Annotated in this window: 52 protein-coding genes and 3 tRNA genes (2 of these 55 cut by a window edge); 25 read left to right on the forward strand and 30 right to left on the reverse strand. The window is 74.3% G+C overall.

Annotation, left to right across the window (positions count from 1 at the left end):
• Window positions 1-612, forward strand: partial view of a DUF3515 family protein gene (locus ACGF7U_RS10440; protein WP_393105050.1) — the 3' portion only. The gene continues 33 nt to the left of window position 1, outside the view; only the last 612 of its 645 coding nucleotides appear in the window; its start codon lies beyond the left edge, outside the window; its stop codon occupies window positions 610-612.
• 295 nt (window positions 613-907) lie between these two features.
• On the opposite strand, the gene ACGF7U_RS10445 is transcribed toward ACGF7U_RS10440, so the two are convergent.
• On the reverse strand, window positions 908-2,014 hold the full coding sequence (locus ACGF7U_RS10445; protein WP_393105052.1) for a D-alanine--D-alanine ligase family protein: 1,107 nt from the start codon (window positions 2,012-2,014) through the stop codon (window positions 908-910).
• A 218-nt stretch (window positions 2,015-2,232) separates the two neighbouring features.
• Between ACGF7U_RS10445 and ACGF7U_RS10450 the strand changes: the two genes are divergently transcribed.
• From ACGF7U_RS10450 to ACGF7U_RS10460, 3 genes are all read left to right on the forward strand, one after another.
• Window positions 2,233-2,823, forward strand: a complete 591-nt coding sequence (locus ACGF7U_RS10450; RefSeq protein ID WP_393105054.1) for a PadR family transcriptional regulator — start codon at window positions 2,233-2,235, stop codon at window positions 2,821-2,823.
• A gap of 1 nt (window position 2,824) precedes the next feature.
• On the forward strand, window positions 2,825-3,802 hold the full coding sequence (locus ACGF7U_RS10455; RefSeq protein ID WP_393105056.1) for a hypothetical protein: 978 nt from the start codon (window positions 2,825-2,827) through the stop codon (window positions 3,800-3,802).
• Window positions 3,803-3,876: 74 nt separating this feature from the next.
• On the forward strand, window positions 3,877-5,157 hold the full coding sequence (locus tag ACGF7U_RS10460) for an ATP-binding protein (RefSeq protein WP_393105058.1): 1,281 nt from the start codon (window positions 3,877-3,879) through the stop codon (window positions 5,155-5,157).
• Between the two features lie 199 nt (window positions 5,158-5,356).
• Here the strand turns inward: ACGF7U_RS10460 and ACGF7U_RS10465 are convergent, their stop codons facing one another.
• Complete coding sequence (locus ACGF7U_RS10465) at window positions 5,357-5,575, reverse strand: hypothetical protein (protein WP_350704800.1); 219 nt, start codon at window positions 5,573-5,575, stop codon at window positions 5,357-5,359.
• 278 nt (window positions 5,576-5,853) lie between these two features.
• Between ACGF7U_RS10465 and ACGF7U_RS10470 the strand changes: the two genes are divergently transcribed.
• Both ACGF7U_RS10470 and ACGF7U_RS10475 read left to right on the forward strand, forming a co-directional pair.
• On the forward strand, window positions 5,854-6,699 hold the full coding sequence (locus tag ACGF7U_RS10470; protein WP_393105060.1) for a helix-turn-helix domain-containing protein: 846 nt from the start codon (window positions 5,854-5,856) through the stop codon (window positions 6,697-6,699).
• Between the two features lie 3 nt (window positions 6,700-6,702).
• Window positions 6,703-6,903, forward strand: coding sequence for a DUF397 domain-containing protein (locus ACGF7U_RS10475; protein WP_393105062.1), 201 nt, complete (start codon window positions 6,703-6,705; stop codon window positions 6,901-6,903).
• 143 nt (window positions 6,904-7,046) lie between these two features.
• On the opposite strand, the gene ACGF7U_RS10480 is transcribed toward ACGF7U_RS10475, so the two are convergent.
• From ACGF7U_RS10480 to ACGF7U_RS10495, 4 genes are all read right to left on the reverse strand, one after another.
• Window positions 7,047-7,835: a putative protein N(5)-glutamine methyltransferase gene (locus ACGF7U_RS10480; RefSeq protein ID WP_393105064.1), complete on the reverse strand. Its 789-nt coding sequence runs from the start codon at window positions 7,833-7,835 to the stop codon at window positions 7,047-7,049.
• A 315-nt stretch (window positions 7,836-8,150) separates the two neighbouring features.
• A complete protein-coding gene (locus tag ACGF7U_RS10485; protein ID WP_393105066.1) occupies window positions 8,151-9,311 on the reverse strand; it encodes a cystathionine gamma-lyase in 1,161 nt (386 codons plus the stop codon).
• 5 nt (window positions 9,312-9,316) lie between these two features.
• Window positions 9,317-10,315 (reverse strand): NAD(P)H-dependent glycerol-3-phosphate dehydrogenase, encoded by a 999-nt coding sequence (locus ACGF7U_RS10490; RefSeq protein ID WP_393105068.1) that lies wholly within the window; start codon window positions 10,313-10,315, stop codon window positions 9,317-9,319.
• Window positions 10,312-11,046 carry a lysophospholipid acyltransferase family protein gene (locus ACGF7U_RS10495; RefSeq protein ID WP_393105070.1) on the reverse strand — a complete coding sequence of 245 codons (735 nt, stop codon included), beginning with the start codon at window positions 11,044-11,046 and terminating at the stop codon, window positions 10,312-10,314. The genes ACGF7U_RS10490 and ACGF7U_RS10495 overlap by 4 nt, the downstream gene beginning before the upstream one ends.
• Before the next feature lie 126 nt (window positions 11,047-11,172).
• Here ACGF7U_RS10495 and cofC point away from each other — a divergent pair, with 126 nt between their 5' ends.
• From cofC to ACGF7U_RS10515, 4 genes are all read left to right on the forward strand, one after another.
• Entirely contained in the window at window positions 11,173-11,808 is a 636-nt protein-coding gene (gene cofC / locus ACGF7U_RS10500) for a 2-phospho-L-lactate guanylyltransferase (protein WP_393105072.1), read from the forward strand.
• Window positions 11,809-12,008: 200 nt separating this feature from the next.
• Window positions 12,009-12,206 (forward strand): cold-shock protein, encoded by a 198-nt coding sequence (locus ACGF7U_RS10505; RefSeq protein WP_393105074.1) that lies wholly within the window; start codon window positions 12,009-12,011, stop codon window positions 12,204-12,206.
• 53 nt (window positions 12,207-12,259) lie between these two features.
• Complete coding sequence (locus tag ACGF7U_RS10510; RefSeq protein ID WP_393105076.1) at window positions 12,260-14,623, forward strand: RNA degradosome polyphosphate kinase; 2,364 nt, start codon at window positions 12,260-12,262, stop codon at window positions 14,621-14,623.
• A gap of 24 nt (window positions 14,624-14,647) precedes the next feature.
• Window positions 14,648-15,610, forward strand: a complete 963-nt coding sequence (locus ACGF7U_RS10515) for an NUDIX domain-containing protein (protein ID WP_393105078.1) — start codon at window positions 14,648-14,650, stop codon at window positions 15,608-15,610.
• A 163-nt stretch (window positions 15,611-15,773) separates the two neighbouring features.
• On the opposite strand, the gene ACGF7U_RS10520 is transcribed toward ACGF7U_RS10515, so the two are convergent.
• The 4 genes from ACGF7U_RS10520 to leuC all read right to left on the reverse strand — a co-directional run bounded on the left by ACGF7U_RS10520 (window position 15,774) and on the right by leuC (window position 20,773).
• Window positions 15,774-17,753 (reverse strand): endonuclease/exonuclease/phosphatase family protein, encoded by a 1,980-nt coding sequence (locus ACGF7U_RS10520; protein ID WP_393105079.1) that lies wholly within the window; start codon window positions 17,751-17,753, stop codon window positions 15,774-15,776.
• 139 nt (window positions 17,754-17,892) lie between these two features.
• The gene (locus ACGF7U_RS10525; RefSeq protein ID WP_393105081.1) at window positions 17,893-18,549 is read right to left on the reverse strand and encodes an HU family DNA-binding protein; all 657 of its coding nucleotides are present in this window, start codon (window positions 18,547-18,549) and stop codon (window positions 17,893-17,895) included.
• Window positions 18,550-18,721: 172 nt separating this feature from the next.
• Window positions 18,722-19,309, reverse strand: a complete 588-nt coding sequence (leuD, locus tag ACGF7U_RS10530) for a 3-isopropylmalate dehydratase small subunit (protein WP_393105083.1) — start codon at window positions 19,307-19,309, stop codon at window positions 18,722-18,724.
• Window positions 19,310-19,324: 15 nt separating this feature from the next.
• Window positions 19,325-20,773, reverse strand: a complete 1,449-nt coding sequence (gene leuC, locus ACGF7U_RS10535; RefSeq protein ID WP_393105085.1) for a 3-isopropylmalate dehydratase large subunit — start codon at window positions 20,771-20,773, stop codon at window positions 19,325-19,327.
• Between the two features lie 49 nt (window positions 20,774-20,822).
• Here leuC and ACGF7U_RS10540 point away from each other — a divergent pair, with 49 nt between their 5' ends.
• Window positions 20,823-21,509 (forward strand): IclR family transcriptional regulator, encoded by a 687-nt coding sequence (locus tag ACGF7U_RS10540; RefSeq protein WP_013284529.1) that lies wholly within the window; start codon window positions 20,823-20,825, stop codon window positions 21,507-21,509.
• Window positions 21,510-21,863: 354 nt separating this feature from the next.
• Here ACGF7U_RS10540 and ACGF7U_RS10545 read toward each other — a convergent pair.
• The 4 genes from ACGF7U_RS10545 to ACGF7U_RS10560 all read right to left on the reverse strand — a co-directional run bounded on the left by ACGF7U_RS10545 (window position 21,864) and on the right by ACGF7U_RS10560 (window position 23,437).
• A tRNA-Glu gene (locus tag ACGF7U_RS10545) sits at window positions 21,864-21,936 on the reverse strand.
• A gap of 309 nt (window positions 21,937-22,245) precedes the next feature.
• Window positions 22,246-22,318 (reverse strand) — tRNA-Glu (locus tag ACGF7U_RS10550).
• A 136-nt stretch (window positions 22,319-22,454) separates the two neighbouring features.
• Window positions 22,455-22,526, reverse strand: a tRNA-Gln gene (locus ACGF7U_RS10555).
• Window positions 22,527-22,633: 107 nt separating this feature from the next.
• Entirely contained in the window at window positions 22,634-23,437 is an 804-nt protein-coding gene (locus ACGF7U_RS10560) for a fumarylacetoacetate hydrolase family protein (RefSeq protein WP_393105087.1), read from the reverse strand.
• A gap of 214 nt (window positions 23,438-23,651) precedes the next feature.
• Here ACGF7U_RS10560 and ACGF7U_RS10565 point away from each other — a divergent pair, with 214 nt between their 5' ends.
• The 4 genes from ACGF7U_RS10565 to ACGF7U_RS10580 all read left to right on the forward strand — a co-directional run bounded on the left by ACGF7U_RS10565 (window position 23,652) and on the right by ACGF7U_RS10580 (window position 27,278).
• Window positions 23,652-24,935, forward strand: coding sequence for a hypothetical protein (locus ACGF7U_RS10565; protein WP_393105089.1), 1,284 nt, complete (start codon window positions 23,652-23,654; stop codon window positions 24,933-24,935).
• Window positions 24,936-25,086: 151 nt separating this feature from the next.
• Window positions 25,087-25,935: a 3-methyladenine DNA glycosylase gene (locus tag ACGF7U_RS10570; RefSeq protein WP_393105308.1), complete on the forward strand. Its 849-nt coding sequence runs from the start codon at window positions 25,087-25,089 to the stop codon at window positions 25,933-25,935.
• Window positions 25,936-26,171: 236 nt separating this feature from the next.
• The gene (locus ACGF7U_RS10575; protein WP_393105091.1) at window positions 26,172-26,534 is read left to right on the forward strand and encodes an antibiotic biosynthesis monooxygenase family protein; all 363 of its coding nucleotides are present in this window, start codon (window positions 26,172-26,174) and stop codon (window positions 26,532-26,534) included.
• 90 nt (window positions 26,535-26,624) lie between these two features.
• Window positions 26,625-27,278 (forward strand): DsbA family oxidoreductase, encoded by a 654-nt coding sequence (locus ACGF7U_RS10580; RefSeq protein ID WP_393105093.1) that lies wholly within the window; start codon window positions 26,625-26,627, stop codon window positions 27,276-27,278.
• A gap of 67 nt (window positions 27,279-27,345) precedes the next feature.
• Here ACGF7U_RS10580 and arfB read toward each other — a convergent pair whose 3' ends face one another.
• The 7 genes from arfB to ACGF7U_RS10615 all read right to left on the reverse strand — a co-directional run bounded on the left by arfB (window position 27,346) and on the right by ACGF7U_RS10615 (window position 32,820).
• Window positions 27,346-27,771: an alternative ribosome rescue aminoacyl-tRNA hydrolase ArfB gene (gene arfB / locus ACGF7U_RS10585; RefSeq protein WP_393105095.1), complete on the reverse strand. Its 426-nt coding sequence runs from the start codon at window positions 27,769-27,771 to the stop codon at window positions 27,346-27,348.
• A gap of 9 nt (window positions 27,772-27,780) precedes the next feature.
• Window positions 27,781-28,083, reverse strand: coding sequence for a hypothetical protein (locus ACGF7U_RS10590; RefSeq protein ID WP_393105097.1), 303 nt, complete (start codon window positions 28,081-28,083; stop codon window positions 27,781-27,783).
• A gap of 110 nt (window positions 28,084-28,193) precedes the next feature.
• The gene (locus ACGF7U_RS10595; RefSeq protein ID WP_393105099.1) at window positions 28,194-29,057 is read right to left on the reverse strand and encodes a S1C family serine protease; all 864 of its coding nucleotides are present in this window, start codon (window positions 29,055-29,057) and stop codon (window positions 28,194-28,196) included.
• Window positions 29,058-29,094: 37 nt separating this feature from the next.
• A complete protein-coding gene (locus tag ACGF7U_RS10600; protein ID WP_393105101.1) occupies window positions 29,095-30,054 on the reverse strand; it encodes a VWA domain-containing protein in 960 nt (319 codons plus the stop codon).
• The gene (locus ACGF7U_RS10605) at window positions 30,051-31,070 is read right to left on the reverse strand and encodes a DUF58 domain-containing protein (RefSeq protein ID WP_393105103.1); all 1,020 of its coding nucleotides are present in this window, start codon (window positions 31,068-31,070) and stop codon (window positions 30,051-30,053) included. Before ACGF7U_RS10605 ends, ACGF7U_RS10600 begins: the two co-directional genes overlap by 4 nt.
• Window positions 31,067-32,116, reverse strand: a complete 1,050-nt coding sequence (locus ACGF7U_RS10610; RefSeq protein ID WP_393105105.1) for an AAA family ATPase — start codon at window positions 32,114-32,116, stop codon at window positions 31,067-31,069. The genes ACGF7U_RS10605 and ACGF7U_RS10610 overlap by 4 nt, the downstream gene beginning before the upstream one ends.
• Window positions 32,117-32,295: 179 nt before the next feature.
• Entirely contained in the window at window positions 32,296-32,820 is a 525-nt protein-coding gene (locus tag ACGF7U_RS10615; RefSeq protein WP_393105107.1) for a hypothetical protein, read from the reverse strand.
• Between the two features lie 374 nt (window positions 32,821-33,194).
• Between ACGF7U_RS10615 and ACGF7U_RS10620 the strand changes: the two genes are divergently transcribed.
• Window positions 33,195-34,187, forward strand: a complete 993-nt coding sequence (locus tag ACGF7U_RS10620; RefSeq protein WP_393105109.1) for an endonuclease/exonuclease/phosphatase family protein — start codon at window positions 33,195-33,197, stop codon at window positions 34,185-34,187.
• A gap of 7 nt (window positions 34,188-34,194) precedes the next feature.
• Here the strand turns inward: ACGF7U_RS10620 and cimA are convergent, their stop codons facing one another.
• Window positions 34,195-35,775: a citramalate synthase gene (cimA, locus tag ACGF7U_RS10625; protein WP_393105111.1), complete on the reverse strand. Its 1,581-nt coding sequence runs from the start codon at window positions 35,773-35,775 to the stop codon at window positions 34,195-34,197.
• Window positions 35,776-36,113: 338 nt separating this feature from the next.
• On the opposite strand from cimA, the gene ACGF7U_RS10630 reads away from it, so the two are divergent.
• From ACGF7U_RS10630 to ACGF7U_RS10645, 4 genes are all read left to right on the forward strand, one after another.
• A complete protein-coding gene (locus ACGF7U_RS10630) occupies window positions 36,114-36,674 on the forward strand; it encodes a peroxiredoxin (protein ID WP_350686876.1) in 561 nt (186 codons plus the stop codon).
• A 2-nt stretch (window positions 36,675-36,676) separates the two neighbouring features.
• A complete protein-coding gene (locus tag ACGF7U_RS10635) occupies window positions 36,677-37,207 on the forward strand; it encodes a carboxymuconolactone decarboxylase family protein (protein ID WP_393105113.1) in 531 nt (176 codons plus the stop codon).
• Between the two features lie 142 nt (window positions 37,208-37,349).
• Complete coding sequence (locus ACGF7U_RS10640; protein WP_393105115.1) at window positions 37,350-37,808, forward strand: PRC-barrel domain-containing protein; 459 nt, start codon at window positions 37,350-37,352, stop codon at window positions 37,806-37,808.
• A 30-nt stretch (window positions 37,809-37,838) separates the two neighbouring features.
• Window positions 37,839-38,600, forward strand: coding sequence for a tyrosine-protein phosphatase (locus ACGF7U_RS10645; RefSeq protein ID WP_393105117.1), 762 nt, complete (start codon window positions 37,839-37,841; stop codon window positions 38,598-38,600).
• Window positions 38,601-38,733: 133 nt separating this feature from the next.
• On the opposite strand, the gene ACGF7U_RS10650 is transcribed toward ACGF7U_RS10645, so the two are convergent.
• Together ACGF7U_RS10650 and ACGF7U_RS10655 are read right to left on the reverse strand one after the other, a co-directional pair.
• Entirely contained in the window at window positions 38,734-39,831 is a 1,098-nt protein-coding gene (locus tag ACGF7U_RS10650; RefSeq protein ID WP_393105119.1) for a branched-chain amino acid aminotransferase, read from the reverse strand.
• Window positions 39,832-40,035: 204 nt separating this feature from the next.
• The gene (locus tag ACGF7U_RS10655; protein ID WP_393105120.1) at window positions 40,036-41,067 is read right to left on the reverse strand and encodes a 3-isopropylmalate dehydrogenase; all 1,032 of its coding nucleotides are present in this window, start codon (window positions 41,065-41,067) and stop codon (window positions 40,036-40,038) included.
• 221 nt (window positions 41,068-41,288) lie between these two features.
• Here ACGF7U_RS10655 and ACGF7U_RS10660 point away from each other — a divergent pair, with 221 nt between their 5' ends.
• A complete protein-coding gene (locus ACGF7U_RS10660; RefSeq protein ID WP_393105122.1) occupies window positions 41,289-42,131 on the forward strand; it encodes an FAD:protein FMN transferase in 843 nt (280 codons plus the stop codon).
• Between the two features lie 343 nt (window positions 42,132-42,474).
• Window positions 42,475-42,831, forward strand: coding sequence for a hypothetical protein (locus ACGF7U_RS10665; RefSeq protein ID WP_393105124.1), 357 nt, complete (start codon window positions 42,475-42,477; stop codon window positions 42,829-42,831).
• 63 nt (window positions 42,832-42,894) lie between these two features.
• On the opposite strand, the gene serA is transcribed toward ACGF7U_RS10665, so the two are convergent.
• The 5 genes from serA to ACGF7U_RS10690 form a co-directional block, all read right to left on the reverse strand.
• On the reverse strand, window positions 42,895-44,493 hold the full coding sequence (serA, locus tag ACGF7U_RS10670) for a phosphoglycerate dehydrogenase (RefSeq protein WP_393105126.1): 1,599 nt from the start codon (window positions 44,491-44,493) through the stop codon (window positions 42,895-42,897).
• A 290-nt stretch (window positions 44,494-44,783) separates the two neighbouring features.
• The gene (gene ilvC, locus ACGF7U_RS10675; RefSeq protein ID WP_393105128.1) at window positions 44,784-45,797 is read right to left on the reverse strand and encodes a ketol-acid reductoisomerase; all 1,014 of its coding nucleotides are present in this window, start codon (window positions 45,795-45,797) and stop codon (window positions 44,784-44,786) included.
• Window positions 45,798-45,887: 90 nt separating this feature from the next.
• Window positions 45,888-46,403 carry an acetolactate synthase small subunit gene (gene ilvN, locus ACGF7U_RS10680; RefSeq protein WP_091096900.1) on the reverse strand — a complete coding sequence of 172 codons (516 nt, stop codon included), beginning with the start codon at window positions 46,401-46,403 and terminating at the stop codon, window positions 45,888-45,890.
• A gap of 173 nt (window positions 46,404-46,576) precedes the next feature.
• Window positions 46,577-48,463 carry an acetolactate synthase large subunit gene (locus ACGF7U_RS10685; RefSeq protein WP_393105130.1) on the reverse strand — a complete coding sequence of 629 codons (1,887 nt, stop codon included), beginning with the start codon at window positions 48,461-48,463 and terminating at the stop codon, window positions 46,577-46,579.
• Between the two features lie 189 nt (window positions 48,464-48,652).
• Window positions 48,653-51,073, reverse strand: a complete 2,421-nt coding sequence (locus ACGF7U_RS10690) for a putative bifunctional diguanylate cyclase/phosphodiesterase (protein ID WP_393105310.1) — start codon at window positions 51,071-51,073, stop codon at window positions 48,653-48,655.
• 129 nt (window positions 51,074-51,202) lie between these two features.
• Between ACGF7U_RS10690 and ilvD the strand changes: the two genes are divergently transcribed.
• Window positions 51,203-53,050 (forward strand): dihydroxy-acid dehydratase, encoded by a 1,848-nt coding sequence (ilvD, locus tag ACGF7U_RS10695; protein ID WP_393105132.1) that lies wholly within the window; start codon window positions 51,203-51,205, stop codon window positions 53,048-53,050.
• Window positions 53,051-53,083: 33 nt separating this feature from the next.
• Here ilvD and ACGF7U_RS10700 read toward each other — a convergent pair whose 3' ends face one another.
• Window positions 53,084-54,274, reverse strand: a complete 1,191-nt coding sequence (locus ACGF7U_RS10700) for an ROK family protein (protein ID WP_393105134.1) — start codon at window positions 54,272-54,274, stop codon at window positions 53,084-53,086.
• A gap of 190 nt (window positions 54,275-54,464) precedes the next feature.
• Between ACGF7U_RS10700 and ACGF7U_RS10705 the strand changes: the two genes are divergently transcribed.
• Both ACGF7U_RS10705 and ACGF7U_RS10710 read left to right on the forward strand, forming a co-directional pair.
• Window positions 54,465-55,193 (forward strand): amino acid ABC transporter ATP-binding protein, encoded by a 729-nt coding sequence (locus tag ACGF7U_RS10705; protein WP_393105135.1) that lies wholly within the window; start codon window positions 54,465-54,467, stop codon window positions 55,191-55,193.
• An 18-nt stretch (window positions 55,194-55,211) separates the two neighbouring features.
• A protein-coding gene (locus tag ACGF7U_RS10710; RefSeq protein WP_393105137.1) for a glutamate ABC transporter substrate-binding protein crosses the window boundary here: on the forward strand, window positions 55,212-56,035 show its 5' portion. It continues 124 nt past the right edge of the window; 824 of the gene's 948 nt are visible here — the first part of the coding sequence; its start codon is at window positions 55,212-55,214; its stop codon lies off the right edge, out of view.

A 56,035-nucleotide genomic window follows, 5' to 3' on the forward strand; every position in this document is an offset into this window, starting at 1 on the left:
TCCGCCCAGCCGGACGAGGTCGCCCCCGACCGCCCGACCCGGGACCGGACGACCCGGAGCGCGGCGCTGATCGCCACGCTCGTCGCGCTCCCGGTCACCGCGCTGGTGGGCGCGCTCGCCTTCACCCAGCTTTCCCCGGACGAGCCGGCCGAACCGGTCACCGCGCCGAGTCCGACGGCCAGCGCGCCCCGCGCGCAGTCCACCGCCCCGGTCGAGATGGCCGCGCCGGCGCTGCGCGAGCGGCCCGCCACGGTCTGCCGGGCCCTGCTCTCGCAGTTGCCGCCCACCGTCAACGACCTCCCCCAGCGGCCGGTCACCGCCGGCCCGGAGCAGAACGCCGCGTACGGCGACCCGGCGCTGACCCTGGCCTGCGGCGGCGCCGAGCCGACCGTCGGCGAGACGGACGACGTGTGGACGGTCAACAAGGTCTGCTGGTACGCCCGGGAGGAGACCGACGCCACCGTGCTCACCACCCTGGACCGGGAGACCGCCGTCACGGTCCGCGTGCCGCGCTCCTACGGTCAGGCCCTGCAGTGGGTCTCCCCCATCTCGGAGACGATCGTGGCCTCCGTGCCCTCCGGCGGCGACGCCCCGGCAGGCTGCCGCGGCTGACCCCCCGCCGCCACCCACCCCGCCCCCGCCACCCGGCCACCCGGCCACCCGGCCACCCGGCCACCCGGCCACCCGGCCACCCGGCCACCCGGCCACCCGGCCGATCCTGTCGGCAACTTCCCGGAAGTAGTGGTCTCCCCTCCGTCGGGAGGCCACTACTTCCCCGAAACAGCGCGATCTTCGCGGAGGGCGCCCGCCGGGCGCGGCGGTGCGGGGAGGGGTGCGCGGGTGCCGACCGGCGGGGCGGGTCGGTGCAGGCCCACACATCCCGGTCGGTGCAGGCCGACGTTCCGGGTCAGTGCAGGCCGACGCCGCGGTGCAGGGCGGTGCGGATGAGCCGGTTGACCAGCTTCGGGTACTCCAGCCCGGAGGCCGCCCACATCCGGGGGAACATCGACGTCGGCGTGAAGCCCGGCATCGTGTTGATCTCATTGAGGTAGACGTCCAACTCCGGGGTGACGAAGAAGTCGACCCGGGCCAGGCCGGCGCAGTCGAGTGCGGTGAAGGCGCGGACCGCGTACTCCTGGATCTGCCGGGTCACCCGCTCGGGCAGGCCGGCGGGAATGTCGTACTCGCAGGCGCCCTCGGCGTCGATGTACTTGGCCTCGAAGTCGTAGAAGTCGTAGTCGCCGACGACCCGGACCTCGGCGAGCACAGACGCCTCCGGCGCGCCGCCGGCCTCGCCCTCCAGCACGCCGCACTCGATCTCGCGGCCGACGACGGCGCCCTCCACGAGCACCTTCGGGTCGATCTGGCGGGCCGTGGCGACGGCGGCGTCCAGGTCCGCCCAGTCGGTGACCTTGGTGATGCCGAACGACGAGCCGGCCCGGGAGGGCTTGACGAAGACCGGCAGCCCCAGCCGCTCCTTCTCCGCCTCGCTCAGCGTCATCCCGTTGCGCAGCACCGCGTACGGGCCGACCGGGATGCCCTCGGCGGCGCAGAGCTTCTTGGTGAACTCCTTGTCCATGGCGGCGGCGGAGGCGAAGACGTTCGCCCCCACGTAGGGGATGCCGGCCATCTCCAGCATGCCCTGGATGGTGCCGTCCTCCCCGTACGCGCCGTGCAGCACCGGGAAGACCACGTCGACGTCGGCGAGCGCCCGGGGGCCCTCGGCCGGGTCGAGCACCATCAGCCCGTTGCCGGTCGGGTCGGCGCGCAGCACGATGTCGGTGCCGGACTCGGCGGTGATCTCCGGCAGCCGGCGGGCGTTGATCGCCAACTGGGCCGGGTCGCCGCTGGTCAGCACCCACTGGCCGGCCCGGGTGATGCCCACCGGCACCACCTCGAACTCGTCCGGGTCGAGCGCGGCGAGCACGCTGCCGGCGCTGACGCAGGAGATGCCGTGCTCCGGGCTGCGGCCGCCGAAGACGATCGCCACGCGGGTCCTGCCTGGGGTGGTCACTGCGTCACCTCTTCGTACGCGACTGTTCCGGTCGTGGCGCTCACCCGGTTGACCTTACTGTGCGTGGCCGAATCCGGATGCCGATACCCGCGAGCGACGACGACCACGCGCAATCGGTCAGCGAAGCCTATACGGTGCGTAACTTCGACGCGCCATTCCACCCAACCTCCGCCCAGGCCGTCGAACCGATAGTCGATTTCGACTGTTAGAGTTCGACCATGCCACGGCGCGCCCTCGACAACCCGCTGGTGCTGGCGATCCTCGGCCTGCTCCTGGAACGCCCCATGCACCCGTACGACCTCCTCGGTGAGCTGCGGCGACGCAGCGAGTACCGGGCCGCGGCGATCACCCGCGGCTCGGTCTACGACATCGTCGGCGCGCTCCTCGCCGCCGGCTGGATCGCCGAAGCGGCCCGGCTGCGGGCCGGGAACCGTCCGGAGCGGACCGTGTACGCGCTGACCACCGCCGGCCGGGAGGAGCTGGTCCGTCGCCTCGACGCGCAGATCCGCAACCCGCAGCGGGAGTTCACCCCGTTCCTCGGCGCCGTCGCCTACCTCGGGGCCCTGGGCCCGGAGGGCGCGACGGACGCGTTGGCCGAGCGCGCCAGGCTGCTGCGGGAACGGACCGCGGCCGACGAGCGCCGGCTGGCCGGGGTGCTCGGCGAGGGCGTGCCGCGGCTGCACGTCATCGAGGCCGAGTACGCGCTCCGGCTGGCCCACGCCGAGCTGGCCTGGATCGACTCGGTGCTCGCGGAGATCCGCACCGGTGCGCTGGCCTGGCCGGGCACCGCCGAACCCCACGGGAGTTGACATGCTCTTCGGTATCTACCCCGGCAGCGTGACCGGCGACGACGCCGGCGGGATCGCCGCCGGCCGGCCCGACGATCCGCAGCAGATCGCCACGGCGCTGGCGGATCTCCAGGGCCGGCCGGGTCGGCCCTTCCTGGTCCGCGCCTACCTCACCTTCCACGACCGGACCCCGCGTGGCGGACCGCACCCGACCGCGACGCCACCCGACGCGGCCCGGTACGCCGGGGACGGCCGCCGCCTCGAACTCGTGGCGCAGTACCGCTCGGATTCCGGCGACGTCGCCGGGTACTGCGACTTCGTCCGGGAGGTGATCGACCAGTACGGTGCCGTCACCGACCGGCTCCAGATCACGGAGGAGCCGAACGTGCCCGGCAACCCGGTGCTGGACGGCTACTACCCGAACGTCGCCGACGCCGTGGTGGCCGGGGTGTCGGCTGCCAGGGAACACGCGCGCCGGCTCGGTCACCGGCACCTCCGGGTCGGCTTCAACACCACCCCGCTGTTCGGCCCGGCCGCCTCGTTCATCGCGGACCTGACCCGCCGGGGCGGCCCGGACTTCGTCGCCGACCTCGACTACGTGGGTCTGGACTTCTTCCCCGACGTCTTCCACCCGGTCGCCGTGGCCGACCTCGCCGGCGCCGTCGAGTGGCTGCTGCGCCGGCACCGTGTCGAGGCACTCACGCCGGCGGGGCTGGGCGCGGTGCCGCTGCGCATCACCGAACACGGCTGGCCCACCGGGCCGGACCGTCCGGCGGCCCGCCAGGCGGAGGTGGTCGACATCGTGCTCCGCACCCTGGCGGCGGTGGCCCCGGAGCTGCTGGTCGACGGATACTCGCACTTCGCGCTCCGCGACGCCGACAGCACGCGGGCCAGTCTGTTCCACCGGTTCGGGCTCCTCACCGACGACTACACCCGCAAGCCGGCCTTCGACGTCTACCGCAAGCTCGTCGAGGAGCTGGGCGACGGGACGACGCACTGAGGGCCGCCCGGCGTCCGCCACCACCGAGATCCGGGGCGATGACGGCGCCGGGCGCCCACTACGCTGCTCGTCCTATGAGCGCTGATCCCCTCATCGAATCGCTGACGGCGGCCCTGGACGCCCGCCCCGACGACCTGCCGCTGCGACTCCACCTCGCCTCGCTGCTGCTGGACGGCGGCCGGGCCGGGGAGGCGATCGCGCAGGTCGGGCAGGCGCTCGCCCGGGATCCGGGCAACGCCCAGGCGCAGGCCCTGATGCAGCGGGCGCTGGGTGGCTCCGTACCGCCGCCGGCGCCCGCCCCGGCGGGCCCGCAGCCGCCGGCGCAGCGCCGGGCGTCGGCCGGGCCCGACGGTCCCGCCGCGACCGCCGACCAGGATCCCCTCGCGGCCTACGAGCAGGAGCTGGCGGACGTCGTGCCGCCGCGCTTCGCCCGCGCCGGCGACGAGCCGGAGCCGGTGACCGGCGACGAGGACCGGGTGTTCGACGTGGAGACCTCCGGCATCCGGCTGGCCGACGTGGGCGGCATGTCGGCGGTCAAGGAGCGGCTGGAGCTGGCCTTCCTCGGCCCGCTGCGCAACCCCCAGCTACGCAAGATGTACGGCAAGAGCCTGCGTGGCGGCCTGATGCTCTACGGCCCGCCCGGCTGCGGCAAGACGTTCCTCGCCCGGGCCGTCGCCGGCGAGATGGGCGCCAAGTTCATCTCGCTGTCCATCGTGGACGTCCTCGACATGTGGATGGGCAACTCGGAGCGCAACCTGCACGAGCTGTTCCAGGCGGCCCGCCGCAACGCGCCCTGCGTGCTCTTCCTCGACGAGGTCGACGCGCTCGGGCACAAGCGCTCGCAGGTCGGCTCCAGCTCGATGCGGACGCTGGGCAACCAACTGCTGGCCGAGCTGGACGGGATGGAGGGCAGCAACGAGGGCGTCTTCGTGCTGGCCGCCACCAACACCCCCTGGGACGTCGACCCCGCGCTGCGCCGCCCGGGCCGGCTCGACCGGGTGGTGCTGGTGCTGCCGCCGGACGCGGAGGCGCGCCGGTCCATCCTGGAGTACCACCTCCGGGAACGGCCGATCGCCGGGATCGACCTGCGGAAGATCGTGGCCGCCACGGAGGACTACTCCGGCGCCGATCTGGCCCACCTCTGCGAGACCGCCGCCGAGTACGCGATGGCCGACTCCGTACGCACCGGCGAGGTGCGCATGATCGAGCAGCGGGACCTGGAACGGGCGGCGAAGGAGGTCCGGCCCTCGACGAAGCCGTGGATGGCCACGGCCCGCAACGTGGCGATGTTCGCCAACGAGGGGGGCGTCTACGACGACCTGGTGGCGTACCTGAAGCGGCGCCGGATGCTGTGACGCCGGAGACGGCCCGGCGGGGCGCCGGGCCGCGCCTCTCCGCCGGGCCGGGCCTCCTGCCGGACGGGCTGGGTCCGGCGGGGCCGCTCTCCCCGGTCGCACCGACTCGCCGGCGCGCCCGGCGCCGGCCTCGCGGCGTCTTCCCTGCTCGCGTCGCCCGGCCCGGCGTGCCGGACGCGGCGTCGCCTGCGGCGGCGGGTCAGCCGCGCGCGTGTCGCCGGCCGATGGCGATCACCTTGACCCGCTGCCGGCCGGCCCGCACCATGCCCAGCGCCATGAACGCGCCGGCGATCCGGTCGGCCGCCTCCCGGCTGGTCGCGCCGACCACCTGGCGGCGCCGCTCGGGGCAGGTCCGCTCGTCGCGCCCGGCGCCGTCGACGGGGCGGACGTCGGTGAGCACCACGAGGAACCGCGTCACCGGAGGCCGCCGGCGCGGTCGGCGCGGATCTGCTGACCAGTACGCACGTCGAATCCCTTCCGGCTGGCGGGCCACGGGCGTGGCACGCGGCGATCGGGTACGGGGGAGAAACCCGATCGCCGCGCGCCCCATCCCCTCCGGTCGCTCACCACCACCGTCGCCACGACAACCGGCGGTGAGGACGCGATGACAGATTGACATGTCTACAGCCGTGAATGCAACTCTCATCGACGTTCTCTCATCTACACCTTCCCGGCAAGATGTGCGACGATCGATGCATGGCTCCCAAGACCGCCCGCGCCCGACGCCTGGGCATCGCGTTGCGCACGCACCGGGAAGCCGCCGGCCTCACCCTGGAGGCGGCGGCGGACGAGATCAGCAGCACCCGCAGCACCCTGTCCCGCTACGAGAACGCGCAGACGCTGGTCAGCCCGGCCACCGTGCGCGCCCTGCTCACCCTCTACGGGGTCGGCGCGGACGAGGTGGCGGCGGCCGTCCAGCTCGCCAAGGACGCGCGCAAGCCCGGCTGGTGGGTGTCGTACTCGTACCTGCTGGACCGGCGCACCATCGACTTCATCGCGCTCGAGGCCGAGGCGACCGGGATCGCCAACTTCGAGCCGTCGGTGGTGCCGGGGCTGCTGCAGACCGCCGACTACATCCGGGGCGTCATGCGCGGCGGCCCGCACACCCTCGGCGACGACGAGGTGGAGCAGCGGGTCCAGGTCCGGCTCGACCGCCAGCAGCGGCTCACCGCCGACAACCCGCCGATCCTGGACGCCATCATCGACGAGGGCGCGCTGCTGCGCCCGGTCGGCGGCCGCCCGGTGATGGAGAGTCAGCTGCACCACCTGCTGAAGATGGGCGAGCTGCCGAACATCACGGTGCAGGTGATCCCCCTCGCCGCCGGCTACCACCGGGGCACCCGGGGCTCGCTGCACATCCTGGAGTTCGCCGACCCGGAGGACCCGATCATCGCCTCGGTGGAGACCGTGGCCGGGCAGATGGTCCTGGACCGACCGGGTGACCTGCGAACCTGCACCAAGATCATGGAGCACCTGCGGACCGTCGCGCTCAGCCCGGCGGCCAGCCGCGACCAGCTCCTCCAACTCCTGAAGGGACGGTAGGACATGACACCGACGACCAGCGCGACGCTCGCCGTGGCCCGGTGGCGCAAGAGCAGCCACAGCGGCGACGAGGGGGCGTGCGTGGAGATGGCGGTGCTCCCGGGAACGGTCGCCGTCCGCGATTCGAAGGACCCGTCCGGCCCGGCGCTGATCTTCCCGCCCGCCGCCTGGGCCGCCTTCGCCGGGGCGCCGCCCCGCCGCTGACCCACCCACGGCGCCGGCGCGCCGCTACCCGCACGCGACGCCGGCGCCCCCGCGCCGTCGACGGTCCCGCCGATGGGAGCCGGTGGGGCCGTCGACGCGCGGGTCACGGCGCGGGAGCCGGACCGGCGACGCGGAAGCGGGGCTCAGGCAGGGCGGCGGGCGGTGACGGCGGTGGCGTCCCGGTCGTCGTCGCGGGTCACCGTGGGGCGCAGGCCGGCGGCGGCCAGCGCGGCGCAGAGCGCCTCCGTCTGCGCCTCGCTCGTCTCCACCACCAGGTGCCCGCCCGGGGCCAGCCAGCGCGCCGCGCCCGCGGCGACCCGGCGCAGCACCGCCAGCCCGTCCGGCCCGCCGTCGAGGGCCACCGGCGCCTCGTGCAACCGGGCCTCCGGCGGCATCAGCGCCACCGCCGCCGTCGGCACGTACGGCGCGTTGGCCACCACCAGGTCCAGCCTTCCCCGCCAGCGCGCCGGCAGCGGCGCGTACAGGTCGCCGTGGAAGACCGGGACGCCCAGCGGGGCCAGGTTGCGCCGGGCGCAGGCCACGGCGGCGGGGTCGACGTCGGCGGCGGCCAGCCAGCGCGGGGCGAGCCGGCGGGCCAGCGCCACGGTGGTGGCGCCGGAACCGCAGCAGAGGTCCACCACGGCCGCCGCCGGACCGGTCACCGCGGCGGCGGCGTCGACCAGCAGGGCCGTACGGGCGCGGGGCACGAACACGCCGGGTTCGACGGCGATCCGCTCGCCGCAGAACTCGGCCCAGCCGAGCAGGTGCTCCAGCGGCAGCCCGGCGACCCGACGGGCGGCCAGGTCGGCCAGCGCCTGCGGCGAGTCGGCGGCGGCGATCAGCAGGTCCGCCTCGTCCTCGGCGTAGACACAGCCGGCGGCGCGCAGCCGGTGCACGAGGGCGGGTCGGTCGGGATGGAAGGAAACAGTCACGGTGAACCTCCGGGAACGCTCGTCGACGCTCCCGGGCCGCCGGAAATCAGCCGGCGTGCCGTCGGAGGGGAGCGTCGGTCCTGCCTGTCGGGTGGATCGGACTCACCTCCTCGGGTCGGGGCCCGGCGGCTCCGGACCACGGACACCATAGCCCAGCGGCCACCGTCGAGCGGTCACCGACCGGCGTGCCCACCGACCGGCGAGCGGTCACCGGCCGTCGTGTTCGGCGGCCGGCGCGCGGTCGGGCGGCCGGCGCGCGGTCGGGCGGCCGGCGCGCGGTCGGGCGGCCGGCGCGCGGTCGGGCGGCCGGCGTGTTCAGCGGCTGGCGTCGAGCGCGGCGGCCACGTCGGCGACCAGGTCGACGGCGTCCTCCACCCCGCAGGAGAGCCGGACGAAGCCGGGCGGGGTGTCGTCGCCCCACTGGGCCCGCCGGTCGGCGGTGGTGTGCAGGCCGCCGAAGGAGGTGGCCGCGCCCACCAGCCGGGCCGCGTCGAGGAACCGCGCCACCCGCTCGGCGTCGCCGAGATCGAAGGAGAGCACCCCCGGCATCCGTCGCATCTGGACCGAGGCCACCGGGTGGGCCGGGTCGCCGGGCAGCCCCGGCCAGCGCAGCCCGGTCACGTCGGCGCGCCCGGCGAGCAGCCCGGCCAGCGCCTCGGCGTTGGCGGTCTGCCGGGCCAGCCGCAGGTCCAGGGTGGCCAGCGACCGGTGGGCGAGCCAGGCGTCGAAGGCGCCGGGCACCGCCCCGGTGACGTTCCGCCAGCCGGTCACCGCCGCCAGCAGCTCGGCCGAGCGGGTGGCGACGTAGCCGAGCAGCAGGTCGGAGTGCCCGGTCAGCGCCTTCGTGCCGGAGGCCACCGCGAGGTCGGCCCCGAGGTCCAGCGGGCGCTGCCCGAGCGGCGTGGCCGTGGTGTTGTCGACCGCGACCAGGGCGCCGGCGGCGTGCGCGCGGGCGGCCAGCGCGGGCACGTCGGCGACGTCCAGGCCCGGGTTGGCCGGGGTCTCCAGCAGCACCAGGCGTACGCCGTCGAAGGCCGGATAGGGGCCGGCGGTGGGGGCGAGGAGCACCCGGACCCCGATGCCCTCCAGGGTGTCGGTGGCGAACGCCCGGACGGAGAAGTAGCCGTCCGACGGGAGCACCACGGTGTCCCCCGGCCGCAGCACCGTCAGCAGCAGCCCGGTGATCGCGGCCTGCCCGCTGGCGAAGACCCGGCAGTCGCCCCCCTCCAGCTCCCCGATCGCCGCCTCCAGCAGCCGCCGGGTGGGGTTGTCCGGCCGGCCGTAGCCGTCCGGCGCCGCCGCCGGTCCCGCCCACGGGTCGAGATGGTACGGCGCGGCGAAGACCGGCCCGGGCAGGAACGGCTGGCCGGGGGCCGGCTCGGGCAGCCCGGCGCGGACGCAGCGGGTGCCGTCGGCGGGCCCCTCCCGTCGGCCGGCTGCGGCGCCGTCTGCCTGGTACGCGTGAGGCTCGGTCATGTCACTCACTCCGGTTTCGTCGTCCGGCTCATCAGGGCGTCAACGGCGAGCCGCGGGTCGACGCCCTCGTGGCAGACCAGCTCGACCTGCTCGGTGATCGGCATCTCCACCGCGTGCGCCCGGGCCAGGTCGCGGATGGCGAGCGCGCTCTTGACCCCCTCGGCGGTCTGCCGGGTGGCGACGCGGGCCTCCTCCAGGGTCGCGCCCCGCCCCAGGTGCTCGCCGAAGGTGCGGTTGCGGGCCATCGGCGAGGAGCAGGAGGCGACCAGATCCCCCATCCCGGCCAGGCCGGCGAAGGTGAGCGGATCCGCGCCGAGGGCCACCCCGAGGCGGGCGGTCTCGGCCAGCCCCCGGGTGACCAGCATGGCGCGGGTGTTGTCACCGAAGCCCATCGCGACGGCGATGCCGTACGCCAGGGCGATCACGTTCTTCACCGCGCCACCCAGCTCGCAGCCGATCACGTCGTCGTTCGTGTACGGCCGGAAGTAGGGCGTGGTGATCGAGCGCTGCACCAGCGTGGCCCGGGCGGAGTCGGTGCAGGCGACCACCGTGGCGGCCGGCTGCTCGGCGGCGATCTCGGGGGCCAGGTTGGGGCCGGAGACCACCACCACCCGGTCCGCCGCCACCCCGGCGGTCTCCACGATCACCTCGCTCATCCGCTTGGTGGTGCCGAGCTCGATCCCCTTCATCAGCGAGACGAGGGTGGCGTCCGGGTGCAGGTGCCCGGTCCACTCGGCCAGGTTGCCGCGCAGCGTCTGCGACGGCACGGCCAGCACCACCAGCTCGGCCCCGGTGATCGCCTCGGCGGCGTCCCCGGTCGCCGTGACCCGGGACGGGAGCAGCACGTCCGGCAGGTACTCCGGGTTGCGCCGCTCGGCGCGGATCGTGTCGGCGACCGGCTGCCGGCGCGCCCAGATGGTGACGTCCCGGCCGGCGTCGGCGAGGATCTTGGCGAACGCCGTCCCCCACGACCCGGCCCCCAGCACCGCGACGTGCCCGCTCACGCCGCCGCCTCCGGCCGGCGCTCGTCTCCCGGGCGGGCCGGTCGTTCCCACAGGGGCGGCGCGGTGCCGCCCCTGATCTCGGCGAGCAGGTCACGCAGCCGCAGCATGATGGTGTCGGTCATCTCCTCGAGGACGGCTTTGGTCGGGGTGGCCCCGGCCCACCGGCTGAGGTCGACCGGCGGGCCGGCCACCACGGTCACCGGAATCCGGGGGCGCGGGTTCAGCCGGGACCGGCGCGGGTCGAAGATCCGCTCCGGCCCCCACATGGCGACCGGGACCACCGGCGCGCCGGTGGCGAGCGCGAGCCGGGCAGCTCCGGTCTTGCCCTTCATCGGCCACAGCTCCGGCTCGCGGGTGATGGTGCCCTCCGGGTAGATCACCACCGCGCCGCCCTCGGCCAGCGCGGCGACCAGGGCGTCGAGCGACCGCACCGCGTCGACGGTGCCCCGCTCGACGGGGATCTGGCGGCATCGGTGCAGGATCCAGCCGACCAGCGGAACCCGGAACACGCTCGCCTTGCCCAGGAACTGCGGCCAGCGGCCCGAGTCGTAGACGAAGTGCGCCGCGACCAGCGGGTCGGCGTGCGAGATGTGGTTCGGCACGATGATCACGCCGCCGTCGCGGCGGAGGTACTCCATGCCTCGCCAGGTGCGTCGGGTCCAGACGAGCATCACCGGCTTGACCAGCACCACGGCGAACCATTGCCAGAATCCCAGCCTCCGCCGTGTCACTGCGCCTCCTCGTGCCGCCCCGCCCGCACCGGATCCGCACCCGGTGACGCCCGCAGCGGAAATCATGCCTGCTCGACCAGGGTCCGGCCAGAGAGGGTACCGCCGTGCGCTGGCAGGATGGCGGGTGTGAGTGAGTCGGGGTGGACCGTCGTGGTGCCGGTGAAGCATCTCGCCGCCGCGAAGAGCCGGTTGCGGGGCGCCCTGCCGGCCGTACCGCACGAGGAGCTGGCGCTGGCCCTGGCGGCCGACACGGTCGCCGCCGTGCGGGCCTGCCCGGCGGTCACCCGCGTGCTGGTGGTCACCGACGACCCTCGGGTGGCGGCGACGGCCCGGCGGGCGGGCGCGAGGGCCCTGCCGGACGCCCCGGACGCCGGGCTGAACGCCGCCTTCCGGCACGGCGCGTCGGCCGCCGGCGGCGGCTGGGTGGCCGGGCTCACCGCCGACCTGCCCGCGCTGCGCCCGGCCGAGCTGGCGGCGGCGCTGCGGGCGGCCCAGGCCGACCCTGCGGGCGTACGCCGGTATGTCGCGGACGCGCCCGGCGACGGCACCGTGCTGCTGGCCGCGCCACCGGGCGTGGCCCTGGATCCCCGCTTCGGGGTCGGCTCGGCCGCCGCGCACGCCGCGAGCGGGGCGCTCGCCCTGGCCGGGGAGTGGCCGAGTCTGCGCCGCGACGTGGACACCGCCGACGACCTGGCCGCGGCGGCCCGGCTCGGGCTGGGGCCGCACACCGCGGCGCTCGCCGCCGCCGGCTGCCCCGCCTGACGCGCGGCTGCCCCGCCGCGGCGTGGCCCGTCCACCGCGTGGCCCGTCCACCGCGTGGCCCGTCCACCGCGTTGCCCGCCCGCCGCGTTGCCCGCCCGCCGCAGGCGTGGCCCGTTCGGCGCGGGCGTGGCCGGCGGGCCGCGGTTGTGGCGGCGGTGTGCGCGCTCGTGCGGGGGCGCGGGCGGTGTAGCGTGCGGGGCATGCAGGGGACGGTGGCCACCTACGACGCGGCGACCCGCAGCGGGATGCTGCTCCTCGACGACGGCACCGAGCTGGCCTTCCCGGCCCGGGCGTTCGACGCCTCCGGCCTGCGGCTGCTCCGCCTCGGCCAGCGGGTGCGCGTCGACACCGACGCGGCCGGCGAGGTCGTCCGGGTGACGTTGCCGACGATGGCCTGAACGACTGGTCGAAGTTCATTTTGCGTTAACCCGGATCGGGTGATTATGAGCGGGTGAGCACCCCTCGCGAGCCCGCCAACCGACCGCCCCACGTCGCCGATCCCACCGCGCCCCGCAACGGCACCCGTCCCCGGGGCGCCGACGGCCGCTTCCGACCGCAGGGTCCGGCCGAGAGCGCCCGGACGGACGACGACGGCCCCGACGCGGCGGCCGCCTCCGCGGGCCTCGAGGAGGTGCTCGACCCGGTCACCGGGCCGTCCCCCGCCGCACCGTCGGCGTCCGGGCCCGACGACGAGCCGTCCCCCGCCGCACCGTCGGCGTCCGGGCCCGACGACGAGCCGCCCGCCGCCGCGCCGCTGCCCGAGGACCGCTTCCTCAACCGGGAGCTCTCCTGGCTCGACTTCAACGCCCGGGTGCTGGCGCTGGCCGAGGACCCGCGCACGCCGCTGCTGGAACGGGCCAAGTTCCTCGCCATCTTCGCCAGCAACCTCGACGAGTTCTACATGGTGCGGGTGGCCGGGTTGAAGCGGCGGCTCCAGGCCGGCCTGCCGGTGCGCGGCGGCGACCGGATGCCGCTGCGCACCCAGCTGGAGCTGGTCGCCGAGAAGGCCGCCGCGCTGGTCGCCCGGCAGTCGGCCTGCTTCACCGACGACGTGCTGCCGAAGCTGGCCGCCGAGGACATCCGGATCCTGCGCTGGGCGGACCTGGACGACCCGGAGCGGGCGCGGCTGCGCGCGTACTTCCGGGAGCAGATCTTCCCGGTGCTGACCCCGCTGGCGGTCGACCCGGCGCACCCCTTCCCGTACATCTCGGGGCGGTCGCTCAACCTGGCTGTGGCGGTCCGCGACCCGGACGGCGGCTCCGAGCTCTTCGCCCGGGTGAAGGTGCCGAACAACGTGCCGCGCTTCGTCCGTGTGCACCGCAACCAGCCGGGCGTGCGGATGCTGCCGGTGGAGGACCTGATCTCGGTGCACCTGGGGCAGCTCTTCTCCGGCATGCAGGTGGTGGAGTGCCACCTGTTCCGGGTCACCCGCAACGCCGAGGTGGAGGTCGACGAGGACCGCGACGAGGACCTGCTCCAGGCCCTGGAACGGGAGCTGGCCCGGCGCCGGTTCGGCCCGCCCGTCCGGCTGGAGGTGGACGCCTCGATCTCCGACCACATGCTGGAGCTGCTCGTGCGCGAGCTGGACATGCACGACCAGGAGGTGCTGCGGGTGCCCGGCCTGCTGGACCTGTCGGCGCTCTGGCAGCTCTACAACGAGGCGGACCGGCCGGACCTGAAGGACCCGCCGTTCGTGCCGGCCACCCACCCCCGGCTCACCGAGGGCGAGGTGCCCCGCAGCGTCTTCGCCACCCTGCGCGACGGCGACATCCTGGTGCACCACCCGTACCACTCGTTCGCCACCAGCGTGCAGCGCTTCATCGAGCAGGCCGCCGCCGACCCCGACGTGCTGGCCATCAAGCAGACCCTCTACCGCACCAGCGGCGACTCGCCGATCGTCGACGCGCTGGTCGACGCGGCGGCGGCCGGCAAGCAGGTGGTGGTGCTGGTCGAGCTGAAGGCTCGCTTCGACGAGGTGGCCAACATCGGTTGGGCGCGCACCCTGGAGCGGGCCGGCTGCCACGTCGTCTACGGCCTCGTGGGCCTGAAGACGCACTGCAAGACCGCCCTGGTCGTACGCCAGGAGGGCAACCAGATCCGCCGCTACTGCCACATCGGCACCGGCAACTACCACCCGAAGACCGCCCGGCTCTACGAGGACTTCGGCATGCTCACCGCCGACCCGGAGATCGGCGCCGACCTGACCGACCTGTTCAACGTGCTCACCGGCTACAGCCGGCAGACGGCGTACCGGCGGCTGCTGGTGGCCCCGCAGGGCATCCGCAGCGGGCTGATCGAGCGGATCGAGCGGGAGATCGCGCACGTACGGCTCGGCATGCCGGGGCTCGTGCAGATCAAGGTGAACTCGCTGGTCGACGAGGAGATCACCGACGCCCTCTACCGGGCCTCCCGGGCCGGTGTGCACGTCGACCTGCTGATCCGGGGCATGTGCACCCTGCGGCCGGGGGTGCCGGGCCTGTCGGAGAACATCCGGGTCCGCTCCATCCTGGGCCGGTTCCTGGAGCACTCGCGGATCTTCCGGTTCGGCAACAACGGCGACGCCGAGTTCTGGATGGGCTCGGCCGACCTGATGCACCGCAACCTGGACCGCCGCGTCGAGGCGCTGGTGCGGGTGAGCGATCCGGTCGCCCGGGCCGAGCTGGACCACGTCATGGCCGCGGCGATGGGCCCGGACGTGGAGGCGTTCGAGTTGGCGGCCGACGGCACCTGGAGTCGGCGTACCGGCACGGCGGAGGAGCCGCTGGTCCACCTGCAGGAACTGCTACTGCGTCGGGTCGGTGGCACCGCGAGCTGACCGGCACGCGCATAGGCTGACGAGATGCTGGATGAGCGGGACGCGGCCGGCCCGGGTCGGACCTGGGCGGCCGACGTCCCCGACGGGGCGCCCTCGATCCGCGCGGCGGGCGGCGTCGTGTGGCGCCCCGCCGACGAGCCCGACCACGCCGCGCCGGGCGCGCGGCGGGCCGGGATGCTGGTCTGCCTGGTGCACCGGCCCCGCTACGGCGACTGGTCGCTGCCGAAGGGCAAGCTGGAGCCGGGCGAGCACCCCCTGCTCGCCGCCGTACGCGAGGTGGCCGAGGAGTCCGACGTCCGGGCGGTGCCGCAGGTGCGGCTGCCCACCGTGCGCTATCGCAGCGAGGGCCGGCCGAAGGTGGTCGACTACTGGTCGATGCGGGCGGTGGCCGACGGCGGTTTCCAGCCGGGCACGGAGGTCGACGAGGTGCGCTGGCTCGGCGTGGACGAGGCCATCCGGTTGGTCAGCTACCCGCACGACGCCGAGGTGCTGGCCGCGTTCGCCGCCCTGCCGGCGGTCACCGGGACGATCGCGCTGGTCCGGCACGCGCACGCCGGCAAGCGGGCCACCTGGTCCGGCCCGGACACCGGCCGGCCGCTCGATGCCCGGGGCTGGGCGCAGGCCCACGCGCTGGCCCCGCTGGTCGCGCTGGTCCGCCCGGCACGGCTGCTGTCGGCCTCGGCCCGCCGGTGCGTGCAGACCCTCGACCCGGCGGCGGCGCTGCTCGACCTGCCGATCGAGGTCGACGGCGACCTGGACGAGCCGAGGCCGGGTCAGCAGCCCGACGAGTGCGCGCTGGCCGCCGCCGCCCGCCTGAGCGCGCTGGCGACCTCGGGCGGGCAGGCGGGGGTGTGCAGCCAGGGCAAGGTGATCCCCGGCGCTTTGGAGCGGCTGACCGGGCGGACCTACGACTTCACCACCCCGAAGGGCGGCGGCTGGCTGCTCGCCTTCGCCGGGGACCGCATGCTCGCCGCCGACCGCCTCTGACCTGCGGCTCCCCCCGGGGCGGAGGGGGCGTCCGACGCCCCGCCACCCGGGCGAGGGGACGTCCGACGCCCCGCCACCCGGGGCGACATCCGACGACCGCCGATCGGGCGGACGGGGCGGCTCACGCCGCTCCCGTCGGTCGCGGGAGGGCGGCGCCCGACGGTCAGGTCGACGGCAGGGTCAGGGTCACCGCGACCGGGAGGTGGTCGCTGGCCGTGCCGCGCGGCGCCGCCGCATCCCGGGCGGCCAGGCCGGGCGTGACGAACACGTGGTCGATCTGCTGGCGCGGGTCGTCCGCCGGGCTGGTCGGCAGCGGGCGGGCCGGGGCCAGCGCGTCGACCAGCCCGGCGCGGGTGAACTCGGCGAACGCCGGGTCGTCCGGCTCGGTGTTCATGTCGCCGGCGACGACCAGCGGGCGGCCGGCCGCGTACCGGAGGGCGAACCCGGCGACCGCGCGGGCCTGGACCACGGGATCCTCGCCGGGCGGCGGTTGCAGGTGGGTGGCGACCACCGCGAGGCGGACACCCGCGCTGAAGTCCACCGTGACCCCGAGGGCCTGCGCGCCGGTGGGCGCGCCGACCGCCGGCAGCCGCCGGGTCCGGGCCTCGTCCAGGGGCCAGCGGCTCAGCACGGCGTCGCCCCAGAGCGCGTCGGCGGCGGGCGCGAAGACGTAGGGCATGTCCAGCCGCTCCGCCAGCAGGTCGAGCGTGTCGTGACCGCCGTTGAGCAGCCAGCCCCGGTCCACCTCGCCGAGCGCCACGACGTCGGCCCCGGCGACCGCCCGCGCCAGCGCGTCCGGATCGAAGCGGCCGTCCATCCCGAATCCCATCCGGACGTTGTACGCCGCCACCCGCACGGTGTCGGGCGGCCCGTCGCGGTTGGTGGCGGTCAGCAGCTCGTCGCTGACGATCGCGGCGAGCAGGGTCAGCACGGCGGCGGAGGCGGCGGTGAGCACCGGCGGCAGCGACCGCGCCACCGGCCCCGACCCGGGCCGGGCGGCCAGCCCGATCGCGGCGACGAGCACGGCCACGGCCACGGGCACTCCGGCGTTGGGGTGGCCCAGGTCGTACGCGGCGTAGTAGAGCACCGCCGCGACGGCGAAGACGAGCATCCCGGCGACCACCGCGTACGCCCGCCGCCCGGCCGCCCGGGCCGGATCGGTGGCGTCGTCGGCCGCTACGCCGGATCCGGCGTCGCCGTCGACCGCTGCGGCCGGGTCGGCGGCGGGCCGGACGCCGGACGTGTCGCGTCCGTCGGCGGCGCCGGACGACGCCAGGCAGCCGCCGAGCCCCACCGCGGTGAGCAGGACGGCCGGCAGCAGCAGCTCCCCGCGTTCGAGGGCGAAGAGGACGGCCCCGGCCACCAGGGCCGTCGGGGCGAGCCACCGCCACATCCCGCGGCGCGGTGACGCCAGCGCGGCGAGCAGGAAGCCGCCGACGGCCACGGCGACCGGGGCGGAACCGAAGAGCGGCACCGTGGCGACCCCCACGTCGTCGCCGGGGTGCGACCGCAGCAGGCCGAACTGGTAGGACGTCGCCGTGCGGGCGACCGCCGGGGAGAGCGCCACCATGCCGGCGAGCAGCAGCGCCGGGCCGGCCAGCAGCCAACTCCGCACGCCGCCCGGTCCGGCCGGCGGCGCCGGCCGCGCCTGCCCCGCCAGGAAGAGCGCGCCGACCAGGCCGGCGGCGAGCCACGCCGCCCGGCTTCCGAGAAACGGCGGGTGGTACGTGTCCAGCGCGGTGTGCAGGACCGCGCCGAGCGCCAGCCCGGACGCCAGGCCGGGCACCGGCCGGTCGGTGGCGGCGGCGACACCGGCGAGCCAGAACAGCCCGGCGAGCAGCCCGGCCGCGGCGATCCAGAGCTGGGGCCGCCCGCCCGGCTGGCCGGCGACGACGAGTCGGGCGGCGGCCAGCAGCACGGCGGCGGCGAGCGTGACCGGGCGGGCGCCGACCCGGCGGACCAGCGCGGGCGCGGCCAGGGCGAGCACGAACCAACCGAGCGCGAACGCCCCCAGCAGCTCGGCCGGGGTCGAGGCGGCCTGCCCGAAGATGGTGATGACGGCCGGCAGGAAGACGCGCAGCACGTCGACCAGGAGCACGACGCCCAGCGCGAGGGTGAGGGTGGTGAGGTGGCGGTAGCGCACGGGGGCTGCCTTTCGCCGACCGGAGGGGGTGCGGCGATTCTGCGTGCGGCGCACCGCCCCGGTCAACGCCCGCCCGACGGGCGGGGGCACGCGACAAGGGCGCCCACCGTGCCGGTGGACGCCCTCGTACCGCTGCGATTCAGCGCTTGGTCGCGGCCTTCTTGGCCGGGACCTTCTTGGCCGGGGCCTTCTTGGCCGCGGCGCTCTTGCTCGCCGCCGCGGTGGTCTTCTTCGCCGCGGTGGCCTTCGTCGCCGCGGCGCTCTTCTTCGCCGGGGCGGCCTTGGTGGTCGCGGTCTTCTTCGCCGCGGTGGTCTTGGTCGCCTTCGCCGCCGTGGTCGTCTTCGCCGCGGTGGTCTTCTTCGCCGCGGCCGTGGTGGCCTTGGCCCCGGTCGCCTTCGCGCCCGTGGCCTTGGCACCCGTGGCCTTGGCGCCGGTCGCCTTGGCCCCGGTCGCCTTGGCCCCGGTGGTCTTGGCGGCGGCCGTGGCGGTCTTCTTCGCCGCCGCCGTGGCCTTCGGCACCTTGCCGCTGGCCACCATCTCCTTGAATCCGGCACCCGGCCGGAAGGTCGGGACGGATGTCTTCTTGACCTTCACCGCCTCGCCGGTCCGCGGGTTGCGCGCTGTTCGGGCGCCCCGGACGCGCTTTTCGAACGCTCCAAATCCGGTGATCGCCACCTTCTCGCCCTTGGTGACCGCCGCCTGGACCTCAGCGAGAACCGCGTCGAGCGCGGCCGTCGCCGTCTTCCGGTCCCCCAGGCGAACGGCGAGCGCCTCGATGAGCTCGGCCTTGTTCACGACTTCCTCCCGATTGTGCAACTGACTCGACGCGAGCCATTCTGCGCGCACGGTATGCCCTGTGCTGCCGGGACACAAACATTCGGTGGAAAAAAGCCCTTGTGTCGTAACGGATTCACCCCCACCGGTCAGACCGGTGGGGGCGGAATCCGCTGCGCGATCGGGCGTACGGCTATGCGACCGTGGGCAGGAACGGCGGCCGGGTGGCCTCGAAGGCGCTGATCTCGGCCTCGTGCCGGAGGGTGAGTCCAATGTCGTCCAAGCCCTCCATCAGCCGCCAGCGGCTGAAGTCGTCCAGCGGGAACGACCAGGTGGCCCCGCCGACCCGGACCTGTCGGGCGGTCAGGTCGACGGTGACCGGCGTGGTCGGGTCGGCCTCGACCAGATCCCAGATCTCCTCGACCGCTTTCAATTCCAACTCGACCGGCAGCAACCCCTCCTTGAGCGCGTTGCCGCGGAAGATGTCGCCGAAGCGGGGGGAGATCACGGCGCGGAAGCCCCAGTCGCGCAGCGCCCAGACGGCGTGCTCCCGCGAGGAGCCGGTGCCGAACTCCGGACCGGCCACGAGAATCGACGCACCGGAATACGCGGCGTCGTTGAGCACGAATTCGGGGTCCTCGCGCCACGCGCTGAACAAGCCGTCCGCGAAACCGGTCCGGGTCACCCGCTTGAGGTACACGGCGGGGATGATCTGGTCGGTGTCCACGTTGGAACGGCGCAGCGGCACGGCCGTGCCGGTGTGGGTGGTGAACCTCTCCATCTGCGGTGTGCCCTTCTACAGGTCGGCGGGAGCGGCCAGCCGGCCCGCCACGGCGGTGGCGGCGGCGACCGGCGGGGAGACCAGGTGGGTGCGTCCGCCCCGGCCCTGGCGGCCCTCGAAGTTGCGGTTGGAGGTGGACGCGGAGCGCTGGCCCGGGGAGAGCGTGTCCGGGTTCATGCCCAGACACATCGAGCAGCCGGCGAAGCGCCACTCCGCCCCGGCGTCGGTGAAGACCTTGTCCAGCCCCTCCGCCTCGGCCGCCTCGCGGACGGCGGCGGAGCCGGGCACGACCAGCATCCGCACCCCGTCGGCGACCCGGTGCCCGCGCAGCACGTCGGCGGCGGCCCGGAGGTCCTCCAGCCGGCCGTTGGTGCAGGAGCCGACGAAGACCACGTCGACCGCCAGGTCCCGCAGCGGGGTGCCGGCGCGCAGGTCCATGTACTCCAGCGCGCGGCGGGCGGCGGTCCGCTCGGCCTCGGTGACGAACTCCTCCGGATCCGGCACCACCGCGCCCAGCGGGGCGCCCTGACCCGGGTTGGTGCCCCAGGTGACGAACGGCGTCACCGCGGCGGCGTCCAGCGTCACCTCGGCGTCGAAGGTCGCCCCCTCGTCCGTGGGCAGGGTCCGCCAGTACGCGACCGCCGCGTCCCAGTCGGCGCCCTGCGGCGCGTTCGGCCGCCCCTTCAGGTACGCGAACGTGGTGTCGTCCGGCGCGATCATGCCGGCCTTGGCGCCCCACTCGATCGACATGTTGGCGATGGTCATCCGCCCCTCCATGGACAGCGACCGGATCGCCTCGCCGCGATACTCGACGATGTGTCCGCGCCCGCCGCCGGTGCCCACCTGGGCGATCAACGCGAGCACCAGGTCCTTGGCGGTGACCCCGGGGGCGAGCTGCCCGGTCACGTTCACCGCCATCGTCTTCGGCCGGGTCTGCGGCAGCGTCTGGGTGGCCAGCACGTGCTCGACCTCACTCGTGCCGATGCCGAACGCGAGCGCCCCGAACGCGCCGTGGGTGGCGGTGTGCGAGTCGCCGCAGACGATGGTCATGCCGGGCTGCGTGACGCCGAGCTGCGGGCCGATGACGTGCACGATGCCCTGGTTGGCGTCGCCGAGCGGGTGCAGTCGGACGCCGAACTCGGCGCAGTTGCGGCGCAGCGTCTCGATCTGCGTACGCGAGGTGGGGTCGGCGATGGTGAGCAGGTCGCCACGCCGCTCCCGGAACGACGGGTCGGCGTACCCGGTCGGGGTGTTGTGGTCCTCTGTCGCGAGCGTGAGGTCGGTGCGGCGCACGCGGCGGCCGGCGAGGCGCAGCCCGTCGAAGGCCTGCGGGCTGGTCACCTCGTGCAGCAGGTGCAGGTCGATGAAGAGCAGATCCGGCTCCCCCTCGGCGGACCGTACGACGTGCGCGTCCCAGACCTTCTCGGCCAGGGTCCTCGGCTCGGTAGTAGTGACTCCCACCATCTGGACATCCTAAATTCTGGGAGGTAAATTTCGGCTTGTGGGACACAGTATGAGCGGTGTCGGCGTTCTCGACAAGGCGGTGGTCATTCTGGCCGCCTGTGTCGACGGCGCCAGCCTGGCCGAACTCGTTGAACGCACCAAGCTGCCCCGGGCCACCGCGCACCGGCTGGCGCAGGCGCTGGAGATCCACCGGATGCTGGTCCGGGACACCCAGGGCCGGTGGCGCCCGGGCCCGCGCCTGGGTGAGCTCGCCAACGCCGCGCCGGACGTGCTCCTGACGGCGGCGGAGCCGCTGCTGGCCGCGCTGCGGGACGCCACCGGCGAGAGTGCGCAGCTCTATCTGCGCCGCGCCGACGAGCGGATCTGCGTGGCCGCCGCGGAGCGTGCCAGCGGCCTGCGGGACACCGTGCCGGTCGGCTCGGTGCTGCCGATGACGGCCGGCTCGGCGGCCCAGATCCTGCTCGCGTGGGAACCGCCGGAGGCGGTGATGCCGCTGCTGCCCCGGTCGAAGTTCACCGGCCGCACCCTGGCCGAGGTGCGCCGCCGCGGCTGGGCGCAGAGCGTCGCCGAGCGGGAGGCCGGTGTGGCGAGCGTCTCCGCCCCGATCCGCGACCGCACGGGTCGGGTCATCGCCGCGATCAGCATCTCCGGCCCGATCGAGCGCCTGGGCCGTCGCCCCGGCGAGCGCCACGCCATGGCCGTCGTCCGGGCCGGCCAGCGTCTCTCCGGCCTCTGACCCCATGCCCCTTCGCGCGACCGGGAGCGTCCGGCCCTGACCGGACCCCACCCTGCCCGTGGCACGGCCCGCAGCGGCGGCGCTGACCGGAGCCCACCCTGCCCGTGCCACTGGTGGGCCCCGCCCGTGGCACCGGCCTGCGTCAGCCCGGCCCCGGCCGCGACGCTGCCCGTGGTGCCGGTCCGGCGCCAAGCCCGGACCGTAACCGGGTCCGGGCCCGCCCGGACCCGCCCTTGGGCCGGGCCGGGTGGCGTCGGGCAGCCGATGGCCGGCGTCCCGGGGGTGCGGACGTGCCGAGGGGCCTGGAACGCGGATCGGCCCGCCTCACCGGGTGAGACGGGCCGACCGTGCTTGTAGCCCCGACCGGATTCGAACCGGCGCTACCGCCTTGAGAGGGCGGCGTCCTGGGCCGCTAGACGACGGGGCCAAGACTTTCCCTGCTTCCACCGCCCACGTGAGCGGTGCGGCTGTAGTCTAGCGGCGTCCCCCGAGGGGGTCCGCACCGGGTCGCCCCGCACACCGCGTCAGGCGGCTGTCGGCCGGGCAGCGGCCGGGACGCCCGGCGGCAGCAGGTCCGCCCCGCAACGGCCGGCGCGGGCAGCCTCTGGAGGCCACGGCGCGGGCTGGCCAAGCGTGACGGGCCGTAACGCGGCGGCGGAATGCGGGCGGCCGGAATGCGGCGGCCGGAATGCGGAAAGGCCCGCCTCACCGGGGTGAGACGGGCCGACCATGCTTGTAGCCCCGACCGGATTCGAACCGGCGCTACCGCCTTGAGAGGGCGGCGTCCTGGGCCGCTAGACGACGGGGCCAGAACTTCCTTGCCGCGCCGCTCTGCCGAACGGCGCCGCTGGACTCTATCAGAGAGAACCTCCGACTCCCTGACGGGAACCGGAGATCCACTCCAGCGAGATCCAACGCCCGAGGCTCTTCCGAACCTCGGCTGCGCTGGGGTACCAGGACTCGAACCTAGACTAACTGAACCAGAATCAGTCGGGCTGCCAATTACCCCATACCCCATTGGCCCCTTGCGGCGCCGGGAACAAACTTTACCCTCCCGGTGCCGGCAGGCCAAATCGAGCCCCCGGAAGCGCCTCTGAGCTGCGCGAACCGGGCCTCGACGCGGATCAGGCGACGGGCACCACCGGGTTGGTCAGCTCCCCGATCCCCTCGATCCGCACGGTTACCGTATCCCCGTCCGTGAGCGGGCTAACCCCCGCCGGCGTGCCGGTGAGCACCACGTCGCCGGGGAGCAGCGTCATGACGTGCGAGACGTACGACACCAGGGCCGGCACGTCGAAGACCATGTCCCGGGTCCGGCCTAGCTGGCGGACCTCCATCTCCTCGGGGCTGCGCCCCACCTCGCACCGGATCTCCAGGTCCCGCACGTCGAGGCCGGTGGTGATCCACGGCCCGATCGGGCAGAACGAGTCGAAGCCCTTCGCGCGGGTCCACTGGCCGTCGGAGCGCTGGAGGTCCCGGGCCGTGACGTCGTTGGCGCAGGTGTAGCCGAAGATGGCCCGCTCCGCGGCGGCCCGGTCGGCCCGGCGCGCGCCCGGCGCGCCGATGACCACCGCCAGCTCGGCCTCGTGCTCGACCTGCTTGGAGAAGATCGGCAGCCGGATCGCGTCCCGGGGCCCGATCACGGAGGTGGACGGCTTGAGGAAGAGCAGCGGCTCCTTCGGCACCTCGGTGCCGTGTTCGGCGGCGTGCTCGGCGTAGTTGCGACCGACGCAGACGACCTTGCTGGGCAGGATCGGCGAGAGCAGCCGGACGTCCGACAACGCCCAGCGGGCGCCGCTGAAGGTGATCTGGCCGAACGGGTGGCCCTCGATCTCGGCGACGGTCAGGCCCTGCGGGCCCGCCTCCGGCTCGCCCTCGACGACCCCGAACGACATTCCCTTGGCATGAGCAAAACGAGCGATACGCACCAGGCCAATCTAGTGCGGTCGCCACCGACGTTCACCGGGTCCCGCCGGTGGGTCGTGTGCGTCCTCGCCTGGTGGGCGGGCGGCTTCCCCGGCTCGCCGGGGGCGGGCCAGCCGCGCACCCTACGCCACCGGCCGCCCGCCCGGGCGCACTTCCCGACTTCGTACCCGCCCGGCGCCGCCGCGCCCCTAGCGTCGGCTCCGGAGGTTCGTTCGTATGCCTGCATCGACACGACACCACAGGGCCCTCGCAGTGTTCGTACACTGCCTCGGCATTCTCGCCGCCGTGCCGGCACTGCCCACGGCGGCACCGCCCGCGGCGGCCGCGCAGCCACCACCGGCGGCGGCCGCGCCGACCCCGGCGCCGGCGATGCCGTCGGCGCCGCCGGCGGTGCCGACCCCGACGCGGGCCGCCCCGCCGGTGGCGAAGCCGCCGGTCACGGTGGCGGTGGCGCCGGAGAGCACGCCGGCGCCGCGCTACCGGATCGAGGTCCGCAACGCCGGCAGCTCGCCGGTGGACACCACCGTGCGGCAGGAGCTGCCGCCCGGCGCCTCGGCGACCGCCATCACCGCCGGCGGCCGGGCCAGCCGCGCCGCCGGGTCGGCCACCGAGGTGACCTGGCAACTCAAACTCCCCGCCCGGAGCACCACCACCCTCGGCACGACGCTGACCACCGCCGCCCCGGACCGGCCGCTGACCGCGCCGGCCTGCGCCTTCGCCCGCGACGGCAGCCGGCCGTACGACTGCGCGACGGCGACCTGGAACGCCGCCGCGCCGGCGGCCGCACAGGAGACGGCGGGGACGCCGGCGTGGCGCCGCACACCCGTGCTGCTGGCCGGACTGGCCACGGTGGCGGTGCTCGCGATCGGCGGCGTCTGGACGTGGCGGCGGCGCCGGCGGCCCGTCGCCGCCGCCCTCTCCCCCGGCGGGCCGGGGACCGTCTACCCGAGGCCGGCCACACCCCGGCCGGCGCAGATCCGTCGCACGCCGTCGGTCTGGCTGATCGTCCCGGTGGCCGCCGCCGTGCTGGCCGGCACGGTGGGCACCGCCGCCTGGACGGCCACCCGGGAGGTCGCGGCCATCGACACCGACAGCCAGCCGACCAGCGGCGCGTGGATCGGCCGGGGCGCCAACGGCGCGATCGGCGAGCCGCTGCGCGAGTCGGCGTTCGAGTTCACCGTCTACCGGATCGCGTGCGAGCCGGGCCGCAGCGCGCGGCAGTGCCAGGCCACGGTCGGGGTGCGCAACCTCACCCCGGAGCAGCAGAGCTGGCACGGCCGGCTGCAACGGGCGTACCTGCCGGACGGGAACTTCGTCACCACCGACGAGCAGGCCACCCGGTTTGCCAACCAGGGCCGGGACGTCTTCGCCCAGCCGATGGCGGCCGGCAGCCGGGCCGTGCTGCCGCTGGTCTTCACGGTCGACGGGCAGGCGCCGCCGGAGCAGTTGGAGCTGCGCAGCGGGGTGTTCTCCGCCGGGGTCCGGGTGGACGTGCCCTGACCGGCGGCGGGGCGGCGGTCGTACCCTGGGGTCCGTGACCGCCGCCCGCACACCCGACCTGCCCGAGCTGGGGACTCGTCAGAGGGCTCGGAGCGGGCAACCGGGGCCGGGAACGGTGACCAGCATCCCCGTGGCGAACTGGCTTCCGCTCATGGCGGCCCACGAGCGACGCGCCGACGCCCTCACCGCGGGCCACCGCGCGCGCCGGACCACCCGGGAGCGCCACGTGATCGACGACTTCCTGTACGACTACTACGGGACCCGGCCCTCCGTGCTGCGGCGGTGGCACCCCGGGGTGGGTGTCCGTCTGGAGCCCGGGCCGGACGTCGCCGTCCCGCACGGGCGGTGGCGCTGGTACGCCGCGGACGCGGACGGGGTCGTGGGTCTCGACGTCGCGGCGTTCCTCGCCGACCGGGGTGACTCGGTGCGCTTCGTCCACCGGTTGTTGTCCGCGATCGCGTCGCGCCCCGCCTTCACCGGCTGCTTCGGCCTGCACGAGTGGGCGATGGTGTACCGCCAACGAGAGCATCGACACCCGCTCCCCCTGCGCCTGGGGCAGGCGGGCACCGACGCGGTGGTCGAGTCGCACCAGATCCGCTGCACGCACTTCGACGCGTTCCGGTTCTTCACGCCCGACGCGGTGGGCCTCAACCGGCTGCGGCCCACCAGGGAGAGCCAGGTGGAGCTCGACCAGCCCGGCTGCCTGCACGCCTCGATGGACTGCCACAAGTGGGCGACCAAGCTGGGCCCCGCGGTCCCGGGGGACCTGGCGCTCGACTGCTTCGAGCTGGCGCGGGACATCCGGCTGCTCGACATGCAGGCGTCCCCGTACGACCTCTCCTCGTACGGGCAACCGGCGGTGGCCATCGAGACTCCGGAGGGCAAGGCGGAGTACGTGGCTCGGCAACGCGAGTTCGCGCGACGTGCCGGCCGGCTACGCGCACGGCTGATCGAGGTGTGCGCGACGCTGCTGGACGCGGCGGAGCCGCCGGCACGGTGAAGGTGTGACCGACTGAGCCGTCCTGGCCCCCGCTGTCCCCGGCGGCATCGAGGGCAGCCGCGGCGGCGGGGCTGGCACGGACGTTCGACGCGGCGGCGGGGCTGGCACGGACGTTCGACGTGGCGGCGGGGTGGCGTGGGCGTGTCCAGGATCCACAGTTGACCTCAACCTGAGTTGAGGTCGCAGGATGGGCCGACCTTCGGGGAAAGCCCCGCAACCGATCTTGGGAGTGCTCCGTGAGTGCGGATTCCGGCTTCTATTCGATCATCGACTACACCGTCGACGGATCCGACACCCAGCGCGAGCTCGTGGAGGCCTTCGCGGAGATCCAGGAACGGTGGGTGCGCTTCTATCCCGGCTACCGGTCGGCCCGCTTCCACGTGAGTACGGACGGCACCCGCGTCTACAACATCGTCCACTGGGCGAGCGAGGCGGACTACCAGAACTTTGTGCGGACCTCCGACACCGACGGCCGGATGGCCGCCATCGGCAGGGCGTTGGCGGCGCTGTCGGGCACGGCCGAGCCGCGCATGACGGGGGCGCCGACCTACACCGTCGTCCGCGAGGTCGGCCCCGGCCCCCAGCGCCTCGAGTCCTGACCACCCCGACCACCGGCTCGGCCCGTCAACGGGCGGGCCGAGCGGGGCGGCCGTACCACCGACAGCCCGCACATAGTTGAGGGGAGATCCATGAAGCTCGAGGTATTCGCCGACGTGCTCTGCCCGTGGTGCTACATCGGAAAGAGACGACTGTCGGCCGCGTTGGCGAGACACGCCGACCGGGACAGCGTGGAGGTGGTCTGGCGCGCCTTCGAACTCGCGCCGGAGGAGGGACGGGTTCCCGGCCCGACCGCAGCTGAAGCGATGGCCGGCTGGTGGGGCGAGCAGGCGCCGGCCCGCGTCGCCCGGATCCAGTCGATGGGCGCCGCGGCAGGCGTGGAGCTGAACCTGCACCTGGCCCGCCCGGTGAACACCTTCGACGCGCACCGACTGTGCAAGCTGGCCGCCGACCGTGGCCGGGCCGACGAGATGATGGAGTCACTGTTGCACGCCTACCACACCGAAGGGCTCAACGTGGCGGACCCTCACATCCTGCAGCGCCTGAGCGGCGCGGCCGGGGTCGACGCCGACCAGGCACGCGCTGTGCTGGCCGGCGACGGCTACGCCGACGAGGTGCGCGCCGACCGGCGTCGGGCAGTCGAGCTGGGCGTCACCGGTGTTCCCAACCTGGTGATCGACGGCCGGCCGCCGGTCTCCGGGGTCCAGCCTGTCGCCGACCTGCTCCGACTGCTGGAGCGCGCGACCCGACCGGAGCAGCCGGTGCCCGCCACGCCCGGCCGGTGACGGCGGGCGACTGGCGGGCTGACGGCTGGCGCGCGGACGTGACGCCCCGGGGCTGTGTCCGAGCCCGTCAGTCGCCGTCGACGCGGCGGTCGCGCTTGCGCTGCGACTGGCGCTTCTTCTCGGCCAGCCGGCGCTCCTTGGCGCCGCGCGAGGGCCGGGTGGGCCGGCGTGGCGGGGGCGGCGGGGCCGCCGCCTCGCGCAGCAGGGCGGCCATCCGCTCCCGGGCCGCCTCCCGGTTGGCCAACTGCGCCCGGTGCTCGCTGGCGGTGACGGTCAGCACGCCGTCGACGAGCCGCCCGGCGAGCCGTTGCAGCGCCCGCGCCCGCAGCGGCTCGGGCACCCCGGGCGAGGCGCCCAGGTCGTAGCTCAGCTCGACGCGGGAGTCGGTGGTGTTGACGCCCTGGCCGCCGGGCCCGGACGAGCGGGAGAAACGCTCCCGCAGCTCAGCGGCGGGGACGACCCACCGGTCGGTCACCCGCAGTCCGTCGTCCACACCCCGAGGCTAACGCCCCGCCCGGATGCTCGGGGTGGCGGACGGGTCCGGCGTCGGGCCGGGCGGCGCCGGCTCGCCGTCGGAGCCGACGGCGGCGTACGCGACCGCCCCGACCAGCAGCAGGGCGATCACCCCGATCTTCGTGGTGGCCACCTTGATCAGCAGCCACGCGGTGCGCCGGGCACCGGGCACGGTCTTCTTGACGGTCTGGTAGTCGGCCCACCCGCGTCGCGCCCGGGCGTACGCCGACCCCACACCGGTTCCGATGATCAGGCCCACCAGCAGGAGGACCACGATTACAGGACGCTCCACCCACGCCAGTATCCATACTCAGCGTAATATTTCCATGGTCCGATCATTCCGCGCCGGGTATCCGACAGTTTTCACGTTCCCACCCGCGCCGCGGCGGTCGTACGGGCAGCTCAGCCGCCCTTTCCGATGATCGTGTCGGCGGTCTGCTGCACCTGCTCGATGGGGATGGCGAAGCCGATCCCGATGGAGCCGTTGCCGTCGATCGTGGCGATCGCGGTGTTCACCCCCACCACCTCGCCGCGCGCGTTGACCAACGGGCCGCCCGAGTTGCCCGGATTGATCGAGGCGTCGGTCTGCACCGCGGTGTGCCGGTTGTCGCCGAGGCGCACCTGCCGGTCCAGTGCGCTCACGATGCCGGCGGTGACCGTGCCGGCGAGCCCCAGCGGCGAGCCGACCGCCAGCACCGGCTCGCCGACCCGGGTCGACCCCGGCTTGGCCAGCGGCAGCGCCGCCAGGCCGGCCGACGGCGGCACCCGGAGCACCGCGAGGTCGCTGCGCGGCTCGCGGCCGACCACCTCGGCGGCGAACCGCCGCCCGTCCGGCAGCTCGACGGTCACCGAGCCGTTGCGTCCCTTGGCCAGGATGTGGTCGTTGGTGATGATGTGCTGCTGGTCGTCGACGGCGAAGCCGGATCCGGTCGCCGAGGCACCGCGCCCCCCGCCGACGAGCACCGAGACCACCCCCGGCACCGTCTTCTCGGCCGCGGTCACCAGCTCCGCCGGCACCGGGGCCGCCGAGGCCGCCGCCGGGCCGGGCTCGCCGTCCCGGCTGGCCACCACGCCGCCGGCCACCGCGCCCGAGGCGGTGGACAGGGCCACCACCGCCAGCCCGGCCAGCAGCCGCCCGCGCCCGCGCCACCCGGCCGGCCCGTGGTCCGGTCCCGGCCCGTCCCACCGGGCCCGCCCGTCCGGCTCCAGCTCCGGCGAGATGAACCAGGGGCCGCGTGGTTCGCCCAACCCGGTCTGCACTGCCATGCGTACGCTCCTCACGTGTCCTTCTCGGCGGTGGGGGTCAGGGCAGCCGGGAGAACCAGCGCATCGAGCCGGCCGCGGCGCCCAGGGCGAACACCAGTCCCAGGCCGATGAAGCGGGCCGAGACGTCCTGCCGTTCCGTGCGGTAGCCCACCGAGGTGCCGATGTCGTCGTAGACCGCGCGCAGCTCGTCGCTGGTGCTGGCCTCGTGGAACCCGCCGCCGGTCTCCTCGGCGACCGCGCGCAGCGTCTGCCCGTCCACGGGCACCTGGATCGGCCGGCCGCCCCGGTCGACGGTGCCGGCGGGGGTGCCGAAAGAGATGGTGTGCACCGGCACCTTCATGGTCACCGCGTCGGCCGCCGCCTCCATCGGGTCCATGCCGGAGGTGTTCGCGCCGTCGGAGAGCAGGATGATCCGGGCCGGCGGCGGGTCCTTGGCCGCCTGACTGTCGAAGCCCTTGACCGCGCCGAGCGAGGTGCTGATGGCTTCGCCGATGGCGGTGCCCTGCACCCCGGTGGCCCCCTCGACCAGCCGCTCGATCCCCTCGTGCAGCGCCTCCCGGTCGGTGCTCGGGGGCACCAGCACCGCCGCGCTGCCGGCGAAGGCGACCAGCCCGACGTTGAACTCGTCGGGCAGGCCGTCGACGAACTGCCGGGCACAGTCCTTGGCGGCGCTGAGCCGGTCGGGCTCCACGTCGCCGGCGAGCATCGAGGTGGAGACGTCGACGGCCACCATCACCGTCGCCCGTTCCCGGGGCACCCGCACCTCCGCCGTGGGCCGGGCGAAGCCGACCACCAGCAGCGCCAGCATGGCGAGGAAGAGCCCGGCCGGCAGGTGCCGCCGCCACGTCGGCCGCTGCGGCGCGACCCGGTCGAGCAGCCGCAGGTTGGTGAAGCGGACGGCGTAGCGGCTGCGCCGGCGCTGCATGAGCAGGTAGCCGACCGCCAGGGCGAGCACGCCGAGCAGCAGCCAGAGCCGCACCGGCGACTGCCAGATCACGCCGCACCTCCCCGGGCCGCGCGGGCCGGGGCCGCGGCGAGCCGCCGCTGGGCGTGCACGTGGCGCACGATGTCGGCGCTCCAGTCGCGGTCGGTGCGCAGCGGCAGGTGGGTGGCCCCGCTACGGCGCAGCGCCTCGCGTACCTGGTCGCGTTGGGCGGCGGCGGCGGCCGCGTACCGCTCGCGCAGCCGGGGGTCGCCGGTCCAGACCTCCCGCCGTCGGCCGGTCTCCGGGTCGACCAGGGTGATCAGGCCGACGTCCGGCAGTTCCAGCTCGCGCGGGTCGGTGACCTCCACGGCGAGCACCTGGTGCCGCACGGCGAGCCGGCGCAGGGGCCCCTCCCAGGGCGGCGCGTGCCGGGGGTCGTCGGGCAGGCCGTCGAGGAAGTCCGAGACCACCACCACCAGGCCGCGCCGCAGCGCCACCCGGTGTACGGCGGCCAGGCCGTCGGTCAGGTCGGGGCCGTCGGGCAGCGGGGTCCGCTCGTCGTACCCGCCGGCGCGCGGCGCGGTCAGCAGGGCCCGGAGCAATCCGAGCAGGTGGGCGCGCCCGCTGCGGGGCGGAAAGCGGCGCAGCCCGGCTGGGCCGAGCACCTGCGCGCCGAGCCGGTTGCCGACCCCGGCCGTGAGGAAGCCGACCGCCGCCACGGCCGCCACGGCCAGTTCCCGCTTGTCCAGCTCGGCGGTGCCGTACTCCATGCTGGGGCTCGCGTCGACCAGCAGCCAGGTGGTCAGCTCCCGGTCGGCGTCGACCTCGCGCACGTGCGGGACGGTGGTCCGGGCGGTCACCGCCCAGTCCATCCGGCGCACCTCGTCCTCACCCGGGCGGTACTCCCGGCTGCCGGCGGGCTCGCTGCCCAGCCCGGGCAGCAGGCCGCGGTACCGGCCGTGCAGCAGGCCGTCGAGCCGGCGGGTGACGGTCAGTTCCAGCCGGCGCAGCCGCCGGTCCGGGGCGAGGTCGGCCAGCCCCGGGTCGGCCGGCGTGGGCGCCGACGCGGTGGCCCCGCGCCAGCTCATGCCGCCGCCAGGTCGGCCGCGTGCCCGGGGTGACCGGTGGCGATCCGGGGCGGCGGCACCGCCTCGACCAGCCGGCGCACCACCGACTCGGCGGACACCCCGTCGGCGACCGCGTCGAAGGAGAGCACCAGCCGGTGGGCGAGCACGTCGACGGCCAGCTCCCGGATGTCCTCGGGCAGCACGTACTCGCGGCCGCGCAGCAGCGCCTGGGCCCGGGCGGCGGCGACCAGGCCGAGGGTGGCCCGGGGGCTCGCCCCGTACGCGAGCAGCCGGCCGACCTCGGGCAGGCCGAACCGGCCCGGGTCACGGGTGGCGAGGATGAGCCGGACCACGTACTCGGCAAGGGCGTGGTGCACGAAGACGTGGGTGGCCCGGGCCTGGAGGTCACGGAGGCGCTGCGGGTCGAGCACCCGGCGGGCGGTGGGCCGGTCGGCGCTCATCCGGTAGAGGATGGCCAGCTCGTCGGCGTCGCTCGGGTAGTCGACCACGATCTTCATCAGGAACCGGTCGCGCTGCGCCTCCGGCAGCTGGTAGACCCCCTCGGACTCGATCGGGTTCTGGGTGGCCAGCACCAGGAACGGGTCGGGCACCGGATAGCTGCGCCCGCCGATGGAGACCTGGCGCTCCGCCATCGCCTCCAGCAGCGCGGACTGCACCTTGGCGGGGGCCCGGTTGATCTCGTCGGCGAGCACCAGGTTGGCCATGATCGGGCCCAACTCGGTGTCGAAGGTCTCCTTCGACGCGCGGTAGATCCGGGTGCCGACGATGTCGGACGGCACGAGGTCGGGGGTGAACTGGATCCGGGAGAAGGTGCCGCCGACCACGGTGGCGAGGGTCTGCGCGGCGAGCGTCTTGGCCACCCCGGGCACGCCCTCCAGGAGGCAGTGCCCGTCGGCGACGAGGGCGGTGAGCAGGCGCTCGACGAGCCGATCCTGCCCGACGATCACGCGTTTGACCTCGAAGAGGGTCTGTTCCAGCTCGGCCGAACTCGCATCGGGTTCGGCCGGGCTGGGCACGCTGGCCAGGGTGTCCGAGATGTCCGTCACGGTGCTTGCTTCCCGTGGCGGCCGTCGGACAAACGTCGGATTATCAGCGCCGGCACGGTCCTTACCGGTCCGAACCGGGACGAGCCTCGCGGCCCGGCAGGACCGGCGCGGCACGGCCCACCGGACGCGGGGGCGCCGGCCCCCACCCGGAGGTGGGGGCCGACGTCGTCAGCGGGTGTTCAGTTGGCGACGACCAGGTGGAACGGCCGGTCGGCCGGGGTGCCGGACGAGTTCCGGGTCTGGACGAAGACCGCGTTCGGCGTCTGGAGCCGCGGCGCCACCGAGATCTCGCCGCCCGGCGGCACGTTGTACGGATCGGTGGTGCCGATGGTCGCCACGAACGTCTCCAGCGAGACGTTGTAGTTGAACAGGACCTGGTACTGCCCGGGGCCGTACCGGGTGGCGGAGACCGCCTCGGGCGAGCCGCGGAGCAGGGTGCCGCCGCTGGAGACGACGGCGGAGGCGACGGTGCCCGGCGCGGTCGCCAGCGCGGACGGGCCCTGCGCCAGTGCCGCCTTGGCCTTGCGGGCCTCGGCGGGCGTCACGGCCGGCTGGCTGCCGGAGCCGGGCTGGCGGGCCGGCTGGGCGACCTCGGCGGGCGCCTGCGCCGCCGGCTGGGCGACGGCGATGCCGCCTCCGGTCAGGGCGAGCGCCAGGGCGGTGAAGGCCACCGCCGCCGCCTTGCGTCGGAAGAGTGTGGTCATGACAGGTCTCCCTTTTGTTGACCGTGCGGATTCGACCGTTCCCGCCCGACGGCGGAACGGCTGATTTCCAATTCTCGGGCCCGGGAAATGAGCGACAACCGCCGGAAGCCCGCACTTCAGGCCGCACCCTAGATGTTGTCGCCTCAATCATTTCACCGGCTCTGAGCAGGGATTACTACTCAGAGTTTCGACGTCTCAACCCACTGGAACGTAGCATCGTAAAAAGCCAGACGTCAATAGTCGATCACGCCTTTCCGGTGACCCGCCCGGCGGCGTCGACAATTTTGTGAAATGCGAATGCTCTGCCATTCGTGAAATACGTTCGGCAGGGCGACGGGCCACGGCGCGTGGCGGGGCGGGGTTACCCTCTCACCATGATCACCGAGGCGGAGCGGCCGACGGACAGCCGGGCGGGGCTCCCGGGCACCGTGCTCTGCTGGGCGGCTGTCGCGCCCGGGGCCGCCTGGACGGTGGTGCGGCTGGCCGGTCTCGACCGGGGGCCGCTGGTCCAACTGCTCGCCTTCACCCCGTACGTCGCCGCCGGGAGCCTGCTGCCGCTGGTGCTCGCGCTCGCCCTGCGGCGCCGCTGGCCCGCGGTGGTCGCGGCGGTGGTCACGGCGGCGCTGGTGGCCGTGGTCGCGCCCCGGGCCCTGCCCGCCGGGCAGCCCGCGACCGGCGGGCCGACGGTGCGGCTGCTGACCGCCAACCTGCTCGCCGGGGCGGCCGACGCGCGGGCGCTGGTCGACCTGGTCGAGCGGCACCGGGTCGACGTGCTCACCGTGCAGGAGTTCACCCCCGAGGCCCGGGCCGACCTGGACCGGCTCGGCCTCGACCGGCTGCTCCCCCACCGGCACCTCGAGCCCCGGCCCGGCACCGTCGGCTCCGGAATCTACGCCCGGTTCCCCGTCGGCGAGGGCGGCGTCCGGCACAACCGCGGCGGTTGGGGCTTCGACCAGGCGTACGGCACGGTCACGGTGCCCGGGGCGCCGCCGGTGCGCGTCGAGTCGGCGCACCCGGCGGCCCCGTACGCGGTGGACCAGGTCGGCCACTGGCGCACCGACCTGGCGGCGCAGCCGCCCGCGACTCCGGACGGGCCGCTGCGGATCCTCGCCGGCGACTTCAACGCCACCCTCGACCACGCCCCGCTACGCGCGCTGCTGTCCACCGGATACGTCGACGCCGCCGACGAGGTCGGCGCGGGCCTCACCGGCACCTGGGGCCCCTACGACGGCGACCCGATCCCGCCGGTGACCATCGACCACGTGCTGGTCGACCGGCGGATCGCCGTGCGGGCGGTGGCCGTGCACCGGGTGCCGGGCAGCGACCACCGCGCCGTCCTGGCCGAACTGCGCCTTCCGGCGGGGTGACCCCGCCTCAGACGCGGGCGCGGTCGAGGCCGTAGGTGAGCGCGTCGACGAGGGCGTGCCAGCTCGCCTCGACCACGTTGGGGTGCACCCCGACCGTCGTCCAGTCGCGGCCGGTGCGGTCGGCGGTCTCCAGCAGCACCCGGGTCACCGCCCCGGTGCCGCTGCTGCCCTCCAGGATCCGCACCTTGAAGTCCGCCAGTTCGAAGTCGCCCAGCTCCGGGTAGTGCCGGGCCAGCCCGGCGCGCAGCGCCTCGTCCAGGGCGTTCACCGGGCCGTTCCCCTCGGCGGTGGCGATGACCCGCTCGCCCCGTACGCGGATCTTGACGGTCGCCTCGGAGACCACCGCGCCGTCCTCCCGGTGCTCGACGAGCACCCGGTACGACTCCAGCGCGAACGGCTTCGCCGGCGCGGTGTCCAACTCGGCGCGGACCAGCAGCTCGAACGAGGCGTCGGCGGCCTCGAACGACCAGCCGCCGGCCTCCAGCTCCTTGACCCGCCGGGTCACGCGGGACAGCGCCTCCGGATGGCCGGCCAGGTCCAGGCCGAGCTCGCGGCTCTTGAGCTCGACGCTGGCCCGGCCGGCCATCTCGGTGACGAGGATCCGCATGTCGTTGCCCACCACCTGTGGGTCCACGTGGTTGTAGAGCAGCGGATCCACCTTGATCGCGCTCGCGTGCAGCCCCGCCTTGTGGGCGAAGGCCGCGGCCCCGACGTAGGCCTGGTGGGTGTCGGGGGCGATGTTGGCGATCTCGGCGATGGCGTGGGAGACCCGCACCATCTGCCCCAGGCAGCCCTCCGGTAGGACGGGCAGCCCGAGCTTGAGCTGGAGGTTGGCGACCACCGCGAAGATGTCGGCGTTGCCGGGGCGCTCGCCGTAGCCGTTAGCGGTGCCCTGGAAGTGCCGCACCCCCGCCTCGACGGCGGCGACGGTGTTGGCCACCGCGCACGCCGTGTCGTTCTGGCAGTGGATGCCGAGCAGCTCCGGGCCGACCCCCACCCGCGCGGTCAGGTCGGCGATGGCGGCGGTCACCTGGGAGGGCAGCATCCCGCCGTTGGTGTCGCAGAGCACCATCCGCTCGGCGCCGGCGGCGAGCGCCGTCTCCACCACCGCCGCCGTGTACGCCGGGTCGTGCCGGTAGCCGTCGAAGAAGTGCTCGCCGTCGACGAAGACCCGACGCCCCTCGGCCACCAGGTGCGCCACGGTGTCGTGGACCATCGCCAGGTTCTCCGCGGCGGTGGTGCGCAGCGCCCGCTCGACGTGCCGCAGGTCGGCCTTGGCGACCAGGGCGACCGCCGGGGTCTGCGCGTCGAGCAGGCCGCGGACCTGCGGGTCGTCGGCGACCCGCACCCCGGCCCGCCGGGTGGCCCCGAACGCGACCAGCAGCGCGTGTCTCAGGTCCAACTCGGTGCGCGCCCGGCGGAAGAACTCGGTGTCCTTCGGCACCGCGCCCGGCCAGCCGCCCTCGATGAAGCCGACCCCGAACTCGTCGAGCAGCCGGGCCACCGCGAGCTTGTCGACCACCGAATAGCTGAGCCCCTCGCGCTGGGCCCCGTCGCGCAGCGTCGTGTCGTACACCTGGAAGGTCATCAGGGATCCTTTCGAGAGCAACAAAAAGACCCCCCGCGGATGCGGGAGGTCTGCGCGCTCGGCGGAGGGGAGGCCGGCGCGCTAGGTCCGAATAATCAGGTGGGTGCTGTTCACGATCGCCACTCTGCCATCCGGGACTGGTTTTGGGAGGCAAAATCCACATGGCGGGACGATCACGCAGGGTCGCGATACCGTACTGGCCGCCGGGTCGCGGCCCGAACCGGACGTTGGTGATCGACTTCACAAGTCGCCCGGCCGCCACCAGGCGGAAACAACGCTGCGGAAGTATCTGGAACCGATCCAGTTACCGGCCCTCGTGCCGCTGTCAAGGAGGACCTGTGCTCACTGTCGGTGACCGCTTCCCCGAGTACGAACTCACCGCCTGCGTGTCGCTGGACGCCGACAAGGCGTTCGAGACGATCAACCACAAGTCCCACGAGGGCAAGTGGCGGGTCGTCTTCTTCTGGCCGAAGGACTTCACCTTCGTCTGCCCGACGGAGATCGCCGAGTTCGGCCGGCTGAACGACGAGTTCGCCGACCGGGACGCCCAGGTCCTCGGCGTGTCGGTGGACAACGAGTTCGTCCACTACGCGTGGCGCAAGGACCACCCGGACCTGCGCGAGCTGCCGTTCCCGATGCTCAGCGACATCAAGCGTGAGCTGACCGCCGCCTGCGGCGTGCTCGGCGAGGACGGCGTGGCCCAGCGGGCGACCTTCATCGTCGACCCGAACAACGAGATCCAGTTCGTCATGGTGACCGCCGGTTCGGTCGGCCGGAACGTCTCCGAGGTGCTGCGGGTGCTCGACGCCCTGCAGACCGACGAGCTCTGCCCGTGCAACTGGAACAAGGGCGGCGAGACCCTGGACGCCACCAAGCTGCTCGCCGGCGCCGGGGCCTGACCATGGGCCTGGACGCGATCAAGGCGGCTCTGCCGGAGTACGCCAAGGACATCAAGCTCAACCTCGGCTCGACCATCGGCACCTCGACGCTGAAGCCGGAGCAGGCGTGGGGCACCGCCCTGGCCTGCGCGGTGGCGGCGCGCAACGCGGTGGTGCTGCGGGAGATCGCCGACGAGGCGGCCACCCACCTCGGGCCGGAGGCGGTCGAGGCGGCCAAGGGCGCCGCGGCGATCATGGCGATGAACAACGTCTACTACCGGGCCAAGCACCTGATCGGCGACGAGCAGTACCAGTCGATCCCGGCGCGGCTGCGGATGCAGATCATCGCCAGGCCGGGCGTGGAGAAGGCCGACTTCGAGCTCTGGTGCCTGGCGGTCTCGGCGATCACCGGCTGCGGGGTCTGCCTGGAGTCGCACGAGAAGACCCTGCGCGCCGCGGGCTTCAGCCGCGAGCAGGTGCACGAGGGGCTGCGCATCGCCGCCGTCGTGCACGCCGCCGCGGTCACCCTCGACGCCCAGGCCGCGCTCGCCTGACGCGTACGCCCCCGGTGGGCCGGTGCCGCACGACGGCGTCGGCCCACCGCCGTTTCCGCCGGCGACCGCCCGGGTAGCTCCTCCCGGGACGAGGACACGATCCGGCGAGACGACTGGCGACAGTCGGGGCAGGAGTTGTCACATGGACAGGCTCGACCCGCACAGCACGCACGGCAGCCCGGACCCGGTGCGCGACGGTGGCCGGGGCGAGTTCGCCGGCGGGGCGCCCGCCGGCGCCTTCGACCCGTGGCGCTACCGGGACACCGCGAGGGTGGCCGACGCCGACCTGGTCGGCTACAAGGTCGAGGCCACCGACGGCGGCATCGGCAAGATCGACAGCGCCAGCCACGAGGTCAACGACAGCTACCTGGTGGTGGACACCGGGCCGTGGGTCTTCGGTCGGAAGGTGATGATCCCGGCCGGCACGGTCAACCACGTCGACCACGACGAGCGCAAGGTCCACGTCGACCGGAGCAAGGACCAGATCAAGGCCGCTCCGGAGTACGACGAGACCGCCGACACCGATCCCACCTACCGCGACCGGCTCGGCGGCTACTACGGCGAGACGTACTCGGCCATTCCGCCCGGCACCGCCCGGTAGTCACCGGCGAGCGACGGCCTCCCGCGTCCCGTGGGAGGTCGTTACCGTGTCAGCGTGGACACCACCGAGGTCAACCGCAGCTACCCGTTCGCCACGATCTTCAACTTCCGCGACGTGGGCGGCCACCACGGGCACGACGGGCGCGCCGTCCGCCGGGGCCGGCTCTACCGCTCCGACTCGCTGCACCGCATCGACGGCACCGACCGGGAGGCGTTCGCCGCCCTCGGCGTGCGCACGGTCATCGACCTGCGCCGCCCCCACGAGGTGGAGCGCGACGGCCGGGTCCCCCACTTCGACGGTCTGACCTGGCACCACGTCCACCCGGAGCACGCGGAGTGGGGCGAGACCCCCTACCGGCCGGGCAGCGACCTGGCCCGCTACCTCGCCGACCGGTACGCCGACCTCGCCGAGACCGGCACCGCCGGGCTGGCGAGGGCCGTCGGGCTGATCGCCGACGCGGCCAACGCCCCCGTGGTGGTGCACTGCGTCGTCGGCAAGGACCGCACGGGCATCGTCTGCGGGCTCACCCTCGCCGCGCTCGGCGTCCCCGACGAGGACATCGCCGCCGACTACGCGCTGAGCACCGAGGCCGGCGAGCGGTTCCGCACCTGGTACGAGGCCATCACCCGGCAGACGGGGCAGAGCCTGCCGCCGCTGACCTGCCCCGCCGAGGCCATGACGCTCTTCCTCGCCGAGCTGCGTGAAGCCCACGGCTCGATCGAGGGCTACCTCCGCCACGCCGGCGTCACCGACGCCCAGCTGACCGCCCTCCGCGCCCACCTCCTGACCTGACCCCCGCCCCCGCCCCCGCCCTCGCCCTCGCGATCTTGCAGTTTGTGCCCCCGGAACGCGTGACCTGCCCCGGTTTGTCCGGGCACAAAGTGCAAGATCGGCGCGACGGGGGCGGGGGGCGGGGGGTTACGGGTCAGAGGACGCGCTGGACCCAGCCGTGCGGGTCGTCGGCTTCGCCCCGCTGGAGGTCGACGAGTTGCTGCCGCAGGGCCATGGTGACCCGTCCGGGCTCGCCGCCGCCGATCAGGAACCCGCCGTCGGGGAAGCGCACCTCCCCGATCGGCGTGATCACCGCGGCGGTGCCGCAGGCGAACACCTCCCGGAGCCGGCCGCTCGCCGCGTCGGCCTGCCAGTCGGCGAAGCTCACCGGCCGCTCCTCGACCCGGTGCCCGGCGCCGGCGGCCAGGGTGAGCACCGACTCCCGGGTGATGCCGGGCAGGATCGTGCCGGTCAGCGGCGGGGTGACCACCGTGCCGTCGTCGTAGACGAAGAACACGTTCATGCCGCCCAGCTCGTCGACGAAGCGCCGCTCCACCGCGTCCAGGAAGACCACCTGGTCGCAGCCGTGCTCGATCGCCTCGGCCTGGGCCACCAGCGAGCTGGCGTAGTTGCCGCCGCACTTCGCCGCGCCGGTGCCGCCCGGGGCGGCCCGGGTGTAGTCCGGCGTGACCCAGACCGTCACCGGCTTGACCCCGCCCGAGAAGTACGCGCCGACCGGCGAGGCGATCACCACGTAGAGGTATTCGTTGGCGGGCCGGACGCCGAGGAACACCTCGCTGGCGAACATGAACGGACGCAGGTAGAGGCTGCCGTCCACGCCCGCGGGGATCCAGTCCCGGTCGATCTCGACGAGCCGGCGCAGCGAGTCGACGAACGCCTCCTCGGGCAGCGGCGGCATCGCCATCCGCCGGGCGGAGGCGGCGAACCGGGCGGCGTTGGCCTCGGGGCGGAACATGGTGACCCCGCCGTCGGCCGTCCGGTACGCCTTCAGGCCCTCGAAGATCTCCTGCGCGTAGTGCAGCACGGCGGCGGCCGGGTCCATCGGGATCGGCGCGCGGGCCTCGATCCGGGCGTCGTACCAGCCCTTGCCGTCGGCGTAGCGGATGGTGACCATGTGGTCGGTGAAGACGCGGCCGAATCCCGGGTTGGCCAGCAGGGCGGCCCGGTCGGCGACGGATACCGGCGCGGGATTCGGACGGATCTCGAAGTCGAGCTTGTCACCACCGCTCATCGCGCTGACCTCCCTGCGGAACGGACGGCACACGGGTCCGCATGCCGAGAATCGTGGTGCGAGAAACTTACCCCGAACGGTCGTTCAGGGGGTAGCGCCGCCCGGGCGCGGCGGCGCCGCCGGACGGGTGGAGGCCGCCGCGCCCGTGGGTGCGGGCGGGGCGGCTCACGGGGGCCGGGCGCCCGGGTGGGGCGGCCCGCGGGCTCAGGAGGCGGCGTGCCCGGCCAGCCGGTCGCCGACCTCCTCGGTGCGCAGCGGTACGCCCGCGGTCCGGCCGGCCAGCTCCGCGCCGACGGCGGCGGTGACCCGGGCCGCGGCGTCGGCGTGCCCGAGCTGGTCGAGCAGCAGCGCGGCGGAGAGCACGGCCGCCACCGGGTCGGCCACGCCGCGCCCGGCGATGTCCGGCGCGGAGCCGTGCACCGGCTCGAACATCGAGGGGTACGCCCCCTCGGGGTTGATGCTGCCGCTGGCGGCCAGCCCGATCCCGCCGGTGACCGCGGCGGCGATGTCGGTGAGGATGTCGCCGAACAGGTTGTCGGTGACGACCACGTCGTAGCGCTGGGGCTGGGTCACGAGGAACATCGCGGCGGCGTCGACGTGCTGGTATTCCGTGGTCACGTCGGGGTGCTCGGCGGCGACGGCCTCGAAGGCGCGCGCCCACAGCGAGCCGGCGTGGGTGAGCACGTTGGTCTTGTGCACGAGCGTGACCTTGCGCCGCTCCCGGCGCGCGGCGCGGGCGAAGGCGTCGCGGATCACCCGCTCCACGCCGTGCCGCGTGTTCAGGCTCTCCTCGGTGGCGACCTCGGCGGGGGTGCCGCGGTGCAGCGCGCCACCGGCGCCGGCGTAGAGGCCCTCGGTGCCCTCGCGGACCACCACCAGGTCGACCTCGCCCGGCTTGACGCTGGCCAGCGGCCCGGCCACGCCGGGCCAGAGCCGCGACGGGCGCAGGTTGACGTACTGGTCGAAGGCGAAGCGCAGCTTGAGCAGCAGTCCCCGCTCCAGCACGCCCGGCGGCACGCTCGGGTCGCCGACCGCGCCGAGCAGGATCGCGTCGTGCCCGGCCAGCTCGGTCAGCACCGAGTCGGGGAGCACCTCGCCGGTGCGGTGGTAGCGGGCGGCGCCGAGGTCGTACTCGGTGGCCTCCACCCCCGGGAGCACGGCGTCGATGACCTTGCGGGCCTGCGCGACCACCTCGGGTCCGATCCCGTCCCCGGCCACCACCGCGATCCGTGCCACGTCCTGCGCTCCTTCGCCTCGCCGTTTCGTCCGACCGTACGCCGCCGTCCCGCGTCCCGGTACGAAGCTTCCACCATCCGGGAAATCGGGATGCACAGGAGGCTCTCAGGTGACATTCATGGTCAGGTCATCTCCGCTGCCTAGCGTGGTGACGAGCGGGTCACGGGGGCCCGCGACGGCACCGCGACGACGCGGGCGCCGGCAGCGAGGGAGCACTTGTCATGCGGATCGACCAGCAGCCACGAACCCGCTGGGTGGACCAGTCGGCCTTCCAGCCCCGCCGGCCGGACCTGCGCCTCGGCTCCCGCAGCCACCGCCTCGACCGGCCCGCCGCCGCCGGCGACCGGATCGCCGTCCAGCACACCGTGCGGACCTCGACGGCGGAATACTCGCTGCTGCTCAACGCCCCCGAGTGGCTGGGCCGGCGCGGCGTCGGGGAGGCGCTGCGGGACGCGGTGGCGGAGCTGCGGGCCATCGACCTCACCTACGGCCCGACCCGGCCGGAGAGCCTCGTCTCCCGGCTGCGCCGGGGCGAGATCAGCCCCGAGTCGTACCCGCCGCTGGCCGACCTGGTCGACCGCTGCGCGGCGATGCGGGCGGCCACCGACGGCTGGTTCGACGCCTGGGCGGTGCCCGGCGGCTTCGACCCGGGCGGCCTGCTCGGCGGGTGGGCGGTGGAGCGGGCCGCCGCCCGGCTGCGGGCCGCCGGCATCCACGACTACGCCGTGCTCACCGGCGCCGACCTGGTCGTACGCGGGCACGCGGCGCACGGCGGCCCCTGGCGGGTCGCGGTGCACCACCCGACGGACCGGCAGCGCGCGCCGCTGGTGCTGGAGATGACGGCGGGCGCGATCGGCACGTCCGGGGTCAGCGGCCGGCAGGGTCACGTGGTGGACCCGCACACCGGCGAGCCGGCCGACCAGTTGGTCGCCGCGACGGTCGTCGGCCCCGACCTCGCCGTCGCCGACGCCTACGCCACCGCGCTCTACGCCGCCGGGCCGGTCGGGCTGGCCTGGTTCCGCAACGGGTCGGACTACCGCGCCCTCTTCGCCCACCGCCGCTGAGCCGCGCCCCAGGACCGTCGGGCGCCGGGCCGTCCCGTGGCTGGCCATCGCTGAGCGGTGACGCGCGATCGGCCCCCACGGTTGCGGCAACCACCGTGAGGGCCGGTCAGCGACGAGTGCGCGTGGCTCGCGCATTCGAGGGGTGCGGACCGGTCGGCCGGACGTCGACCTCGCCACCCGAAGACGGGCCCACGCCGCGAGCTCGGCCAGTGACCGCACGGGTACGCTAGCGAATCGACGCAACTCGACGCAAGGGTCTCCACACCGGACTCTCGCGACACCAACGGCGCCTGTCGGCGGGGCGATTTCGACACGGTGAACGACGGATGGCACGCTGTCCGCCGTGAGTTTCGATCTGAGCGTGTGGGCCCTGGCGGACGGGGCGACACCCGAGGACGTGCGGGCGGCCGTGCGCCGCTGCCGGCAGGGGCAGCACGTCGAGCGGCACCCGGACCCGCGGGTCGTGGCGTTCTACCGGGCGATCACCACCAGCTACCCGGACCGGCCGGCCGGGCCCGACACCCCGTGGGCGGTGGCGCCGCTGCACGCGGCGAACGACCACGTCGAGCTGAACCTGCACCCGACCTGCGCGGACGAGGTGCTGCTCGACATCGAGCGGCTGGCCGGCGAGCACGACCTCATGCTCTTCGACGCCCAGGACGGCTCGGTCTACCCGCCGCCGGCCCGGCTGCCCGGCTGACCCTCCCCCCGTACGACGAAGGGGCCCGGCGGATCGCCGGGCCCCCGCTGCCGTGCGCTCAGGTCACTCGTCGCGCAGGTCGGCGGCGCTGGCGGCGACCGCGCCGATCGAGTCCGCCGCCGAGGTGAGCAGGTCCGCGCCGAGCGCCTGGTCCACCGTCAGGGTCATCAGCGTCTCGCCGCCGGCCTCCCGACGGGCCACCTGCATCGCCGCGATGTTGATGCCGGCCTCGCCGAGCAGCGTGCCGACGGTGCCCACGACGCCCGGGCGGTCGACGTAACGGAGGAAGACGAGGATGCCCTCCGCGCCGATCTCCACGTCGAAGCCGTCGACCTCGGTCAGCTTGATGACGTCCCGCGTGCCGGCCTGGGTCACGGTGCCGGAGACGCTGACCGTACGGCCGTCGGGCAGCGCGCCGCGGACGGTGACCAGGTTGGGGTGGTCGGCCGTCTCGGCCTGGGTGGCCAGCGTGACCTCGACGCCGCGCTCGGCCGCCAGGTGCGGGGCGTTGACGTAGGTGACCTGCTCCTCGACCACCGAGCTGAACAGCCCCTTGGTGGCGGCGAGCTTGAGCACCGACACGTCGTGGTTGACGATCTCGCCGCGTACCTCGACGGTGACGCTGGCGGCGACCCCGCCCGCGACGGCGGTGAAGGCCCGGCCGAGCTTCTCGGCCAGCGGCAGCAGCGGCCGGACGTCCTCGGCGACGACGCCGCCGGCCTGCACGTTGACCGCGTCCGGCACGAACTCGCCCTGGAGCGCCAGCTTGACGCTCTTGGCGACGGCCAGACCGGCCTTGTCCTGCGCCTCGGCGGTGGAGGCGCCCAGGTGCGGGGTGGCCACCACGTTGTCGAAGGCGAACAGCGGCGAGGAGGTGCACGGCTCCTTGGCGTAGACGTCCACGCCCGCGCCGGCGACCCGACCCTCGGCGATCGCGTCGGCCAGGGCCTGCTCGTCGACCAGCCCGCCCCGGGCGGCGTTGATGATCCGGACGCCCGGCTTGACGACGGCCAGCTCCTTCTCACCGATCAGGCCGACCGTCTCCGGGGTCTTCGGCAGGTGGATCGAGATGAAGTCGCTCTCCCGCAGCAGCTCCTCCAGGCCGACCAGGCGGACGCCGAGCTGGGCCGCGCGGGCCGGCTGGATGTACGGGTCGTACGCGATCAGCCGGGTGCCGAAGGCGGCGATCCGCTGCGCGAAGAGCACGCCGATGCGGCCGAGCCCCACCACGCCGACGGTCTTGCCCTGGATCTCCACGCCGGTGTACTTCGACCGCTTCCACTCCCCCGCCTTCAGCGCGGCGCTGGCGCTGGCGGTGTTGCGGGCCACGGCGAGCAGCAGCGCGAGGGCCTGCTCGGCAGCCGAGACGATGTTGGAGGTGGGGGCGTTGACGACCATGACGCCCCGCGCGGTGGCGGCCGGCACCTCGACGTTGTCCAGGCCCACGCCCGCCCGGGCGACGACCTTCAGCCGCGGCGCGGCGGCGATGGCCTCGGCGTCGATCTGGGTGGCGCTGCGCACGATCACGGCGTCGGCCTCGGAGAGCGCCGAGAGCAGGGCCGGACGGTCGGTGCCGTCGACGTGGCGCACGTCGAAGTCGTGGGCGAGCACCTCGATGGCGGCGGGTGCGAGTTCTTCGGCGATCAGTACGACAGGAGTCATCGGTCCTCTAGTTGTCGTCAGAGCGGTGGGCCGGGCTGCGGGACGCCGCGCTGCGCCCCGCGCTGATCCGTGCCATGGCCGTCAGGTGCCGGCTACGCACCTACCCGCGATCGTAGGGGGCGGCCCGGCCGGCATGTCCCGGACCGTGGGGTGAGTGCCCTCACAACGGGTGGTGACGAGGCGGTGAACGGCGACGGCGGTCGGTCGTCGGCGGAACGGCTGGTGGCGGACAGGAAGCAGCCCGGGCCGGGCGCCGGGGAGAGCGCCGGGCCCGGGCCGCCGGTGTGCGGTCAGGCGGTCTCGGTGATCGGGCGGTCCACCCAGCTCATCATGCCGCGCAGCTTGCGGCCGGTCTCCTCGATCGGGTGCGCCGCGCCCTCGGCCTGCCACTTGCTGAAGTTCGGCCGGCCGGCCTCGTCCTCGGCCACCCACTCCCGGGCGAACTCGCCGGACTGGATCTCGCCGAGGATCTTGCGCATCTCCTCCTTGACCCGCGCGTCGATGACGCGCGGCCCCCGGGAGAGATCGCCGTACTCGGCGGTGTCCGAGATGCTGTAGCGCATCTTGGCGATGCCGCCCTCGTACATGAGGTCGACGATGAGCTTCAGCTCGTGCAGGCACTCGAAGTACGCCACCTCGGGGGCGTAGCCCGCCTCGGTGAGCACCTCGAAGCCGGTCTGCACGAGCGCCGCCGCGCCGCCGCAGAGCACCGCCTGCTCGCCGAAGAGGTCGGTCTCGGTCTCCTCGGTGAAGGTGGTGCGGATCGCGCCGGCCCGGGTGCCGCCGATGCCCTTGGCGTACGACAGGGCCAGCGCGAGCGCGGTGCCGCTGGCGTCCTGCTCGACGGCGACCAGGCAGGGCACGCCCTTGCCGTCGGCGTACTGGCGGCGGACCAGGTGACCGGGGCCCTTCGGGGCGACCATCGCCACGTCGACCTCGGCCGGCGGCTTGATCAGGCCGTAGCGGATGTTGAAGCCGTGGCCGAAGAAGAGAGCCTTGCCCGGGGCCAGGTTCGGCGCGATCGACTCGGCGTAGAGGCGGCGCTGGGCGGTGTCCGGCGCGAGGATCATGATGACGTCGGCCTCGGCCGCCGCCTCGGCCGGCGTGACCACCCGCAGGCCCTGCTCCTCGGCCTTGGCCCGGCTCTTGGAGCCCTCCGGCAGACCGATCACCACGTCGACGCCGGAGTCGCGCAGCGACAGCGCGTGGGCGTGGCCCTGGCTGCCGTAGCCGACCACCGCGACCTTGCGGCCCTGGATCAGGCCCAGGTCGGCATCGTCGTCGTAGTACACCTCAACGCTCATGATTTCCCTTTCGTACGGCGGCCCGGGCGGCCCGTCGTGGATCTGTGCGGTGTCGGTTCTCCGCGGCGCGTGGCGCCGGCGTTGTCGGGGTCAGGCGGCCCGGAGCGCGGGCCCGGCGGTGATGGAGCGCGAGCCGCGCCCGATCGCCACCAGCCCGGACTGGACCATCTCCTTGATCCCGAAGGGTTCGAGGTCGCGCAGCAGCGCGTCCAGCTTGTCCGGGGTGCCGGTGGCCTCGATGGTCAGCGTGTCCGGGGCCACGTCGACCACCCGGGCCCGGAACAGGCCGACCGTCTCCAGGACCTGGGCCCGGGCCGCGCGGTCGGCGCGCACCTTGACCAGGAGCAGTTCCCGGGCGACCGAGACCTGCGGGTCCAGCTCGACGATCTTGAGCACGTTGACCAGCTTGTTGAGCTGCTTCGTCACCTGCTCCAGCGGGGACGACTCGGCGTTGACCACGATGGTGATCCGCGAGACGTCCGGGTTCTCGGTCTCGCCGACGGCGAGGCTGTCGATGTTGAAGCCGCGCCGGGAGAACAACCCGGAGACCCGGGCCAGGACACCCGGCTTGTTCTCCACCAGCACCGACAGGGTGTGCATCGTCATTACAGCGCCTTCCTCGTCATGCTCTCACGGCCCTCGCCGCGCTCGGTGCCGGTCATGGCAGCGCCTTCCTCGTCATGCCCTCACGGCCCTCGCCGCGCTCGGTGCCGGTCATGGCAGCGCCTTCCTCGTCATGCCCTCACGGCCCTCGCTGCGCTCGGTGCGTTCGGTCATGACTACAGCTCGTCCTCGTCGAAGGCGGGGCGGACACCCCGGGCGAACATGATCTCGTCGTTGCTGGTCCCGGCGGCGACCATCGGCCACACCATCGCGTCCTTGCCGACCACGAAGTCGATGACCACCGGGGCGTCGTTGATCGCCATCGCGGCCGCGATGGTCTTGTCGACGTCCTCGGCGTTCTCGCAGCGCAGGCCGATGCAGCCGAGCGCCTCGGCGAGCTTCACGAAGTCCGGGATGCGGTGCTTGTGGGTGCCGAGGTCGGTGTTGGAGTAGCGCTCCCCGTAGAAGAGGGTCTGCCACTGCCGGACCATGCCGAGGTTGCCGTTGTTGATCACGGCGATCTTGACGGGGATGCCCTCCAGCGCGCAGGTGGCCAGCTCCTGGTTGGTCATCTGGAAGCAGCCGTCGCCGTCGACCGCCCAGACCACCGTGTCCGGCTTGCCGACCTTGGCGCCCATCGCCGCCGGCACCGCGTAGCCCATCGTGCCGAGGCCACCGGAGTTCAGCCAGGTGTACGGCTTCTCGTACGAGATGAACTGGGAGGCCCACATCTGGTGCTGGCCCACCCCGGCGACGTAGATCGCGTCCGGGCCGGCGATCTCGCCGAGCCGCTTGATCACGTACTGCGGGGACAGGGTGCCGTCGGCCGGCTCCTCGTAGCCCAGCGGGTAGCGCTTGCGCAGGTCGTCGAGCTGGGTCCACCAGTCGGCGGTGTCGGCGCGGTGCCCGGCCGACTGCTCGTTCGTCACCGCCGCGAGCAGCTCGTCGATGACGTGCCGGGCGTCCCCGACGATCGGGACGTCGGCGTGCCGGTTCTTGCCGATCTCGGCCGGGTCGATGTCGGCGTGCACCACCGTGGCGTCCGGGGCGAAGGAGTCCAGCTTACCGGTGACCCGGTCGTCGAAGCGCGCGCCCAGGGCCACGATCAGGTCCGCCTTCTGCAGGCCGTAGACCGCGGCGACCGTGCCGTGCATGCCGGGCATGCCCAGGTGCTGCGGGTGCGAGTCGGGGAACGCGCCGAGCGCCATCAGCGTGGTGACCACCGGGATCCCGGTCAGCTCGGCCAGCTTCCGCAGCCCCTCGGTCGCGCCGGCCTTGAGCACGCCGCCGCCGACGTAGAGCACCGGGCGACGGGCGGAGGTCATCAGCCGCGCCGCCTCGCGGATCTGCTTGCCGTGCGGGTGCAGGGTCGGCCGGTAGCCCGGCAGGTCCAGCGTCGGCGGCCAGGAGAAGGTGGTGGGCGCCTGGAGGACGTCCTTGGGGATGTCGACCAGGACCGGCCCGGGCCGACCGGTGGCCGCCAGGTGGAACGCCTCGGCCAGCACCTGCGGGATCTCCTCGGCGTCCTGCACGAGGAAGTTGTGCTTGGTGATCGGCAGCGTAATGCCCTGGATGTCCGCCTCCTGGAAGGCGTCCGTGCCGATCGAGGGCCGCGCGACCTGCCCGGTGATCGCCACGATCGGCACCGAGTCCATGTACGCGTCGGCGATCGGGGTGACCAGGTTCGTCGCGCCGGGGCCGGAGGTGGCCATGCAGACCCCGACCCGGCCGGTCGCCTGGGCGTAGCCGGTGGCGGCGTGCCCGGCGCCCTGCTCGTGGCGGACCAGGATGTGCCGGACGGTCGAGTCGTAGAGCGGGTCGTACGCCGGCAGGATCGCGCCACCCGGGATGCCGAAGACGACGTCGACGCCGAGTGCCTCGAGGGACCGCACGAGCGAGCCGGCACCGGAGACCTGGGCCGGGGCGGGTGCGCGTACCCCCGGGACGGCCGGGGTGGCCGCGGCGCGGGCGGCGCCGGCGTGGTCGGCGTCGCTCGCGGGCTCGGCGCCCGGGCGGGTCCGCCGGGCGGAGTGGGCGAGTGTCTCTGGCGTGGGTCTCGTCATGGCGGTTCAGGCCTTCGGCTGGAGTGGGTGCGGCTGTTCGAGCGGTGGGACGCGGGGCGCGGGGCTCCGGGTCGATGGGTCCGACGGCAACAAAAAAGCCCTCGTGCAGGATGCACGGGGCCAGCGCACTCTCGATGGCGAGAGTGCGCTCAGGTAAGTACTCGCAGCGACCGGTACGACGACATGCGGTCAAGCCTGACGCATCTCACGCGATGAGTCAACTGATCCCACATGTTGGTTAACGGAGCGCGGTGATTCACCCGTCCGGGGGGCCTGCGCACCCCGCTCCACCTGCCCGGACTCCGGCTCGGGCGAGCGCGGGGCGGGCACCGTCGGCAGGCGGCGGGGGCGTGGGGTCGCAGCGGCGGGCGGGGCGGGGGCGGACGGAGCGGTAGCGGGGGCCGGGCGGGCGCCGGGAGACGTGGCCGCCTCCAGCATCGCCTCCAGGTGCTCGGCCGGCACGCCCCAGCCGAACAGCGCGCCCTGGCCGAACCGGCAGCCGGCGGCGACCACGGCGGCCAGCTCCGTGGGCGTGGTCACCCCCTCGGCGATGACCTCCAGGCCGAGCTGGTGGCCGAGCCGCATGACGATGTCGACCATCGGCGCGAAGGCCGGGCCGTCGCGGCCCACCGGCCGCACCGGCTCGTGCTCGGCGACCAGGCTGTGGTCGATCTTGAGAATGTCGATCGGCAGGCGCCGCAGCTGCCCGAGGGAGGAGTAGCCCGCGCCGAAGTCGTCCAGCGCGATCCGGACGCCGGTCAGCCGCAGCGCGGTCAGCCGCCGGATCAACTCGTCCAGGTCGGTCGCCACGGCGTGCTCGGTCACCTCGAGCACCAGCCGCTGCGGCGGCACGTGGTGGGCGCGCAGCGCCTCGGCGACCTGGACCACGTACTCCGGGGCGTGCAGCTCACGCGGCGAGACGTTGACCGAGACCCAGACGTCGTGGCCGTCGGCCAGCCAGCGGGAGAGCTGGTAGCAGGCCTGGTGCAGCACCCAGGCGCCCAGCTTGGCGATCATCCCGCACTCCTCGGCGAGCGGGATGAACTCGTCCGGGCGGACGTTGCCCAGCGCCGGGTGACGCCAGCGCAGCAGCGCCTCCGCGCCGACCGGGCGCACCGACGGCAGGGAGGCCACCGGCTGGAAGGCCAGGCGCAGCTCGTCGCGCTCGATCGCCCCGCGCAGCTCGTGTTCGAGGGTGGTGCGGCGGCGCAGCAGCTGGTCGTAGGCGACGTCGTAGCGCTCGATCCGGTTCTTGCCGCGCTGCTTGGCGTAGCGCAGCGCCAGGTCGGCGTGGCGCAGCAGCAACTCGACGTCGGGCTCGCCGGCCCACCCGGCCAGCCCGATGCTCACGGACAGGAAGACCGCCCCCTCGGGCTGGTCGTAGGCGCGGCCGAGCACCCCGAGCAGCCGCTCGGCGACCCGGTCGGCGTCGGCCGGGCGCCCGTGCATCAGCACCGCGAACTCGTCGCCGCCGAGCCGGGCCGCCACGTCGCCCGGGCGCAGGTTGGCGCGCAGCCGCCGGCCCACCTCGGCCAGCACCGCGTCACCGACGTCGTGCCCGCGCATGTCGTTGACGTTCTTGAAGCCGTCGAGGTCGAGGCCGAGCAGCACGCAGGGCGTGCCGGCCTCGGCGCAGCGGTGCAGCGCCCGCAGCAGGCCCCGCCGGTTGGCCAGGCCGGTCAGCGGGTCGGTGTGCGCCAGCTCGCGGAAGTGCGCCTCGCGCTCGGCGAGCCGCCTGGCGTAGCCGCGCACGTCGTGCAGCGTCAGGTACTGCCGGGCCACCAGGGCGAAGCCCTCCACGCTCCCGGCGACGATGCCGAGCGCGTCGAACCGGCCGTCCTGGAGGAGGTGGTACATCGCCGAGGCGGCCATCGCGAACATCGGGACGAACGCGTGGTCGCCGTCGCGGCGGATCAGGTCGAGGTCGGTCTGGCCGGTCGGGCCCATCCCCCGGGCGGTCAGGGCGGCGACGAACAGGCCGGCGGCGAGCGCCCCCGCCCCGGCCAGCGCGACGCCCGGCCCGGCCTGGCAGAGGCCGGTGGCGACGCCGAGCCCGCCGCCGGTCACCGCGGTGGCCCCGGCGCCGAGACCGGCGAGGAGCCGGCGCGGCGGTGGGGCGCGGAACGCCACGATGAGGGCGATCCCGGCGGTCAGGGCCGCGCTGACCGTGGCCAGCAGGATCGGCGGGCAGGCCATCGGGGTGGCGTCGCCGAGCAGCCGGGTGGGCTCGGAGAACAGCACCCAGCCGACGAACCAGAACGCGGCGGCCATCACCAGCCCGTCGAGCGCCAGCCGGACCGTGGCCGCCGCCGACGCGGCCACGCCGGGGAGCCGGAGCAGCCCGGCGGCGAAGAGCAGACCGCTGACCGCCGTGCCGACCCCGACGACGGTGGCCCAGCCCGTGCTCCGGCCCGGCCCGTGCGCCCCGTGCCCGGCCCCGGCGAGCGCCACGGCGACCCCGACCAGCAGGCTGGCGAGCCCGACCGCGGACGCCAGGGCGAGCAGCGCGTGCGCCCGCCGGTGCGGCCCGGACCGCCGCCGGGCGTCGACGGCCGACAGCGCGGTGGCCGCCGCCGCGACCAGCCCGCACAGCACCGCTGCCGCGACCATGCCCGGGGGGAGATGCACGTCCTCAACTGTGCCGGATGAGGGCTCCCCGTGGGGGACCGGGTGTGCATCTGTTGGGACACGGCACGCACGCCCGACGGGCGCCCCGGCGGCGGTGCCACACTGGTAGGCATGCCTGAGCTGCGGTCGAAGACCTCCACGCACGGTCGGACGATGGCCGGCGCCCGGGCCCTCTGGCGGGCCACCGGGATGACCGACGACGACTTCGGCAAGCCGATCGTCGCCATCGCCAACAGCTTCACCCAGTTCGTACCCGGTCACGTGCACCTCAAGGACCTCGGCGGCCTGGTCGCCGAGGCGGTGGCCGAGGCCGGCGGGGTGGGCCGCGAGTTCAACACGATCGCCGTGGACGACGGCATCGCGATGGGCCACGGCGGGATGCTCTACTCACTGCCCAGCCGGGAGCTGATCGCCGACGCGGTGGAGTACATGGTCAACGCGCACTGCGCGGACGCCCTGGTCTGCATCTCGAACTGCGACAAGATCACCCCCGGGATGCTGCTGGCCGCGCTGCGGCTGAACATCCCGACCGTCTTCGTCTCCGGCGGGCCGATGGAGGCCGGCAAGACGGTGGCCATCGAGGGCGTCGTCCATTCCAAGATCGATCTGGTCGATGCCATGATCGCCTCTTCCAACGAGGCGGTCACCGACGCCCAGCTCGGCGAGATCGAGCGTTCCGCCTGCCCGACCTGCGGTTCCTGCTCGGGCATGTTCACCGCCAACTCGATGAACTGTCTCACCGAGGCGATCGGGCTGGCGCTGCCGGGCAACGGCTCGACGCTGGCCACCCACGCCGCGCGCCGGTCGCTCTTCGTCGAGGCCGGCCGCACCGTCGTGGAGATCGCCAAGCGGTGGTACGACGGCGACGACGCCTCCGTGCTGCCCCGCGCGATCGCCAACCGGGCCGCGTTCGAGAACGCGGTCGCCCTGGACGTGGCGATGGGCGGCTCGACGAACACGATCCTGCACCTGCTCGCCGCCGCCCGCGAGGCCGAGCTGGACTTCCACGTCGCCGACATCGACGAGATCTCCCGCCGGGTGCCCTGCCTGGCCAAGGTCGCGCCGAACTCCCCGCAGTACCACATGGAGGACGTGCACCGGGCCGGCGGCATCCCGGCGATCCTGGGTGAGCTGGACCGCGCCGGCCTGCTCAACCGGGACGTGCACGCGGTGCACTCCCCCAGCCTGGAGCGCTGGCTGGCCGACTGGGACGTCCGGGGCGGCTCGGCGACGCCGGAGGCGGTCGAGCTGTTCCACGCCGCCCCGGGCGGGGTGCGCACCACGGAGCCGTTCTCCACCGCCAACCGCTGGTCGTCGCTGGACACCGACGCGGCCGGCGGCTGCGTCCGGGACCGCGCGCACGCGTACTCGGCCGACGGCGGGCTGGCCATCCTGCACGGCAACCTCGCCCCGGACGGCTGCGTGGTGAAGACCGCCGGGGTGCCCGAGGAGTGCCTGACGTTCCGCGGCCCGGCCAAGGTCTACGAGTCCCAGGACGCGGCGGTCGAGGCGATCCTCAACAAGCAGGTCGTCGCCGGCGACGTGGTGGTGATCCGGTACGAGGGGCCGAAGGGCGGCCCCGGCATGCAGGAGATGCTCTACCCCACCTCCTTCCTGAAGGGCCGGGGGCTGGGCCGGGCCTGCGCGCTGCTCACCGACGGGCGCTTCTCCGGCGGCACCTCCGGGCTCTCCATCGGGCACGTCTCCCCCGAGGCCGCCTCCGGCGGGCTGATCGCCCTGGTCCGCGAGGGCGACGAGATCGTCATCGACATCCCGGGCCGCTCGGTCGAGCTGAACGTGCCCGAGGACGTCCTCCAGGCCCGCCGGGTCGCCGAGGAGAAGCGCGACAAGCCGTACACGCCGGCGGACCGGCAGCGGCCGGTGTCCGCGGCGCTGCGCGCGTACGCCTCGATGGCGACCTCGGCCAGCGACGGCGCCTACCGCCGGGTCCCCGACTGACGGGCGTTCCCGGCCCGCCGGGAACGCGACGGGTCAGGCCGGGTCGACGACCCGGTCGACGACCAGGTGCGCCGCGCCCGTGACGCCGACGTCCGGGCCGGCGTCCACCCGCTCGATCAGCAGGGCCTGGGTGGCCAGGGGCAGACAGCGCTCGTAGAGGGTGGCGCGCATGCTGGCCAGCAGCGGCTCGCACTCGGCGAGCCGGCCGCCGATCGCGACCACCTGCGGGTTGAAGAAGTTGACCACGACGGCGAGGATCTCGCCGATCGACCGGCCGGCCCGACGGGCCAGCGCCGTGGCGTGCCGGTCGCCGTCGTCGATCAACCGCATCACGCCGGTCAGGTCGTCGACCCCGACGCCCTGTTCCCGCAGCGCGGCGACCAGGGCCGCGCCGCTGGCCACCGCCTCCAGGCAGCCGGTGTTGCCGCAGCTGCACAGCGGCGCGGGCTCGGCCAGCACCCGGCAGTGGCTGATGTCCCCGGCGGAGCCCTGGGCACCCCGGTGCAGCCGGCCGCCGGAGATGACCCCGGCGCCGATGCCGGTGCCGGCCTTGACGTAGACCGCGTGGTCCAGGGCGGCGTGCGAGGCCCGGTGCGCGCCGAGCGCCATCAGGTTCGCGTCGTTGTCCACGACGACCGGCACGTCCGTCCGCTGTGCACAGAAGGCGGCGACGTCGAAGCCGTTCCAGCCGGGCATCCGGGAGGGGCTGACGATCCGGCCGGTGCCGTACTGCACGGGCCCGGGGATGCCGATGCCGATGCCGCGCAGGGCGTCCACGCCCCGAGCGGCGCCGCGCTGGCCGGGCACCGCGCCGTCGCCGGCCGGCACCAGCGCGGCGACGTCGTCGAGCAGGGCGCCGAGCACGGCCTCCGGGCCGTCCTCGATGCGGACCGGCCGGTCCCGGACCTGGAGCACCCGCGCGGACAGGTCGAGGGTGGCGATGCGCGCGTGGTGCGCGCCGAGGTCGATCGCGCCGATCAGCGCGCCACCGGTGGGCACCGCGAGCTGGCGGGGTCGTCGCCCGCCCCGTGACTTGCCGGCGCCCGTCTCCTGGAGCAGTCCCTCGCTGATCAGAGCCTCGACCCGCTGGGAGACCGTCGACGGGGAGAGCCCGGAGAGCCGGGCGAGATCCGCACGACTGACCGCCGCCCCGCTGGCCACCAGTCGGAGCAGATCGCGTGGGCCACCGCGGAGGCCGTCACGCGGGGCGTCGTCAATCGTCACGCGAGGTTCTTAGCATCCGAACTTCCTTCCGGCAAGCAGTTGACTTGGTTCGGTGTCTCGCATTAGATGAGCCGCGTTGGTTCGGTTGAAGCAAATCTTTGTTCGATCGTCGTAGAAAGTGGGGCGAGCTGTGACACCGACGGCACCCGACCTCGCGGGGCGGACCGGGTCGACGCGCCCGGGCCGGCCGATGGTGGCCGTCCGCGGCCTGCAGAAGTGGTTCGGCCCGCTGCACGTCCTCAAGGACATCGACCTGACCGTGGCCGCCGGCGAGGTGGTGGTCGTGGTCGGGCCGTCCGGCTCCGGCAAGTCGACCCTCTGCCGCTGCCTCAACCGGCTGGAGATCGCCGGGGCGGGCAGCATCGAGATCGACGGTGAGCCGCTGCCCGCCGAGGGCCGCGCACTCGCCCGGCTGCGCGCCGACGTCGGCATGGTCTTCCAGTCGTTCAACCTGTTCGGCCACCGCACGATCCTGGACAACGTCACGCTCGGCCCGATCCGGGTCCGCCGCGTGCCGAAGGCCGAGGCCCGCGACCAGGCGTTGGCCCTGCTGGACCGGGTCGGCATCGCCGACAAGGCCGACCGCTACCCGGCGCAGCTCTCCGGCGGCCAGCAGCAGCGGGCGGCGATCGCCCGCGCCCTCGCCATGCGGCCGAAGGTGCTGCTCTTCGACGAGCCGACCTCCGCCTTGGACCCGGAGATGGTCAACGAGGTGCTGGACGTGATGGTCTCCCTGGCCGCCGAGGGGATGACCATGGTCGTCGTCACCCACGAGATGGGCTTCGCCCGCCGCGCCGCCGACCGGGTCGTCTTCATGGACGACGGCCGGATCGTCGAGTCCGGCACCCCCGACGAGTTCTTCGCCGCCCCCCGCACGGACCGGGCGCGCGACTTCCTTTCCAAGATCCTCCAGCACTGATCCCCCGAGGAGGGTGACATGTCGATGTGGCACAAGAACCTCACACGGCGCGGCGCGGTGACGATGGCCGCCGCCGTGGCCGTCGCGCTGGCCGCCGCGGGCTGCGGCGACGGCGGCTCCACGCCCCTGCCCGGCAAGGCCGGCGGGGAGAAGGTCGACCAGTCGGTGTACGACGCCGCCCCGGTCGCCTCCGACGCCGAGATCCCGGCCGGCTCCACCATGGACGCGATCCGCAAGCGCGGCTACCTGACCGTCGGCGGGTCGCTGGACGCCCCGCTGCTGTCCCAGCAGAACCCGGTCAGCGGCCAGATCGAGGGCTTCGACGCCGACATGGCCAAGCTGCTCGCCAAGTACATCATCGGCAAGCCCGAGGTGAAGACGGTGACCATCGGCACCCAGACCCGGGAGGCGATGCTCCAGGCGAAGTCGGTCGACGCGGTCTTCCAGACGTACACCATCACCCCGCAGCGGGCCACCCAGGTCGCCTTCGCCGGGCCCTACCTGACCTCCGGCCTCGCCGTCGCGGTCCGCAAGGACGAGACGGGCATCAAGAGCGTCAAGGACCTGGCCGGCAAGACCGTCATCGTGGGCGCGAACACCCCGGCGGTCACCGCACTGCCCACCGCCGCCCCCGGCTCGAAGCAGGTCGCCTTCGCCACCGACCCCCAGGCGGTGCAGGCGCTGCTGCAGAAGCGCGGTGACGCGTACGTGCAGGACTTCACCCTGCTCGCCTCGGGCGCCAAGGCCAACCCCGGCATGAAGGTCGTCGGCGAGCCGTTCACCACGGAGGCGTACGGCATCGGGCTCAACCGCGAGGACGCCCAGTTCAAGGAGTTCGTCAA

It is taken from the genome of Micromonospora sp. NPDC047670 (genome assembly GCF_043204915.1).
Taxonomy (GTDB): Bacteria; Actinomycetota; Actinomycetes; order Mycobacteriales; family Micromonosporaceae; genus Micromonospora.

What these genes read in the sequence shown, in the direction of transcription:
- ACGF7U_RS10450 (WP_393105054.1), top strand. Translation starts at nt 2,233, where the DNA reads ATGCCACGGCGCGCCCTCGACAACCCGCTGGTGCTGGCGATCCTCGGC.
- ACGF7U_RS10455 (WP_393105056.1), top strand. Translation starts at nt 2,825, where the DNA reads ATGCTCTTCGGTATCTACCCCGGCAGCGTGACCGGCGACGACGCCGGC.
- ACGF7U_RS10460 (WP_393105058.1), top strand. Translation starts at nt 3,877, where the DNA reads ATGAGCGCTGATCCCCTCATCGAATCGCTGACGGCGGCCCTGGACGCC.
- ACGF7U_RS10470 (WP_393105060.1), top strand. Translation starts at nt 5,854, where the DNA reads ATGGCTCCCAAGACCGCCCGCGCCCGACGCCTGGGCATCGCGTTGCGC.
- ACGF7U_RS10475 (WP_393105062.1), top strand. Translation starts at nt 6,703, where the DNA reads ATGACACCGACGACCAGCGCGACGCTCGCCGTGGCCCGGTGGCGCAAG.
- ACGF7U_RS10485 (WP_393105066.1), bottom strand. Translation starts at nt 9,311, where the DNA reads ATGACCGAGCCTCACGCGTACCAGGCAGACGGCGCCGCAGCCGGCCGA.
- ACGF7U_RS10505 (WP_393105074.1), top strand. Translation starts at nt 12,009, where the DNA reads ATGCAGGGGACGGTGGCCACCTACGACGCGGCGACCCGCAGCGGGATG.
- ACGF7U_RS10515 (WP_393105078.1), top strand. Translation starts at nt 14,648, where the DNA reads ATGCTGGATGAGCGGGACGCGGCCGGCCCGGGTCGGACCTGGGCGGCC.
- leuD (WP_393105083.1), bottom strand. Translation starts at nt 19,309, where the DNA reads ATGGAGAGGTTCACCACCCACACCGGCACGGCCGTGCCGCTGCGCCGT.
- leuC (WP_393105085.1), bottom strand. Translation starts at nt 20,773, where the DNA reads ATGGTGGGAGTCACTACTACCGAGCCGAGGACCCTGGCCGAGAAGGTC.
- ACGF7U_RS10540 (WP_013284529.1), top strand. Translation starts at nt 20,823, where the DNA reads ATGAGCGGTGTCGGCGTTCTCGACAAGGCGGTGGTCATTCTGGCCGCC.
- ACGF7U_RS10565 (WP_393105089.1), top strand. Translation starts at nt 23,652, where the DNA reads ATGCCTGCATCGACACGACACCACAGGGCCCTCGCAGTGTTCGTACAC.
- ACGF7U_RS10570 (WP_393105308.1), top strand. Translation starts at nt 25,087, where the DNA reads ATGGCGGCCCACGAGCGACGCGCCGACGCCCTCACCGCGGGCCACCGC.
- ACGF7U_RS10580 (WP_393105093.1), top strand. Translation starts at nt 26,625, where the DNA reads ATGAAGCTCGAGGTATTCGCCGACGTGCTCTGCCCGTGGTGCTACATC.
- ACGF7U_RS10595 (WP_393105099.1), bottom strand. Translation starts at nt 29,057, where the DNA reads ATGGCAGTGCAGACCGGGTTGGGCGAACCACGCGGCCCCTGGTTCATC.
- ACGF7U_RS10605 (WP_393105103.1), bottom strand. Translation starts at nt 31,070, where the DNA reads ATGAGCTGGCGCGGGGCCACCGCGTCGGCGCCCACGCCGGCCGACCCG.
- ACGF7U_RS10615 (WP_393105107.1), bottom strand. Translation starts at nt 32,820, where the DNA reads ATGACCACACTCTTCCGACGCAAGGCGGCGGCGGTGGCCTTCACCGCC.
- ACGF7U_RS10620 (WP_393105109.1), top strand. Translation starts at nt 33,195, where the DNA reads ATGATCACCGAGGCGGAGCGGCCGACGGACAGCCGGGCGGGGCTCCCG.
- cimA (WP_393105111.1), bottom strand. Translation starts at nt 35,775, where the DNA reads ATGACCTTCCAGGTGTACGACACGACGCTGCGCGACGGGGCCCAGCGC.
- ACGF7U_RS10635 (WP_393105113.1), top strand. Translation starts at nt 36,677, where the DNA reads ATGGGCCTGGACGCGATCAAGGCGGCTCTGCCGGAGTACGCCAAGGAC.
- ACGF7U_RS10640 (WP_393105115.1), top strand. Translation starts at nt 37,350, where the DNA reads ATGGACAGGCTCGACCCGCACAGCACGCACGGCAGCCCGGACCCGGTG.
- ACGF7U_RS10650 (WP_393105119.1), bottom strand. Translation starts at nt 39,831, where the DNA reads ATGAGCGGTGGTGACAAGCTCGACTTCGAGATCCGTCCGAATCCCGCG.
- ACGF7U_RS10660 (WP_393105122.1), top strand. Translation starts at nt 41,289, where the DNA reads ATGCGGATCGACCAGCAGCCACGAACCCGCTGGGTGGACCAGTCGGCC.
- serA (WP_393105126.1), bottom strand. Translation starts at nt 44,493, where the DNA reads ATGACTCCTGTCGTACTGATCGCCGAAGAACTCGCACCCGCCGCCATC.
- ilvC (WP_393105128.1), bottom strand. Translation starts at nt 45,797, where the DNA reads ATGAGCGTTGAGGTGTACTACGACGACGATGCCGACCTGGGCCTGATC.
- ilvN (WP_091096900.1), bottom strand. Translation starts at nt 46,403, where the DNA reads ATGACGATGCACACCCTGTCGGTGCTGGTGGAGAACAAGCCGGGTGTC.
- ACGF7U_RS10685 (WP_393105130.1), bottom strand. Translation starts at nt 48,463, where the DNA reads ATGACGAGACCCACGCCAGAGACACTCGCCCACTCCGCCCGGCGGACC.
- ACGF7U_RS10690 (WP_393105310.1), bottom strand. Translation starts at nt 51,073, where the DNA reads ATGGTCGCGGCAGCGGTGCTGTGCGGGCTGGTCGCGGCGGCGGCCACC.
- ilvD (WP_393105132.1), top strand. Translation starts at nt 51,203, where the DNA reads ATGCCTGAGCTGCGGTCGAAGACCTCCACGCACGGTCGGACGATGGCC.
- ACGF7U_RS10705 (WP_393105135.1), top strand. Translation starts at nt 54,465, where the DNA reads ATGGTGGCCGTCCGCGGCCTGCAGAAGTGGTTCGGCCCGCTGCACGTC.